Here is a 44730-nt window from a genome sequence, read left to right on the forward strand (position 1 = left end):
TTTTTTTAAACCCCCCCGGCCCGCGGGCCCCTCGGTCCTAAACCCCAATCCCCACCTAAAAAAACCCGCCTCACTCCCACCACCCCACCCGCCCCCCCCCCCCCAAACCACACGCCGCGCCCTCGGCTCGTGAGCCTCGGGTGAGCTACGCTTCGATCGGATCGAACCGCAACCAGGTCATAAGCCGCTGGCGACCTTCCGAGCAAAGCAGCCAGCGCTGCGTGTCGGGCATGCTGTAAACCTCGGAGATCTCCGACAGGTCGCGGGCACCCATCTTGATCTCGGTGATGCGGTGCGTGCTTGCAGCGTCGGCGCGCAGCTTGGCCATTTTGCCTGCGCCGTCCTGGACGAGCCAATCATGGATCTCGATGACGATCATCGCCTTGGAAAAAGCCGCGAAAGTATCGGCGTCGACAAGATCGAATTCCGCGCCCTCGATGTCGATCAAAACCAAAGATTGGTCGCGGACCTCGGCGGGGATGTCATTGTAGAATTCACGGGTTGCTTCGCCACGGATGATCACCTTGTCGGTCACACCGTTCAGCGCAGCGTTGGCAGCGATGACATCGCGGCCACGCTCCGTCATTTCGTAGCAGTAAGACGTGTCGAACTGCTTGCTCACAAGCACACCGACGCCGTAATAGCCATCAGCCGCCCCGAGATCGATGAATGTCCGATACTTAGCGGGAATCTCGGTCAGCAGGTTCAGGATTTCCTGCTCGTAGAGGCCAAGGATCATGGAGCCTTTATCGAGCCCACCGCCCCACTGCAGATCCGTGCTGAGCGACAGCCCCTTGAACGGCCCGCGCGCAACCTTGTTTTTATGAAACTCTCCCACGGAGTTCGACAGCTGGAGCCGCAATCTCTGTACCATAGTCAGCAAGATTTCCGGGTGTTGCTCGACTATGAAATTCGTCATCGCGTGGATGGTCTGTATGCTTTTGTCGGTATTCATCGGCGGCCCTTTGGATCAGGTAGCCAGAATCGGCTAACCTTCGCCGGGAACCTATCGCGCAGGCCTTGCGCCTGGATTGCTAATAACGCGGCTGCTAAAATTACGCGGAACTTACGGATCCGCCGCAGAGGGAGAGCCATGCCTGATTTCGACCCCATCCGATCCTTCCGTAAGCTCGCCTATAACAACGCGCTCGCCAATCACCGCCTGCACATGGCCTGCGCGCTGTTGCAGCCCGGCGAGTTCGAGGCGCCGCGCGTGAGCTTCTTCCCGTCGATCAAGGCGACGCTGAACCATATCCTGACGGTGGACTTGTTCTATGTCGATGCGCTGGAGGGTGGCACGCTCGGGCCGCAGGCCTGGGTGGTCGAGGAGCCCTGCCCCGATATCGCAAGCCTTGCCGCCGAGCAGAAATCCATCGATGCAAGATTGGTGACGCTCGTAGAAGCGCTCTTGCCGCAGAAGCTGGTTTCGACCGTCGAGATCCATCGCGGCGAACGCATTCAGCGGGAACGGATGGAGGATATGCTCAACCATCTCTTCCAGCACCAGACGCATCATCGCGGCCAGGTGCATGCCATGCTGGCGGGCACCAGCGTGAAGCCGCCGCAGCTCGATGAATTCATCGTCGCGGACGATGCAAGGTTCCGGGGCGACGAGATCGCCGCCCTCGGCTGGAGCGAAGCAAGGATTATGGACTAATCCTGCAGCCGCGCCTTCAGCCCGTCGATGATCGTCTTGCTGAGCAGCGCGTAGTTTTCGTCGAAGTGGTGGTCGCCGGCGAGCGCGATGACATCGACGCCGCTGTCCTTCAGATCCGGGCAGGCAACCTCATCGTCGTCTTCCTTACCGTAGACGCATTGCACGATCTTCGGATCGACGGCCTTCAGATCGGCTACCGGATCGCCACCGGCGCCTTCGGTCTTGGCGCCGAGCCAGCCCATGACGGAGATCTGGTAATCCACCTCGTGCGACAGCGACAACAGCGAGATCTGCGCGACGGCACTCTTGGCCGCCGGCTTCAGCCGCGAGAAGGCGGCCGGCACGACGTCGGCGCCGAAGGAATAGCCGACCAAGAGAACATGCTTGACCTTCCACTGCTTGCGGTAGAGCTCGATGATCTTGCCGAGATCGTCGGCGGTTTCCTGCGGCTTACGCTCCGACCAGAAGTAATGCAGCGAATCCACGCCGACCACGGGAATACCCTGCTTCTGCAGCGCCGCACCCACTTCCTTGTCGATATCGCGCCAGCCGCCATCGCCGGAGTAGATGATCGCCATCGTGTCGAAGGCAGGCTTGGCGTCGAGGATCGTCAGCGGCAGCCCGAGCGGATTGTCGGCATTGCCGGATGCGGCGATCAGATCGTCGAGCGTGCTGCTCAGCGTCGTCTGCGCATCATCCTGGACTTCGCGAATGTCGATGTCGGAGTGCGCCTTCTTCAGCTCGTCCGCATGCGCGCGGCCGTCCTTGTCGGCATTGGGCGTGAAGGCAGCGATGATGGGGTCGGGCAGCGCGATGTCGCTGAGGCCATAGATCATCCGGTCTCCGACCGTCTTCTTCTTGGCCGGCGTGCAGAGCTGCTGCGTCAGCGGGATGCCGGCCAGCGGATCGATCGCCAGCGTCTGGCCGATGGTCGCATCCGGCGTCTGCGCGGCGATTGCCAGCGCCAGCGCCCCGCCCTCGCCGATACCGGCAACGATCGGCAGGTGATACGGGCTGTTACCGGCGGCGCGCTGCACCTGCTGGCTGAGCGACTCGATATCGGAAACCAGATAGATGCAGCCGTCATTGTCGCTGACGTCGTATTTACGCAGAGCATCGATATAGGACGGGAAATCGACGCCGATGACAACGGCGCCCTCGCCCACCAGCCGATCGGCTTCCGTCTTCTCCTTGTCGCCCCAGCCGCTAGCGTCCGAGATCAGCATCACGGCGCCCTTGACGTCTCCGTCAGGCAGGAAGATGTGCGGCGACGGGATGAGCCCGGTCTCGAACTCCTGCGTCGTCTCGTCGGCCGCATGTGCGGCGGGAATGGAGAGCGCCAGCGCACAGGCGGCGGCCAGAATGTGTCTTTTCATCATTTCCTCACGACCCCTTTCAATCCGCCGCCGATCAGGAGCGTCGCGTCCATCAAAGCGATCATCGGATTGCCTCCTCCGGACACCGCAAGATAGCGCGGATGCCATTGAGGGTGAAACTTGGATTTGAAGGCCCTCAGGCCCTTGAAATTATAGAAGCGCTCGCCGTGCTCGAACACGGTGCTGCCGATGCGATCCCAAACCGGCGCCGTCTCGCGCTTCGACATGCCCGAAAGCGGGGCCATGCCGAGGTTGAAGTGCGAGAAGCCCTCGGCGCGCAGATATTCCATGATCTGCACGAACAGGAAGTCCATGGAGCCCTTGGGCGCATCCGGCGAGAAGCGCATCAGGTCGATCGTCCCCTCATCCTTGGCGCCGGTGATCAGGATGTTTGCGAAGGCGACGATCTTGCCCTCGAGCTTCAGGATGCCGACCGGCTGGGCAAGGATGTAGTCCGGCGTGAACGCACCGAGCGAAAAGCCCTTCTCCTTGGCGTTGTGATCGGCGAGCCAGGCATCGGAAACCGCCGCCAGCTCGTCCATCACACCAGGCACGTCTTCCGCCGCGATCACCTCGAAGCTCAACCCGTCGCGCTGGGCGCGGCTTGCGGTCTGGCGCAGGTTCGCCCATTTGCCGCCCTTCATCTCGAAGGTCGAAAGGTCGGAGACGGCGAGCTCGCCGAGCTTGAAGGCGCGCAGGCCCGCATCGGCGCAATGCGAAAGCAGCGCCGGCGAGATCTGGTAGAACACCGCACGGCAACCGGCGGCGCGCGCCGTCTCGACGAAGCGCCACACGAGCTCCGGCATGGCGCTGCGGTCGCCGATGGGATCAAACAGCGCGATCCACGAGCGCCCCTGGCGGCCATACATGATGAAAGCGTCGCCCTTGTCGGAGAACATCACGCTCTTGTCGCCCATGCGCACCAGATTGGCGTCGGCGTAGCGCTGCTTCTCGACGATATCGACGGCGCGCTCCAGCGCCTCGTCCGTTGCCGGCTCGAGCCGGGTCGTCGCCGGCCGCAGCAGGCTGAAGACAGCGATGGCGGTCGAGATGATGGTGATCCCAAGCACGGCGCGCAGACCGCGCGGCGCCTCGTCGGCGAATTCGAACTGCCACCACAGCTCGTTGCTGTAATCGACGTCGCGATAGACGAAGAGCAGAATCACGACTGCGCCGACACAGACCACCGCGATCGCCGTCAGCCAGGATGCCGTCAGCGTCTGGTTGAGCAGCGAAGCGCGGCGACGGAACAGGCGGCGGCTGACGAACAGACCGAAAATCAGGAAGGCGAGGAACGAGGCCTCGACCAGCGCCACGGCCTTCAGCAGCGACAGCATAAGTGCCGCGGCGGCCGAGAAGATGGTGATCCACCATGCGCCGTCGAGCTTCTGACCAAGACCACGCGCGGCGACCACGAGCGCCAGCCCGGCAAGGCTCGCCAGGAAGTGCGCGCCTTCCACGATCGGCAGCGGCAGATAGTTGGAGAGGAATTCCAGGTTGGAATCCGGCGTCGGCGTGACGCTCGAAAAGATCAGCATGACGCCAAGCAGCAGCGACAGCGCCGAAAGGAGCTGCGGCATCAGCCGGATGCCGATCCGGCGGAAACCGGAGGCGACGGGATGGTCGGCGAAGCGGCGAAGCTCGGTCGCGGAGACCGCCAGAACCGCAAGCAGCAGCGGCACGACGTGATAGATCAGGCGGTAGAGCACCAGCGAGCCGAGCACGGCATCGATATTCACAGCACTGCCGAGTGCTGCGATGATGACGGTTTCGAACACGCCGAGACCGGCCGGCACATGGCTGAGCACGCCGAGACCAACGGCAATCGCGTAGACGGCGAGAAACACCGGCCAGCTGATCGCCGTCTGCGGCAGGAGAACATAGAGAACGGTGGCGGACGCCGCAATATCGAAGGCGGCAACCAGAAACTGACGCGACCATGTGGCGGAATCAGGCAGCCGCAGCGAGAAGCGCCCGATGCTGACCGCGCGGCCGCCACGGCCAAGCACGACACCCGCCGCCAGCACCAGCACGATCGACCCGCCGAGGAGACGCAAAACCCAGCTGCTGACATCGATGAGCGGCGCAATCTCGTCCGCGATGGCGAGAAGCGCGATTGAGCCGACGCCGGCCAGGCCGAGGCCGAAGGCGATGGTGACGAAGGCGATGACGCGGCCGATATCCTCCGGCGTCAGTCCAAGCCTCGAATAGGCGCGGTAGCGGATGGCGCCACCGCTCAGCGCGCCGAAGCCCGCCGTGTTGCCGACGGCATAGGCGGCAAACGCGGTCAGCGCGACCTGCGGAAACGGCAGCTTCTTGCCGACGTAATCGATGGCGTTGACGTCGTAGAACACCAGCGCGAGGAAGCTCAGCGCCGTGAAGAACAGCGCCAGCACGATCGAGCTGATCTTGGTGTCGGCCAGCGCCTGCACCACGTCGTCATAGCGCACCTCGGTCGTCAGCTGCTCGATCGCGAAACCGACCATGCAGAACACGGCCAGCGTGGCGAGCGCCGTCAGATGCGTCCGGTACCGGCTGAAAAACCGCGAGATGCCCGATTCTTCTATGACTTCAATCTCTTCCAAATTGGCGTGCTTCGACATTACGAACCGTCGTAAACCTACATATTAGCGGGAATCATGTCTTGGACATCTAACATAACCTGCATGTAAGTTCTTGGACGCAAGCCCGCGAATACATGCCAACACTATCCCAATGCCGCTTAACGACGCCTGCTTCATCCTCAATTGGGGCATTTTTGGCGCGGGGACAGGGGTTTGATTATTGTATTTTCGTAAGGTTAAAGCCCTCGCTGGCTGATACCGGCATCCGGGGATGCCGGCACTCAGGCTAGGCGGCCGGCTCGGCGCCCTGACCGCTCTTCTGCGCGGCATAGCGCGCAGCCGCCGCATTGGCGTCCGCATCATGCGTTTCGCTCGATACCTGCAACGTCGGCACGGCGAATTCGATGCCGTTTTCCTTGAAGGCCGTGCGGATCATCGCCAGCGCGTTGCGGCGGATAACGAACTGCTCGCCGGGCTTCGTCATCATCGCCAGGCGGATGACGATCGCGAACTCGCCGAACTGCTCGACGCCCTTCATCTTCAGCGTCTCGATGATGTGAGGCGCGTAATCGGGATTGTCGAGCAGCTTCTGGCCGATCTGCTTGATGACCTTCTTCGCCAGCACGAGATCGGTGTCGTAAGTGACGTTGAGGGTGATCTTGTCGATGGTCCAGTCGCGATTGAGGTTCCGGACGGCACCGAGCTCGCCGAACGGCACGGTCGTCAACGGTCCGCGATGGTGGCGCAACCGGACGGAGCGCAGGCTGAAGGCCTCGACCACGCCCTTGTGGCTGCCGCTCTCGATATATTCGCCGACACGGAAGGCATCGTCCCAGAGATAGAACATGCCGCTGATCACATCCTTGACGATCGTCTGCGCCCCGAAGCCGACCGCGACGCCAACAACACCGGCGCCGGCAATCAGCGGCCCGATCTCGACGCCCAGCCCCGAGAGCACCATCAGCACCGCGATGACGGCGATGACGACGGCGAGGACATTGCGGAAGATCGGCAGCAGCGTCTGAAGCCGCGCCCGCCTTGCCTTCTCGTCATCGTTGATCGAGCCCTCCAGAGGCGAGTCCTCCAGCCTGCCATTGATATAGGCGCGCGCCAGATGCCAGAGCAGATCGGCGGCAAGCAGGATGACGATGCCGCCGACCGAGCCGCGCACGATCCGGTCGATCATCGTCTCACCAGCCGCCATCCGATCGGCCGCGAAGCCGAGAATGCGGCCGAGCCAGAGGGCCGCGATGGTGATGATGACGGCGCGCACGCCGCGATCGAGCAGCACCGCCGCGATCCGCTTCTTGGCAAGGAACCCGGCCTCGGCCTTGTGCAGCGCCCGCACGGCAAGCGTCGAGACACGCAGAACGCGCGGCAACGCCACAAGATAGATGCCGATCCACAGGATGAGATTGAAGCCCGCCACCCACAGCAGCCAGAGTGCTGCGAAATAGATGGTCAGCATCCAGGAGGCCGTCGTGCTCTTCTGGCCGTCCTCTACAGGACGCGACCAGACCGCTTCGGTCGCGATGGCAAGTAGCCCGAGCCCGAGCGCGTAGGCCACGAGATAGCGCGAGCCGGGAGAGAAGCCCAGCGGCGCCATCAGCTGGATCAGCACCCAGCCGAACACGAAATAGATGATGAAGGTGCAGCTGCGCTTGAACCAGAACATCGCGGTTGCGCGCGAGACGTCCCGTTCGCCACCGACATGCGGCAGCGTCACCAGCGCCACGATGAGACGGCCGACCGAGATGGTGACGCGCGAGACGATCAGCGCGATGGCGACCGCGATCGCCAGCGATTGCGTGATCGGCGGCCAGTTGAAGAGCACGAGCGGAACGAGCGTCGCGACACAGAACACCAGCGCCGGCACGATGCGGTAGCTCAGATTGTTTGCCGCATGGTGCGCGACCGTGACGACCGCGCCGTCTTCGAGTTTGACACGCGGGCGCGGCACGATCATCCGGAACAGGAGTTCCGCCACCACCCCGGCCAGGAACAGCGCCAGCAGCTCGATGGTCACGAATGCCCAACCACTCGGCTGCACCTCGCGCTCGACGATCTCCGATGCGTTCTCGACTTCATCGGGCAGCGTCATCGCAGCGCCGGAGACGAGATCGAAGTGACGGCGGGCGTGGCCGAGAAAATCGGAAAGCACCGACATCTGCTCGCCGGACATCTCGCCACCGGGTGCTGGCGGTTGCGCCGGGATGCTCGCCGGCTGCGCTGCCGCCGGGGCCTGTCCTGCCGGTGTCTGGGCCGTCGGGCTTTGCGTCTGCGCCTGCGTCGCCATCCATTGCTTGACGGCGGGCGTCTCCATGAGCTGCAGCATCTGCCGCACTTCGGCGGGCAGCGGTGCTGCCGGTGTCGGGCTGGGTGTTGCCGCGGGCGTTTGCGCCGCGGCACTCGAAACGATCATGCCAAATGCGAGGAGCGGCAGAAGCCGCCTCATGATGCGCGCACCAAACCCCAGACCCATACCAGCCCCTCCAATATATATAGCGTAGCTTATATTGAAGCGCGGGAAAGAAAAGCCCGCGCAGCTTGTGGCTGCGCGGGCTTGGATAACCATTATTGCTGAATGGTTTACGCCTTCGGCTTTTCGACGTGGCCGCCGAAGCCGGCGCGCATCGCCGAGAGCACCTTGTTGGCGAACTCGTCATTGTCGCGCGAGGAGAAGCGGCTGTAGAGCGCGGCACTCAGAACCGGCGTCGGAACGCTTTCGTCGATCGCGGCCATGATCGTCCAGCGGCCTTCGCCCGAATCCGAAACGCGGCCGGCATAGGCGCCGAGCGCGGGATCGGCATGCAGCGCATCCGAGGTCAGGTCGAGCAGCCAGGAGGTGATGACGCTGCCGCGACGCCACACTTCGGCGACGTCCTGCAGGTTGAAGTCGTACTGATAGTGCTCAGGATGCGCGATCGGCGCCGTCTCGGCATCGACTTCATGATTATCGGCGCCGATATTGGCGCGCTTCAGGATGTTGAAGCCTTCGGCATAAGCCGCCATCAGGCCGTATTCGATGCCGTTGTGCACCATCTTGACGAAGTGGCCGGCGCCATGCGGGCCGCAATGCAGATAGCCCTGCTCGGCCGTGCTGCCGGGCTGATCGGGGCGGTGCGCCGAGGGAACGACATTGCCGACGCCAGGCGCCAGCGACTTGAAGATCGGCGAGAGCGATTCAACCACGGCCTTTTCGCCGCCGATCATCAGGCAATAGCCGCGCTCGAGACCGAAGACGCCACCGCTGGTGCCGACGTCGACATAGTGCAGGCCCTTGGTGATCAACTCGCCACCGCGGCGAATGTCGTCGTGATAATAGGAGTTGCCGCCATCGATGATGATATCGTCGCTGTCGAGCAGCGGCGTGATCTGCGCGATCACCTTGTCGGTGATGGCCGCCGGCAGCATCAGCCACACGGCGCGCGGACGCGAGAGCTTCGAGACGAACTCTTCCAGCGAGGCGCTGCCGATGGCGCCCTTGCCGACCAGATCGTTCACGCTGTCCGTCTTCGCATCATAGACCACGCATTCATGGCCATCACGCATCAAGCGCTGGACCATGAAGCTGCCCATACGGCCCAAGCCAACCATGCCAAGCTGCATCTCATAATCTCCTGAGAATTGAGAATCTAATCGATATTATGCGCGAATACCTATCACTCGCACTGCAGCACGCAAGCGAAGTCTCCGTCACAATAGCGGGAACGCCGACGCTTCGCGCGCCGATAAACGCGAGAACCGCGAGCCCGCAAGGCCTTCCGCCGAATCTGGAAACTAAAAAAATATTTCGAATGTCAACCGCAAACCGCCAATAAGGCTGCGGCTCATTGCTGCACCGCAAGAATTACGCGCCCGCTGGTGGCATCGCTGAGCATCCGCGCGGTCTCGGAGAACACCGCTTCCGGCACGGAAAGCGTCAGCATCGCACCCGCATCCACGAACACCTCGGCCACAACGCGCACGCCGGCGGAGCCCGCAAGCCGCGCCTTCACCAAAGCCAGATCGGAAAAATTCACCGCGATCTCCGCCTCGGTGGTCGCCACCAGTTCGACCGTCGCCGCGGCCCTCAGACACGCGGCGGCCGTGCCGCCATAGGCGCGGATAAGACCGCCGGTTCCAAGCAGCACGCCGCCGAACCAGCGAGTAACGACGACAGCCACTCGGTCGAACGATTGCCCGTCGATCGCCTGCAGGATCGGCTTGCCCGCGGTGCCGCTCGGCTCGCCATCATCGTTGAAGCGATAATTCTGGCCGATCCGCCACGCCCAACAATTATGGTTGGCGGCGGGATCGCCGTGCGCGGCCAGAAACGCCCGGGCATCCTCCTCGGAGCCGATCGGCGCCGCGACAGCCAGAAACCGGCTCTTCTTGACGATCTGCTCCAGGGTCTCGGTGCGGGTGAGTGAAAACATGGCCATTGCCATATCGCCAGCACCGCGCGCTTCGCAAGCAAAACCGGCTTGAAGCCCCAGCCCCGCTCGCAAATCCCAGCCCCACTCGCAAATCAAAGGCCACAAAAGCAAAACGCCCGCAGCTGGAAGCAACGGGCGTTTGAAATCTATCTGCTCATAAAGAGCAGCGATCGCTTGTTAGCGAGTGGCGTCGCGAGCAACGCGCTGGATCTCGGAGCGGTCGATGCCGAGGTCGTTCAGCGCACGGTTGGACATGCGGCCGAGTTCGCTAACGGTCTGACGATACTTGCGCCAGTTATTGAAGGAGCGTGCTACGTTCATGATGATCCCCTTTCCTAGGGCTTTCAGCGCTTGGCAGCGTGTTTGCTGCCCGTGTCTCTCTGTTGATGCGAATATATGCATGACGGCCGCCAACGAACAGCGCTAAAGCATCAGAACACCCATGCGTATGATGCATGGCTAAAACGGTGCTGCTTATTATTTTTGCCCTCAGAAAAACCGTAAACGTTTTAGGGCAATGCCCTTTTGCGGCTATTTCGCTCGAATTTGCGGAATGGCATTCAGCTCGACCACAATCGTTAAAGTGTTTTAACCGTTTTAATCGGTGGATATTGGCTCTACGCTTCGAAAAATGAGCAATTCCTGCGTGAGAAAAACCCGAAACGCATCCCGTGCACTGAGCGCATGCTTTATTGGCAAGCCTGCGACGCTGCGCCAGATAGCCTGTGAACACTCACGGCACACCCGTTTTTCGCCGCAAGCAGCCGCCACCCCATTGCCAGCAAACCCGGCATACGGCAGTAGAAGCGCGCCGGCGTGATCGAATGCGCGACATCAGGCGGCCGTGCCAGCACCCGCGCAACAAGGACGTCACATGAAGCATATCCTCGCCGCGGCCACGCTCGTAACCACCACCCTGCTCTCGGTCGCCGCCACCCGCGCCGCCGATTTCGGCGTTACCCCGATGACGGACGGCGACACGTTCATCGGTTGCCTTGCCCAGAACAATCACACCGGCATCGGCTACCTCGCCGTCGGCGACAAGCTGGCGCTGTTTGCCAATGCCGATGCCTTCGCGATCACCAAGGGTGAGCGCGTCAACGGGACATGGTCGGTGGACGGCGCCGCCGCCGCGGAATTCTCCTCGACTGCCGACAGCGACAAGACCGTGACGATCGACGTTCCAAACGATGCCGCGGCTGTCACCGCCTTGACCTCGGGCAAGGAACTGACCGTCACCGCCAACGGTATCGACGTCATCCTGCCGCTGACGGGCACGGAGCAGGCATTTGCCGCGCTGACGACCTGCATGAAGGAAAACGGCGCTGAATAGCGCCTGATACCAGGGCGTTCGAAGCGCGATACGATCGCTGGCGATGAGAAGGTAGAGTGCGATCCGCGGCAACCGATGGAGGTTTACGATCCTGGGTGCCTACAAACGTAGGTGGGCGCCATATGTCCAAGCCCACGGGCCTGGCCAGGGACAGCTCCCTTTGGATCGAGTATGGCCCCAGGGATTGTGGTTCCTGTCGAGAGGCGCAGATCGCAACTGCTATATAAGACCGATCCATGACGTGCGCCAGATGCTGACGCGGGCGTCCCGGATTTAATTCGAGCGCTTCAGTTGAGCCCGCTTCAGTTCAGAGCCGCCGGCGCCCGGCCGTTCAGCTTGTCGGTGATCCCGCGCAGCTGACTGCTGACCTCGACGATGGCGGCCGCGATGCTCTCTTCGGTGCGGCTGGTTGCCGCCAATACCGTGTCGCGGTTGCTGCGCAGGCTGTTGAGTTCATCTTCCAGGCTGGCGACGCGCCGCGTCAGCTCCGAGATCTCGTCCATGATCATGATGCCGGCCATGACGGTGATGCGGAGATCGCCGATTTCGCCAAACTGATCCTTGAGATGGCCGACATAGCGGTCGAAACGGGTGGCGAGATCGGTCAGGTGGTCTTCCTGCCCCTCTTCGCAGGCCATGCGATAAGCCTTGCCGTCGATCGTTACCGTTACCTGCGCCATGTCGTCAGTCCTTTATTAGCGGTCGAGAACCGCGCGGATCGTCTCCATCGCCGTCACCAGACGACGCGACACCTCGCGATTGACCTCTTCCAGCCGGTTCGCGCGGAATTCCGCCTGATCCAGCTCCTGCGCCAGCTTGGAGCGATCGGCATGCACGCGGCGTACCTCACCCTCGATCTCGCCGGTCTCGCGCTGCCGCTCGATGCGGGCGTCGACGGCGCTGTCAAGCGCCGAAATCGCCTGCCGGAGCTCCAGGAGCGCTGCATCGATGCTGTTGCCTGTGGATGTCATGTCTTTCCGGTTCCCCGCGCAAGACCCGCGAATCGGTATTGAGGCCCGACGCGATGTTTTCAAAAGGATATGCAGCTCGCCAACTGCCCGTCAATAAAGGCTGGAAGGCGGCAGGCGAGCTAGTTGTGGATGACTGAAATCGGCAACTCTGTCGACAGCCTCCTCGGCGCCTCTGTCACACGCCTGTCAACTTTTGTTAAAATCGTTGGTCAAATGTCAAAAATCGTCATTCCGAGCTCTCTAATAGGGCTTCGATTTATTGACTTGCCTGCTCCAACTGCTATTTGTGCACCCGCTCTCATTGATGGTCTCCGCAGGCTTGAGGCCATCCCCCGACACCCCGGAACAAGCGGAATAGCGATGATTTCTCCTGAACAACACGACCGGATGGCAAACGCGATCCGTTTCCTCTCAATGGATGCAGTCGAGAAGGCGAATTCCGGCCATCCGGGCATGCCGATGGGTATGGCCGATGTCGCCACCGTCCTGTTCTCGAAGTATCTGAAGTTCGACCCGTTGAAGCCGCATTGGCCAGACCGCGACCGCTTCGTGCTGTCGGCCGGCCACGGCTCGATGCTGCTCTACTCGCTGCTCTATCTAACCGGCTACCCTGACATGTCGGTCGATGATCTCCAGCAGTTCCGCCAGCTCGGCTCCAAGACCGCCGGTCACCCGGAATATGGCCATGCCACCGGCATCGAAACCACCACCGGCCCGCTCGGCCAGGGCATTGCCAATGCCGTCGGCATGGCGATCGCCGAACGCAAGCTGCGCGAGGAATTCGGCGCCGACCTGCAGGATCACTACACCTACGTGATCAACGGCGACGGCTGCCTGATGGAAGGCATCAGCCATGAAGCCATCGCGCTCGCCGGCCACCTGAAGCTCAACAAGCTCATCCTCTTCTGGGACAACAACTCGATCACCATCGACGGCGCTGTGTCGCTCTCGGATTCGACCGACCAGATCATGCGCTTCAAGGCTGTTCACTGGCACACGATCGAAGTCGACGGCCACGACCAGGCTGCGATTGCCGCTGCCATCGAAGAAGCCCACAAGTCCGACAAGCCGACCTTCATCGCTTGCAAGACGGTGATCGGCTTCGGCGCCCCGAACAAGCAGGGCAGCCACAAGGTTCACGGTTCGCCGCTCGGCGCCGAGGAAATCGCAGCGACCCGCAAGGCGCTGAACTGGGAATACGCACCCTTCGTCATCCCGAACGACGTTCTCTCCGATTGGCGCGCCGCCGGCACGCGTTCGGCTGAAGCCGTCAAGGCATGGGAAGGCCGCCTCGAGAAGGCAGCGACCAAGGCCGAATTCACCCGCCGCTTCGCGGGCGACCTGCCTGAGGGTTTCGACGCCGCCATCAGCGACTACAAGAAGAAGCTCGCCGAGACCAAGCCGACCGTTGCGACCCGCAAGGCTTCCGAAGACGCGCTTGAAGTCATCAACGGCTTCCTGCCGGAGACGATCGGCGGCTCCGCCGACCTGACGCCGTCGAACAACACCAAGACCAGCCAGATGCATTCGATCACGCCGACGGACTTCGCCGGTCGTTACATGCACTGGGGCATCCGCGAGCACGGCATGGCGTCTGCCATGAACGGTATCGCGCTGCACGGCGGTCTCATCCCCTACGGCGGCGGCTTCATGATCTTCTCGGATTATTGCCGTCCTCCGATCCGCCTCGCTTCGCTGATGGGCATCCGCGTCGTCCACGTTCTGACGCACGACTCGATCGGCGTTGGCGAAGACGGCCCGACCCACCAGCCGGTCGAGCAGATGGCCTCGCTGCGCGCCATCCCGAACCTGATGATGTTCCGCCCGGCCGACGCTGTCGAAACCGCCGAGTGCTGGCAGATCGCGCTGAACACCAAGGACCGCCCGTCGGGCCTGGCGCTCACCCGCCAGAACCTCACCACGGTTCGTACCGAGTACAGCGAGAAGAACCTTTGCGAACTCGGCGCCTACACGTTGGCCGGCAATGCCGACGCCAAGGTGACGATCTTCGCTTCGGGCTCCGAAGTCGAGCTGGCCGTTGCCGCCCGCAAGACGCTTGAAGAAAAGGGCGTTACCGTCCGCGTCGTCTCGGTCCCCTCGACCGAACTGTTCTTCGAGCAGCCGGATGCCTACCGCGCCGAAATCCTCGGCAAGTCGCCGATCAAGATCGCCGTCGAAGCCGCCGTTCGCGAAGGCTGGGATGCGTTCATCGGACCGGAAGGCACCTTCATCGGCATGAAGGGCTTCGGTGCTTCGGGTCCTGCCAAGGATGTCTTCAAGAAGTTCGGCATCACGGCGGAAGCCGTCGTCGCCGCAGTTGAAGCCAAGCTTTGATCTGATACAAGGAGCGCCTCAGGGCGCTCCTCTTTGCTTATAAACCAAGCCCTACTCTCGGGAGAGACACACATGACTGTAAAGGTTGCCATCAACGGCTTCGGTCGTATCGGCCGCAATGTTCTCCGCGCCATCGTTGAATCCGGCCGCACGGACATCGAAGTCGTTGCCATCAACGACCTCGGCCCGGTCGAGACCAACGCGCACCTGCTGCGTTACGATTCGATCCACGGCAAGTTCCCTGCCGAAGTGAAGGTCGAAGGTGACACGATCACCGTCGGCGGCGGCAAGCCGATCAAGGTCACCGCTGTTCGCGACCCGGCACAGCTGCCGCACGCCGAACTCGGCATCGACATCGCCATGGAATGCACCGGCATCTTCACCTCGCGCGACAAGGCTGCCGCCCACCTGACGGCTGGCGCCAAGCGCGTCATCGTTTCGGCTCCTGCCGACGGTGCCGACCTGACCGTCGTCTTCGGCGTCAACCACGATCAGCTGACCAAGGACCACCTGGTCATCTCCAACGCTTCCTGCACGACGAACTGCCTCGTGCCGGTGGTCAAGGTTCTCGACGATCTCGTCGGCATCGATCATGGCTTCATGACCACGATCCACTCCTACACGGGTGACCAGCCGACGCTCGACACCATGCACAAGGACCTGTACCGCGCCCGCGCCGCAGCTCTGTCCATGATCCCGACCTCGACGGGTGCAGCAAAGGCCGTTGGCCTCGTCATGCCGCACCTCAAGGGCAAGCTCGACGGCACCTCGATCCGCGTTCCGACCCCGAACGTTTCGGTCGTGGACTTCAAGTTCGTTGCCAAGAAGGCCACCTCGGTTGCCGAAATCAACGAAGCCATCAAGGCTGCTTCGAACGGCAAGCTGAAGGGCATCCTCGGCTACACCGACGAGCCGCTGGTTTCGCGCGACTTCAACCACGACAGCCACTCCTCGATCTTCGCCTCCGACCAGACCAAGGTCATGGAAGGTAACTTCGTGCGCGTTCTGTCCTGGTACGACAACGAGTGGGGCTTCTCCAGCCGCATGTCGGACACGGCCGTCGCCTTCGCCAAGACCATCTAAGGTTAGCGATATCGATTTCGGAAAGCGGCTCGGGAAACCGGGCCGCTTTTCGTTTGCCAAGACACGCCAAGGCAGCCAAACGTGCTTGCCGTCATCCGGCCGGATGGGGTAAATTCGATCGAAGCTGTAACGCGGTCGCGCAACGAGACGCCGAACCGACAACGAGCGAACCACCCATGAAAATCCTGATGTTGGCAATCTTACTTGTCATGATCGCCGGTGTGCTCAGCCTGACCGTCGTCGGCGGCGGCTCCAAGCAGCTCGCCAAGGGCCAGCCGCTTCTCGCCTCCTCCTCGCGACTGATGGGACCGCGATAATTGCACGCACGACGGCTGCGGGGCTGGCGTGGCGCGAATGAACACCATAATGTTAGACATCAGCGAAACGAAAGAGAATTCAATGGATTATTTCACCATCGAGATATCGGGCAAAGCCATAGCGAGTTTCCGCTCGGAAAACGCCGAAGACGCCAAGCACTTCATCGAGGCCGAGGATTTCCGCGAGGATCTGACGGTGCTCGAGACCGAAGGCAAGCCGGTATGGGATGGCAAGGCGCCGCTCACCCTGCGCAAGGCGACGCCTGATGAGGCGAGCGAAGTCGAGCATGCCTACGAGTTCGACGACGATCCCTCGCGCACCATCGACGACGAATTCGTCGTCTTCCTCATCCCGATTTCGGACGCGGATGAAGACGACAGCGACGAAGAAGCGTAAGGCCAAAGAGAAATACGCGACGATTGTCCAAGAAAAGGACAGGGCAGCGATTTCTGCCCTGCTCTCGCCTGATTTGATCCTACACTTTACTCAGGATCACTCTCCAACCGTTCATTTGATTTGCCGTTAGGCGGATCGCTCAGCAGCATGATGCAGCAAAGCGCAAGGATAGCCCTTTAGGTCTACCCTTCGTTCGGATTTTGCCGTTTACTGGCAGGCATCGGACCGGAACTGGAGACGCGATACCATAGTTTTAGACAGCCGCATTCGACGGGGGGCGACACTGCGGCGATTGATATTTGCATAAAGGGGTTCGGGCATGGAAGCATTCTACATCGTCGTACTGGTATCGACGGCGCTCGTGCTTCTTGCGGCCTTCTCCAGCCTGCTCGCCTTCCGCTTCGGCGCGCCCCTTCTGCTCCTGTTTCTCGGCATCGGCCTGCTTGCCGGCAGCGACGGCCTCGGCATCGAATTCACCAACAATTACCTCGCCTACATCCTCGGCTCGATCGCGCTTGCCATCATCCTGTTCGATTCCGGTTTCGGCACACCGGTGCAGGCCTTCAAGCTCGCCGCCGTCCCCTCGATAACGCTGGCATCGGTCGGCGTGCTGATGACGGCGTCCTTGTTTGCCGTCGCGGCCATGTGGCTTTTGAACTTCACCTGGCTCGAGGGCATGCTGCTCGGCTCCATCGTCGCCTCCACCGATGCCGCCGCCGTCTTCTTCCTGCTGCGCATCGGCGGCATCAACATCCGCGACAAGGTGCGGTCGACGCTCGAGGTCGAATCCGGCACCAACGACCCGATGGCGATCTTTCTCACCATCGCACTGGTTGAGGTCCTGGCATCGGGCGAGCGCTATCACGGCATCAACATCGGCATGCTCGCCATGTTCGTGCAGCAGATGGGCCTCGGCGTCATCCTCGGCCTGCTCGGCGGCATGATGATCGTGCTGATCGTCGGTAGGCTGGAGACCGATCGCGGCTTGACGCCGATCTTCGTTCTGGCGCTGGCGCTTCTGGTCTTCTCGTTCACCGGCGCCGTCGGCGGCAGCGGCTTCCTCGCGGTCTACGTCGCCGGCATCTATGCCGGGAACCGCAAGCTGCCCGGCTATGCCTCGATCAAGCGCTTCCAGGACGGCATGACCTGGCTGGCGCAGATCATCATGTTCCTGGTGCTCGGCCTGCTCGCGACGCCGTCGCAATTCGGCGCGATCGCCATCCCCGCCGTGCTGCTTGCCCTCTTCCTGATCTTCATCGCCCGCCCGCTGGCGATCTGGCTGTCGCTGCTGCCCTTCGACTATACGCAGCAGGAAATCGGCTTCGTCGCCTGGGTCGGCCTGCGCGGCGCCGTCTCCATCCTGCTTGCCATCATGCCAATCCTCGGCGGGCTGGAAAACGGTCAGGTCTACTTCAACACTGCCTTCATCATCGTGCTCGTCTCGCTGCTGGTGCAGGGCTGGACCATCAAGCCGGTCGCCAAGAAACTCGGCCTGATCATTCCGCCGCGCATCGGCGCCGTCGACAAGGTGGAGGTCGACCTGCCGGGCGCGGCCAACCACGAGCTCCTCTCCTATCGCGTCGTCAAGGACAGCCCGGTGCTGCGCGGCGAGCGCATTCCGCGCTGGGCCACGCCCTCGCTCGTCATCCGCGACGGCAAGTCGATGCGCTATCAATATGCCGGCCGCCTGCGCGAGAACGATCTCGTCTACCTCTTCATCGTCCCCTCCTACTCGCGCCTGCTCGACAAGCTTTTCGCGAGCCGCGTGCCGGTGGAGGAAGACGACACTGATTTCTTCGGCGCCTTCGCACTCTCCCCAAGCCGCCCGGCGACCGATCTCGACGCCGCCTATGGCCCCGGCCTTTTGAACGAAAACGAGAAGGGCTTGACCATCGCCGAGCTGATGAAGCAGCGTCTCGGCGGCAAGGCGGAATATGCCGACCGCGTGCGCCTGGGCTCCATCATCCTCATCGTCCGCGACCTCGACGACCACGATCATATCAGCGCGATCGGCATGTCTCTGGAGGCCGTCGAGCCGGCCGTAACGCTGCCGATCTTCATCAATCTGCGTGATATCATCGACCGCGTGCATGACCGCTTCAAGAGCCGCAAGAACAAGGAGGCGGCAGCCGCCGCGGCGGGTGGAAAAGCCGACGAAAACCCGCGCTGAACGCCTTGCGTCCGCGATGATCCTTGCTATGGTCCCCGCATCTTTTCAGGCAATAAACGAACGGATTTCCCCATGCCTTCCTTCAAGACACTCGACGATCTTAACGACATTGCCGGAAAGCGCGTTCTCGTCCGCGTCGACCTCAACGTCCCGGTAAAGGACGGCAAGGTGACGGACGTGACCCGCATCGAGCGCGTCGCCCCGACCATCAAGGAACTGTCCGAGAAGGGCGCCAAGGTTATTCTTCTCGCGCACTTCGGCCGCCCCAAGGATGGCCCCTCGCCTGACCTGTCGCTCACCCTGATCGCCCCCTCGGTTGAAGCCGTGCTCGATCATCCCGTGCAGACGGCAACCGACGTCATCGGCGAAGTCGCCGCCGGCGCCGTGGCCGCCATGAAGGATGGCGACATCCTGCTTCTTGAAAACACCCGCTTCCACAAGGGCGAGGAAAAGAACGACCCCGATTTCGTCAAGGCGCTGGTCGCCAATGGCGACATCTACGTCAACGACGCCTTCTCGGCCGCGCACCGCGCCCACGCCTCGACCGAAGGCCTTGCCCGTCATCTCCCCGCTTACGCCGGCCGCACCATGCAGGCTGAACTGGAAGCGCTGGAAAAGGGCCTCGGCCAGCCGGTTCGTCCCGTCGTTGCTATCGTCGGTGGCGCCAAGGTCTCGACCAAGATCGATCTCCTCATGAACCTCGTGAAGAAGGTCGACGCGCTCGTCATCGGCGGCGGCATGGCCAACACCTTCATCGCCGCGCGCGGCACCAGCGTCGGCAAGTCGCTGTGCGAACATGACCTCGCCGACACCGCCCGCCAGATCATGATCGAAGCCGCAACGGCCGGCTGCGCGATCGTTCTGCCCGAGGACGGCGTCGTCGCCCGCGAGTTCAAGGCAGGTGCCGCCAATGAGATCGTTGCCATCGATGCCATCCCCGATGACGCCATGATGCTCGACGTTGGCCCGAAGTCGGTCGAAGCCGTCAAGGCCTGGATCGAGCGCGCCAACACGCTGGTCTGGAACGGCCCGCTCGGCGCCTTCGAGATCGAACCCTTCGACAAGGCAACCGTCGCCGCCGCGCAGTATGCGGCAGAGCGCACCAAGGCCGGCAAGCTCACCTCGGTCGCCGGTGGCGGCGATACCGTCTCGGCGCTGAACCACGCCGGCGTTGCCGATGACTTCACCTACGTCTCGACCGCGGGCGGTGCGTTCCTGGAATGGATGGAAGGCAAGGTCCTGCCCGGCGTCGAGGTCCTGACCAAGGCCAAGTAAGTCAAACCGGGTTTTCGGCCTGTTTCGGCCATCTAATCCAAGACCGCGGGAGCCAGCGCTTTCGCGGTCTTTTCGTTGGCACTAAAATAACACTTAACTTTCAAACGTTTGAAATGATTTCAATCGTTTCAATAGCTTACACCAGGATTTTCCTTTTAAAATTCTTCTGATATCGCAGATTCGAGTGCCTATCGGCTTTGACATAGAGCAAAATCCGGACGCGATGCGCCGGTTTTACGGAAGGAGTGAAGTATGGTGGACGCGAAGATGTTGGACAAGATCAGCTCGGCGCCGGGATTCATTGCAGCGCTGGACCAGAGCGGTGGTTCGACACCCGCAGCGTTGCGCCTCTACGGCATTGCCGACAACGATTACCAGGGCGATGAGGAAATGTTCCGCCTGATGCACGCCATGCGCGTCCGCATCATGAGCGCGCCCGCCTTCACCGGCGAAAAGATCATTGCCGCGATCCTCTTCGAGCGGACCATGGACGGCGACGTCGATGGCCAGCCGGTTCCCTCCTATCTCTGGGAAAAGCGCGGCGTCGTTCCGCTTCTCAAGATCGACAAGGGCCTGGCCGCCGAGGAAAACGGCGTCCAGATCATGAAGCCGATGCCTGAGCTGGAGACGCTCCTCGCGCGCGGCCGCGACAAGGGAATTTTCGGCACCAAGATGCGCTCGGTGATCGCAAGCGCCGACCGGTCAGGCATCGCGGCCGTCGTCAAGCAGCAGTTCGAAGTGGCCCGCCAGATCATCGGCAGCGGCCTCGTTCCGATCGTCGAGCCTGAAGTTTCCATCAAGAGCCCGACGAAGCAGGAGGCCGAGGCCATCCTTCGCGACGAGATTGCAAAGCAGCTCGACCTGCTGCCTGCGAGCGAAAAGGTGGTGCTGAAGCTGACGATCCCGACGGTCGCCGATTTCTACGCACCTCTGGTCGCCCACAAGCAGGTCGTGCGCGTCGTCGCCCTTTCCGGCGGCTACAGCCGCACCGACGCCTGCGAAAAGCTCAGCCACAACCACGGCATGATCGCCAGCTTCTCGCGCGCGCTGACGGAAAACCTGCGCGTTTCGATGAGCGACGCGGAGTTCGATGCGAGCCTTGCTGAAACGATCAACGAGATCTACGCGGCCAGCGTCAACAAGGCCTGATCAGCAAGCTGACCTTCACAAACCGGCTGCCTCTGGCGGCCGGTTTTTTGTTGCCGGCTGATTGTCATCGGTCGATTGTCACGGCGACAAGAATTCCCCTTCTGCCAGCCGGCGGCGATGGCTACTGATTGCGCTCCTGAACCATCGGAGCACGCAATGACCGCCGTTTCCTTCACCACCGTCGATGTCTTCACCTCCACCCGCTTCGAAGGCAACCCGCTGGCTGTGATGACGGATGCGCGCGGCCTCTCCGATGATCAGATGCAGAAGATCGCCGCCGAGTTCGGCTATTCGGAAGTGACCTTCGTTCTGCCGCCCGAAAACCCCGAGAATACCGCCCGCGTGCGCATCTTCACACCGACCACCGAAGTGCCCTTCGCCGGCCATCCCAATGTCGGCACCGCCTATGTCCTCGGCAATCTCGACAACATCTTCGGAAAGCCTGTTGGCGACGTCATGCGCTTCGAGGAAAAGGCCGGCGTGGTCACTGTCGACGTGCGCCGCGAACAGGGCCGCGTGACCTCGACCGCGATCCGCGCGCCGAAGCCGCTATCGACTGGCAACACCGTCGCTGCAGACACCATCGCCTGCTGCATCGCCATCGACAGCGCGAAAGTCAGCACCCGCATCCACCAGCCGCTGACGACATCCGTCGGCCTGAGCTTCGTCGTCGCCGAACTCGCCGACCTCGACACGCTCGCCCGCGCCCGCCCCAATCTCGCATACTTCCAGGATGCCGCCGGCCCGACGCTTGAGGGCAACCACGACTTCTCGCTCTTTGTGTACGTTCGATCGGCCGACAAACCCTGGCACATCCGCGCCCGCATGTTCGCCCCGCTCGACAACGTCCCGGAAGACCCCGCGACCGGCAGCGCCTCGGCCGCACTCGGCGCCTACCTCGTCTCGCTGGAGCCGGAACCCGACATGACGGTATCGCTGACCATCGAGCAGGGCGTCGAAATGGGCCGCCGCAGCCTCATCGGCATCGAGGTGACGAAGACCGGCGGCGTGGTCACCGACGTTGCGATCTCGGGCGCCTGCGTCGAGGTCATGCGCGGCGTGATCGACTGCTGATCATGTCGCTTGAACAGGACGGATCCGCGCCCCGGCGCGCTTGACAGCAATACGGCCCCGGCGATATCAAACTGGCTATCGGCAATGGATTCTGCCGAGGCCAGAAAAGGCTGAACCGCTTCCCCGATGAAGCCGATGACTCCTACTTCATTTGCCATCGCGCGAAAGGGTAGAGTCATGTTCGAAGTCCTGTTTTCATCACACATCGCCGGCGATACCGCCCGTCATCAGGGGGCAGCACTATGATCGCCTTCTCCGATATTTTCGGCATCCGCCTGCGCCAGCTTCGCGATATCGGCAAGTGGATCGCCGTCATCGTTCCGATGGCAATCGTCGTCGGCTCGCTCTGCGCATTCTTCCTCTGGGCGCTCGATCTTGCGACCAGGAGCCGCTTCGACCATCCCTGGCTGCTCTACGGCCTGCCCGCTGCCGGCTTCCTCATGGTGCTGATCTACCAGACATTCGGAAAGTCCGCCGAGGGCGGCAACAACCTCATCGTCGACCAGATCCACGAACCCGGCGCCGGCGTACCCCTGCGCATGGCCCCACTCATCCTCATCTCCACCATCGCCACGCATCTCTTCGGCGGCTCGGCCGGCCGCGAGGGCACGGCGGTGCAGCTCGGCGGCAGCATCGCCAGCGCCGTGGCGAAACTCTTCCGCCTGTCGCCCGCCGACGTGAAAATCCTCCTCATGGGCGGCATCGCGGCCGGTTTCGGCGCGGTCTTCGGCACACCGATCGCCGGCGCCATCTTCGCGCTCGAAGTGCTGACCATCGGCCGCATACAGTATGAAGCGCTGATCCCCTGCCTGATGGCCGCAGTGACCGGTGACTGGGCCTGCCATGCCTGGGGCATCGAGCATACGCATTACCACATCGCCTATCTCGCCGACGCGCCTGCCAATGTCTTCCATCTCGATGCGATCCTGCTGTCGAAAGTCGCCATCGCCGGCGTCATCTTCGGGCTCGCGGCGAAATCCTTCGCCGAACTCTCCCACGCGGCTTCAGCCCTGTTCAAGAAGCTCCTGCCCTACGCCCCGCTGCGCCCGGTTCTGGCCGGACTGATCCTGATCGGCCTCGTCCATCTGCTCGGCACCCGCGCCTATCTCGGCCTCGGCGTCTGGTCGCCCGACGCCGCCGACCCCACCATCGTGGGCTTCTTTGCGCCCGGCGCCGTCGATTACTGGAGCTGGCTGTGGAAGGCACTCTTCACCATCGTCACGCTCAGCGCCGGCTTCAAGGGCGGCGAGGTGACGCCGCTCTTCTTCATCGGCGCCGCGCTCGGCAATGCGCTGGCAGCCCTCTTCGGCGCGCCGTCCGATCTCTTCGCCGGGCTCGGCTTCGTGGCGATCTTCGCCGGCGCCACCAACACGCCGCTCGCCTGCATGATCATGGGCATCGAGCTCTTCGGCGCCACCCACGCCGTCTACCTCGCCGTCGCCTGCTTCCTCGCCTATCTCTGCAGCGGCCATTCGAGCATCTATCTCGCCCAACGCCTCGGCGTCCCGAAACGCCGCGCCATCGGCACGATCCCCTCAGACGTCTCGCTCCGCCATATCAGGGAGCGGAAGGTGCCGGCGGCCGAGGGTGTCGAGAAATGACAAAATGAAACCGCCCGCCACGAGATACGCGGCGGGCGACTTGTTCGGCATCGGCCTACGCAGCGCTTGAAAACAGATAAGGCCGGCGCTCGGTCTCACTCGTCTTGAAGGAGTGCCGCAGATGCAGCAGATCCTTGCGCGCGATCAGCCCGACCAGCCGCTTCGTTTGCGGATCGATGACGGGGATGCGCCCTTCTCCCGAGTTCAGCATGATATCCGTGACATGCCCGACCGTATCATCCGCAAGTGCATAGGCGATCTCGGCGTTCGATGTCGCGTCGACAATACTGACATTGGGTGCCACGCCCTCCTGATGCCACCGCAGCACATCGGCGCGGGAGACAAGGCCGAGCAACACACGCTGCTCGTCGACCACAGGATAGACGCGATGCGTCTTCTCGGCCGTCTCGAAGAAGGTCTTCACCTCCCCCACCGTCTCGCGCGATGAAAGCACGTCGACATCCACGATCATGATGTCGCGAGCACGCGTCAGCTCAAACGGATCGATGCCGTATTCCCGCGTGATGTGCTGGCCGCGCCGGGCGATCTTTTCCGTCAGGATCGAGCGCCGGAGCACAAGCACCGTCACCGCATAGGCCGACACCGTGGCGGCGAGCAGCGGCAGGAGCGCCGACAGGTCTCCCGTCAGTTCCACCGCGAAAAACGTCCCGGTCAGTGGCGCGCGCATCGTGCCGCCCATCATCGCGGCCATACCAATCAGCGCCCAGAAGCCCTGGTCGCCTGGCAGAAACAGCCCGGCCAGCCAGCCGATCGCCCCACCGAAGATGAGCAGCGGCGCCAGCACGCCACCCGATGTGCCGGAGGAGAGCGCGATCAGCCAGATCGCCACCTTCACCGCTAGAATGGTGAGGACGGCGGCCGGAAGCACGTTGCTATGCAGCAGATCCTCGATGATATCGTAGCCGACGCCGAGCGCGCGCGGCTCGATCAGCCCGCCGATCCCGATGAACAGGCCACCGATCGCCGGGCACCACATCCAGTGAACAGGCAGGGCCTCGAACAGGTCCTCGACCTTGTAGAGGAGCACGGTCAGAAGACCGGAAGCGAAGCCGGTGAGAATGCCGAGCCCGGCGCAGAGCGCGATCCCCCACCAAGGGAGGCTCATATCGAAATGCGCGGGAAACAGCGGACCGGCGCCGAACAGAAACGGCCTCCAGCACGCCGACACGCAGGCAGCCACGGCAACCGGAATAAAGCTTCTCGGCTTCCATTCGAACAGCAGCAGCTCGACCGCCAAGAGAAGTGCCGCAATCGGCGTGCCGAAGATCGCGGTCATCCCGGCGGCAGCCCCCGCCACCAGTAGCGACTTTCGCTCCGCCGAGCTCATCTCGAAGCATTGCGCGAACAGCGAGCCGATCGCGCCACCGGTCATGATGATTGGTCCTTCGGCGCCGAACGGGCCACCGGTGCCGATCGAGATCGCAGACGACAGGGGCTTGAGCACCGCCACCTTCGGCGACATCCGGCTTCCGCCGATCAGGATCGCCTCGATGGCTTCGGGAATGCCGTGTCCCCTGATCTTCTCCGAGCCGAAGCGCGCCATCAACCCGATGATCAGTCCGCCGATGACAGGCACGACAAGCATCCATAGCGACGGACGCGCATGCGCCAGGCTCTCGGCAACGAGGCTGACCTTTCCGAACCAGACGACATTCGAGACGAGCGAGATCAAGCTGACTAGCACCCACGCCGCAAACGCGCCGCCGGTGCCGACGACGACGGCCATCGCGATCAGCGCCAGAACGCGCCTGTCAGTGGTGAAATCGCCCGCCGCGCGGCGCGGCAGCAGGGAAGCGGTGTTGGGGGACGTATCGGGGGGAAGAGATTTTGGGGGCATGGTCGATCCTGTCTGGTGTTTATCTGCGCGCTCAAATATATCGTATTACGATATAAATCAAGAGACCCACCTCTCACGCCGCGGGCTTTGCGGATGGCGTCGATAACGGCTAGAGATCGCCCAGGCTTTCATGGGCGTTAACGGAAGGATGTGGCGATGCGGGACGATCTGTCGGAGGAGGATTACGAAGCGCTCGCGAACCTTCGCCACACACTGCGCCGTTTCATGGATTTCAGCGCCTCAGCCGCGCTTGAAGCCGGCCTGCCCGCGCAGCAGCATCAGGCGCTGCTCGCCATCAAGGGGCACCGCGCCCCCGATCCGATGACCGTCGGCCTGCTCGCCGAGCGGTTGATCATCGCGCCGCATACCGCGACCGAACTGGTGGGCCGTCTCGAATCTGCCGGCTACGTCAGCCGCCGCCCCGACCCCAACGACCGCCGCCGCCAGACGCTCCTCCTGACCGACCAGGCCGAAGCCGTCCTCAAACAGCTGACGACCATCCACCTCAAGGAAATCCGCGAAATGGCACCGCGCCTGATCGGCATCCTCCAAAGCATCCAGGAGGAAACCCCGCTGCCTGATGATCCGTGGTCGACGTGAGGCCGCGGACAGCCCTTCAAGGCGCTCCATTGATCTCGACAATATTGCGATCAGGGTCACGAAGATAAAGCTGCGGGAACCCGGCAAGGCCCGTGCGGAAAACCAGCATGTGCTTGGGATCGCCTTCGGGCAAATCCCCGCTGAAGCCGAGCGAGGCGAGGCGTTCGAGAACGCCCTCGAAGTCATCGGTCCGAAACGCGAAGTGCCAGTCGTTGCGATCGATGGTCGGCCGTTGCCGGAACGTGCCCTCGGGATGCACGACGAGATGGACCTGCAGACTGCCGCAGGCGAGCCACGCCCCGCCCACTGGAAAGTCCGGCCGAGGGATTTCGGAAAGGCCAAAGACATCGCGGTAAAACGGAAGAGATTTATCCAGGTCATCAGTGATGATCGACACGTGATGCAGGGCAAGCATGTCCTCTCCCCCCAAGAAGCGTCCAAGCAGCCGTAAAGTACCCGAAACGGCGGCCGGACGCCATCGGGGGCGAGCCTCTTCCCGCGACCGGCGTCTCTACAACCAATTGCGCTTAAACAAACAGATCCCGCCCAAGCAGCGCAACCGCCCAGATCGCGAAGGCAAACAGCGCGATCTTCCAGAAATCCGCGCGCTTTCTGAGGCCCGGAAGACCCAGCGGCTTGATCAGGTGCACCACCATCGCAAGCATCAGGAGAAGCGCGATCAGCTTCGTCATGTCTTTATTTTTCCATATGTTCTTGATGTCACAGGACGGACATTATTTCGCGCGACGACTGCCTCTAAACATGCCGTAAAGGCATTCGGGGAGACAATCAACATTTCAAAGACTGGGCAGCATCGTGTGCTGCCATATGTCTTTGTGCATGTAAGCTGAGTTGCATGGGGGGCCAATGAAACGAAATCTTCTATCCGTCGCCGCACTTCTGTTCGGCACGCTCTTTCTGTTCATGGGCAATGGCCTGCAGGGCATCCTCCTCCCCGTCCGCGGCAATCTCGAAGGTTATGCGACCACCACGCTCGGCCTGCTCGGCACATCCTGGGCAGCAGGCTTCGTCATCGGTTGCCTGGTTGCGCCGAAGATGGTCAGCCGCGTCGGACATGTGCGCGCCTTCTCCGGCTTCATCTCGATCATCGCCATCATCGCGCTGGTCAGCGGCATCGCCGTTCATCCGGTCTGGTGGGTGCTCTTGCGCGCCGTCACCGGCTTTGCCACGGCCGGCACCTCGATGATCATCGAGAGCTGGTTGAACGAGCGCGCGACAAACGAGAGCCGCGGCGCGATCTTCTCGCTCTATATCGCCATCACCCTGATCGGCGTCGTCGCCGGCCAGATGATGATCCCGCTCGAGGATGTGCGCACGCCCATTCTCTTCATGATCTGCGGCATCTTCTATTGCATCGCCATGCTGCCGACGCTGCTGTCGACCGCCGCCTCGCCGCAGCCGCTGAAGGCCGTGAAGCTTGATCTCAAGGCGCTCTATCGCAATTCGCCGGTCTCCTGCCTAGGCATTCTCCTGGTCGGCATCGCCAATGGCGCCTACGGCACGCTGGGCGCCGTCTTCGGCGCCGGCGCCGGTCTCTCGGATACCTCGATCGCCATCATGATGAGCTCTACCATCTTTGCCGGCGCCGTCATGCAGCTCCCGGCCGGCCGACTGTCCGACCGCATCGACCGCCGCTACGTGCTGGCCGCCATGTCGGCGATCGCGGCCCTTGCCGGCCTGATGCTTGTCGTCCTCCACCCCTCCTCGCCCGCCTTCATCATCACGCTGGTGGTGCTCTATGGCGCGGTTGCCAACACGCTCTATCCGATCGCCGTCGCCCACGCCAACGACTATGCCTCCTCGGAGGACTTCGTGAAGGTCTCCGGCGGCCTGCTGCTGCTTTACGGTATCGGCACCATCATCGGCCCGACGATCGGCGGCCCGGTCATGTCGATGGCAAGCCCGCACGCGCTGTTCCTGGTGACCGCGCTCGCCCATGTGCTGATCACGGCTTACGCGATCATCCGCAGCCGCGCGCGCGCCGCCATCCCGGCAAGCGACCGCGACGCCTTCACCACCATCCCGACGGCCACGTCGCAGACGATGACCCCGGAGGGCATGTCGCTGGCCGATCGCGGGCAGAACAAGACGCCCGAGCCGCCGCTGGAGCCGGCAACCCGATAGACTTGGAATGCGGAGACGGCCGGGCGCTTGCCCGCCGACACGAGGACGGAGGACTGAACATGAGCATCATGGATGACGACCGGCCGCAGAAGAAGCCGAATCACGAGATCGGCATGGACCTCTCGATGATGTCGGTGGACGAGCTGAACGCGCGTATCGACATGCTCAAGGCCGAGATTTCGCGCATCGAGCAGGAAGCCGCTCGCAAGGCATCGGGAAGATTGGCCGCAGAAAACCTCTTCAAATCGTGACCCGGCAAAAGGCCGGATTTGATTTATAGCCGCCGCGCAAGTGTTAATTCGGCACACACTTAATGAGGCGTTAAGCTTTCTAATGTATTGATGTGCTCATCCGGACTTGCTCTGGATCTCAGACAGTTTCCCATGCGGTGAATTGGTCTGATTTTTCTCCCTGTTTTACCTTGAGAGCCGCTTTTGCGGCTCTCCTTTTTCGCATTGGCTGGGGACGAAAACCACGAAACTGTGGAAGTTAACCCTTTATTAAGAAACGCCTTGCGCTATTAGGCTAAAACTACCATCTTTAAAGTCATTAAGGCCGACCGGTGAAACCTTTTGGGACCGGCCTGCGTTACCTGATCAATAAGTAGATGCGTGCAACAGGGACCCTTTAAATGTCAGAGCTTGGATTGAACACGATCAGTTTTGCAGGACGCGCTGCCGCATCGTCGCAGTTTAAGACATTGTACTCCGAGGGCATGTCGCTGGTCGAAGAGACCGCCGCCTATCTGGATGGCAATGGCCGCACCGCATCCAAGGTTCTGCCGCGCATGGCATCGGTTCTCTACGCAGCGGAATCGATGCGCCTCACCACCCGCCTGATGCAGATGGCCTCCTGGCTCCTCCTGCAGCGCGCCGTCAACAATGGCGAAATGTCGCGCGATCAGGTTCTGGCCGAAAAGAACAAGGTTCGTCTCGACGGCTTCAACGTCGACCGCAACGCTCCGGGCTGGGGCGACCTGCCGGAAGCCTTCCGCGATCTGATCGAACGCTCGCTGCGCCTGCAGAACCGCGTCGCCCTGCTCGACCGCGAAATCTATCGCCCGAACGAGGCAGCGATCGTTCCCGACAACCAGAACAGCGTCCAGGCTCAGCTCAGCCTGCTGCAGACGGCATTCGGCAACAACTGATCCATTCAAAGTAGACTGCATAAACCGGCTGCGTTCCCTGCGCGGCCGGTTTTTTGTTGTCTGGGCCTGACGGCCAACAATAGTATCGGAAGCAACTTCACAACATAGGCGGACTGCAATGACGCCAGAGTATGTTCTTGCTCTCTACGAGCAGAAGATCAACAGCCACCGATTTGAGGAACTCGCCCCTCTCTTCTCAGACAACGCTGTGATCTGGTTCTCCGATGGCAGCCATCGCGGACTGGAGGCAATCCGCATCGCTTTTGAAGAGACCTGGGCCAAAATAGCAGACGAGACGTATTGGCTCGAAGATCTGCAATGGCTGGGAACAGGCGACGGGACCGCCGCATGCATTTACACATTTCACTGGACGGGCCTATGGGACAGCAGACCAGCAAGAGGAAAGGGGCGCGGCACCACGGTTCTCTGCAAGGAGGCCGGCACATGGAAAATCACCCATGAACATCTCAGCCGCTTTCCAGATAGTCGGTAGCCAAACGCAAAAAAGCCCCGCTTTCGCAGGGCTCCTTCGAAATCAGTGCAACAGCTGCGATTAGAGGCCGAGGCCGCCGAAACGCTTGTTGAACTTGGAAACGCGGCCACCGCGGTCCATGAGCTGCTGGTTGCCGCCCGTCCAGGCCGGGTGCGACTTGGAATCGATTTCGAGGTTCATTACAGCGCCTTCCGAACCCCAGGTCGAGCGGGTTTCGTATTCGGTGCCGTCGGTCATGACTACCTTGATGGTGTGGTAGTCGGGATGGATTTCAGCCTTCATAACAATCTTCCTGCGATGTCACGTCCATTTGACGCACCACGTTGCGACAAGAGGACCGATTGAATAAATGAAGCCGCAGTCGCTACTGGCTACGGCTTCCCATTAGGATGCGGTGCCTATACATGAAGGCCATTAGGATAACAAGAGCCATCGACCGTGTTGCACGGTGTTGAAGGCTGCTGGAGATTGAATTGACAGACGCAATGCAGACCGAGAAGAAAAAGTCCCGCTCGCTGAAACCTCTCGGCAGACTGACGCCTTATGTCATGCGTTATCGCGGCCTCGTCACCGGCGCCCTCTTCTCGCTGGCGCTCGCCGCCGTCACCTCGCTGGCGCTTCCGCTTGCCGTGCGCCGCATGATCGACCACGGCTTCAGCCACTCCGACGGCCGCTTCATCAACAGCTACTTCATCATGCTCATGGTCATGGCGGTCGTTCTCGCCATATCCAGCGCGCTGCGCTACTTCTTCGTCATCACGCTCGGCGAGCGCATCGTCTCCGACCTCCGCCGCGACGTCTTCGCGCATGTGACGCGGCTGTCCGCCTCCTTCTTCGACGTCAACCAGTCCGGCGAGATCGTCTCGCGGCTGACGGCCGATACCACGCAGATCAAGTCCGCCGTTGGCGCCACCGCCTCGGTCGCGCTCCGCAACATGATCCTGTGTCTCGGCGCCATCGTCATGATGGTCGTCACCTCGCCGAAGCTCGCAAGCCTCGTGCTGTTGGCCATACCCCTCATCGTCTTCCCGCTGGTCGCCTTCGGCCGCTCGGTGCGCAAGCGTTCGCGCGCGGCACAGGACACGCTGGCCGAAGCCTCCGCCTTCGCCAACGAAACCATCGCCGCCACCCGCACCGTCCAGGCCTTCGGTGGCGAGACCGCCGCGGCAAACCGCTATGGCGCAGCCGTCGAAGCCGCCTTCGCCGCCGCCCGCGCCGCCATCCGCTCGCGCTCGCTGCTGACGGGCATCGCCATCACGCTGATCTTCGGCAGCGTCGTCGCCGTCCTTTGGGTCGGCGCGCACAATGTGCTTGAGGGAACGCTGTCTGCCGGCACGCTCGGCCAGTTCCTGCTCTATTCCGTCATCGCCGCCGGCTCGCTCGGGGCGCTGTCGGAAGTCTGGGGCGAACTCTCGCAGGCAGCCGGCGCCGCCGATCGCCTGACCGAACTGCTCGACGAAGTCTCTCCGATCGTAACGCCGGCCTCCCCCATCGCCCTGCCCGATCCGAGCCTCGGCCGCGTCGAGTTCACAGACGTCCACTTCGCCTACCCCTCGCGCCCCGACACATCCGCGCTGCATGGCCTGAGCTTCGCGGTCAAGCCGGGCGAGACCGTCGCCATCGTCGGCCCCTCAGGCGCCGGCAAGACCACCATCTTCTCGCTGCTGCTGCGCTTCTACGATCCGCAGCAGGGCGCCGTCATGATCGATGGCGTCGATGCCCGCCAGACCGATACCGATGGCCTCCGCAAGCGCATCGCTATCGTCCCCCAGGACGTGACGATCTTCGCCGCCTCCATCCATGACAACATCGCCTTCGGCCGCCCGAGCGCCACGCGCGAGGAAGTCCGCGCCGCCGCCATCGCCGCCCAGGCCGACGAGTTCATCGCAAGATTGGAGCAGGGCTACGACACCACGGTCGGCGAACGCGGCATCATGCTGTCGGGCGGCCAGCGCCAGCGCATCGCCATCGCCCGCGCCATCCTCAAGAACGCGCCGATCCTGCTCCTCGATGAAGCCACCTCGGCGCTCGATGCCGAAAGCGAAACGCTGGTGCAGCGGGCATTGGACGGCCTGATGGAAGGTCGCACGACGCTCATCATCGCCCACCGCCTCGCAACCGTGCTGAAGGCTGACCGCATCCTGGTCCTCGACCAGGGCCGCGTCGTCGAGGAAGGCACCCACCAGAGCCTGGTGCGCCACGGCGGCATCTACGCCAAGCTGGCCCGGCTGCAGTTCGATGCGGGCGCCGAGGAGCTGCTTGCGGCGGTGAAGTGACGGCGGAGTGATGTTTCCACTGAGGATTGCAATCGCAAAGGTGCTGCAATAGCGTTGAACCGTATCCAGGGCGCGGGCGATGCGGTTCAACGGTTTCGATTGGGATGATGGCAACTGGCCGAAATGCGGCAGGCATGGTCTGTCCATTCGGACGATCGAATCCGTGTTCGAGCGCCCGGTGAGCATCTTCGACGATCCCTTCGACCCGGGATTGGAGACGAGGATGCGCGCGATCGGCAAGGATGAGCAAGACCGTTACGTCTTCATCGTCTTTTGCCTGCGCGTCAAAAACGGTGTAACTTTGCTGCGTCCCATCAGCGCGCGCTACATGCACGCAAAGGAAGTGAGGCACTATGAACAGCAAAAGTCTTAAGCCGCTTCCGCGCTTCTCCTCCGACCAGCAGGCCGAGGATTTCGTCGCCGATACCGACCTGAGCGAATTCGATCTCTCCAGCGGTCGTGACATGTTGTTTGAGAAGATCTCGCCAGAACACGTGGCGGCGGGCGATTACGTCTTCGTAGTCACGAAGGACGCACAAAGCCGCTTTCATTTTGACGTTAAGCAATCGAGCGGCGAAATCTTGTTCTCGTCCGCGCCCCTGAACTCGAGAGACGCGGCGCTAAAGGCAATCGATGCGTTCAAGGCCGGCATATCCGCAGCTGCGACCAAAGACGCCTCGGACGCCGCCGCCTGAGCGCACCCACCCAAACGTCCCGATGGAATAATTGGATTTTTTGTTTTAGGCTGCGCTTGCAGATTTAAACAACATCCTGATTCCGGGAGACAATCGATGTATAAGTTCGAAGTTTATAAGGACAAGGCAGGCGAATTCCGTTTCCGTTTCAAGGCATCGAACGGCGAAGCGATGTTCGGCTCCGAGGGCTACAAGGCCAAGGCGTCGGCGCTGAGCGCGATCGAATCCATCAAGAAAAACGCTCCCGGAGCCGTCGTCGACGACACCACCAAGGCGGCTGACGCTTGATACATCAAAGGCGGCACCTCAGGGCGCCGCCTTTTTCTTTTGCAATGCTGGCCATGGATAGTGCGGTATGCTGCGCCGTTACTTGCGCAAGCACGCTACCCCGTCACTTCTCCGTCAGCTTCAGCTCGATCCGTCGGTTGGTCGCCCGCGCCTCGGGCGTATCGCCAGGCGCGATCGGCTGATACTCGCCGAAGCCGGCCGCAACCAGCCTGTCCGCCGGCACGCCCTGCGCGATCAGGAACTTGACCACCGAGATCGCGCGCGCCGAAGACAGCTGCCAGTTGTCGGTGAAGCGGCCGGTGCCGGCGAGCGGGACGTTGTCGGTATGGCCGTCGACGCGCAGCACCCAGTTGATTTCCGGCGGAATTTCCTTGGCGACGTCGAGCAGTGCTGCTGCGAGCTTCGCCATCTCCGTCTGCCCGTCGGGATTGAGATCGGCGCCGCCGGAGGGGAAGAGCACTTCCGACTGGAACACGAAGCGGTCACCGACGATGCGGATATTCTCACGATCCGAGAGGATTTCACGCAGGCGCCCGAAGAAGTCCGAGCGATAGCGGTTGAGCTCCTGCACGCGCGCGGCAAGCGCCACGTTGAGGCGGCGGCCGAGATCGGCGATCTTCGTCTGCGACTGCTGGTCCTTCTGCTCGGAGGCCTGCAGCGCCACCTCGACGGCGGCGATCTGGTTGCGCAGCGCAGCGATCTGCTGGTTGAGCAACTCCACCTGGCTCATCGCCCGGTCGCTCATCTGTTTCTGCTCGTCGAGTTCCTTGGTGAGCGAACCGATCCGCTGCTGCGCCGCGTCCTGGCCGCCAGAGCCGGCCGAGAGCAGCGACTGCAGCCGCGAGCGCTCGCCCTCGGCGGTCGCAAGCGAGGCCTGCAGATTGGCGACGCTGTCCTCGAGATCCTGCTTGCTGCCCTTTTCGAGCGCGAGCAGCTGGGTCAGCTCGTTGATCTGGCTGTTCAGCCGGTTCATCACCTCGTCGCGGCCGGAAATCTCGCGGCTGAGAATGAACTGCCCGACGACGAACACCGTGAGCAGGAACATCACCGCGATCAGAAGCGTCGACAGCGCATCGACGAAGCCGGGCCAGTAGTCGACCGTGCGTTCGCGGCGACGGTTGCGGGCAAGAGCCATGGCTTACTTGCCCTCGCTCTTTTCGGTCTGCGGCATCCGCTGCGGCCGATCGCTCGCCGCATGCTTTTCCTGTGCGCCGATCCGTTCGGCCAGCCGGTCGAGCGTGCGGCGCATGGCCTTCGCCTCGTCCTGCTGCGCCTCGATCCAGTCGCGCAACATCTGCTGCTCGTTGCGCATGTTCTTGACCAGCCCCTGGATCCCCTCGGCGAGATTGGCCATGGCCGCGACCGAGCGCTGGCTGCCGCCGCCCTCTTCCGAGACCTTCTGCATGTATTCCGACAGCGCGCGGATCTCTTCCGGCGAAACGCCGCCCTTGGTGTCGATCACGGGAGCGGCAAGGTCGGAGCCGACATCGGTCACCGACGACAGCCAGTTTTCAAGCTCCGTATAGAAACGGTTCTGCGCACGGCCGGCCTGCAGGTCGAGGAAGCCGAGGATCAGCGAGCCGGAAAGACCGAGCAGCGACGACGAGAAAGCCTGTCCCATGCCCGAAAGCGGCTGCGACAGCCCCTCTTTCAGCGCCGAAAGCACATCCGAGGAGCCATTGGTTCCGGCGTCGAGCGACTGGATGACGTTGCTGATCGAGCCGATCGTGCCGATAAGCCCCCAGAAGGTGCCGAGCAAGCCGAGAAAGACGAGGAGGCCGATCAGATAGCGCGAGACGTCGCGGGATTCATCCAGGCGGTTGGCGATCGAATCGAGAATGGAGCGGAAGGCCGTGGTCGAGATGCCGGCAGCCGAGGAGGTGCGGCTGCCGATCAGCGTGCGCATCGGTGCGAGCAGCTTCGGGTTGCGGTTCACCTTGTCGGCGCTGCCGGCGGCGCGGAACGAATTGAACCAGCGCACCTCTGGCCGAAGCGACAGCACATGGCTGAAGACAAGGATGATGCCGATGCCGAGAACGCCGAGAATGAGGCCGTTCAGCCCGGGATTGTGCATGAAGGCCGTCTGCGCCTGGCGGAACAGGATGGATGCTATGAACCCGACGATGACGAGGAACAGCACCATCGTCCACAGAAAGGGCATCGGGCTGGATAGCTTATAGCTGTAATTTCCCGTGGTTTTTTCGGTCGAGCCGAACTCCGCCACATTCACATTTTCCATAGATTCCGCAGCCTCCGGCCTCATCACAACCGGAGACTAGATCATCATTGTGCCGAATTGAAGTATGCGGAACGAAAAAGCCTGTCTTTATAACAAAGACTTACCGGCTGGGCACCGGGCGCTTGGCAACTTCCATCAGCGCCTTCTGGATGTATTCGTTGCCGGCCACGACGCTGCCGGTCTCGAGAATCGAGTTGCCGCCATCCCAATCGCTGACATAGCCGCCGGCTTCGCGGATGAGCAGGATACCGGCCGCGATATCCCAGGCCGAAAGGCCGGTTTCCCAGAAGCCGTCAAAACGGCCGGCCGCGACGTAAGCAAGATCGAGCGAGGCCGAACCCATGCGACGCACACCGGCGACTTCGCCCATGACGTGTCGGAGTTCGACGAGGAATTTGCCGTGATTGCCACGGCCAAGATGCGGAACGCCGCAGGCGACGACCGAATCCGACAGCACGCGGCGCGCGCCGACGCGCAGGCGACGATCGTTGAGGAATGCGCCGCCACCACGCTCGGTGGTGTAGAGCTCGTCGGTCGCCGGGTTGAAGATGACGCCGGCGACGATCTCATTGTTGCGCTCAAGCGCGATCGACACCGCGAACATCGGAATGCCGTGCAGAAAGTTGGTGGTGCCGTCGAGCGGATCGACGATCCAACGATGCGCGCCGTCGGTGCCCTTGATCTCTTCGCCCTCTTCGCCGAGGAAGCCATAGGTCGGACGCGCCTTCAGAAGCTCTTCGCGCACGATCTTCTCGGCCTTGCGGTCGGCGGACGAGACGAAATCGCCCGGTCCCTTGACCGAGACCTGCAGGTTCTGCACTTCGCCGAAATCACGCCCCAGCGATTTTCCTGCCTTGAGGGCAGCCTGAACCATGACATTGAGAAGAGCTGAACGGGCCATGTGGGCGGTTTTCCTTGGGCTAAATAGGTGCGCGTTGTCAGGGCGGGGATGGTCCCTGATCGCCGGTAGAGGCTGCGCTTTATAAGATTGGCGGCTTCAAGACCACAAAATCGGGGAAATTTCAAGAGCGGCGCCGCATGCCTGCATTGAATCGCAGAAAGCTCGCAAATTAATTCTGGACAGATCAGTCTGTAATTCTTATATCTCCCCCATGGCAAGACACAAGGAATTCGATCGCGACCTGGCGCTTGGCGCCGCCATCAACGTGTTCTCAGAGCACGGCTATGAGGGCACGTCGACGGATCAGTTGCTGACGGCAATGAAGATCAGCCGCCAGAGCATGTACGATACCTTCGGCGACAAGCGCGGCCTCTACCTCGAGGCACTGCAGCGCTACAACGCCGACAGTACCGCGAGATTGATCGACGACCTGAAGCGCCAGGCATCGCCGGTCGAAGCGCTCGAAGGCGCGCTCGTCGCCTTTGCCTCGCGGCCGTCGTCGGAAGCCAGCCGCGGCTGCCTCGGCGTCAGCGCCGTCTGCGAATTCGGCCGCACCGACCTTGAGATCGCCACGCTGACCGATACCGCGTCGCGCACCCTGTCCACGGCGCTGAAGACGATCGTCGAAGACGGCCGCAAGAGTGGCGGCATCGCATCCGACATCGACCCCGACGAGGCCGTCCACTTCCTCGGCGCAACCCTGTCAGGCATGAAAGTCAGCGCCCGCAACGGCGCCTCCCCCGAAACCCTTCGCGGTATCGCCCACATCGCCATCCGCAGCCTCCGCTAAGCGCACCGCAAGGCCACACCGCCTTTTCGCGCCCAATTCTAGACTGAACGATCCAGAAATCAGAAAGGAAACCTGAAATGTCTCACTCTCTCACCAGCAAGGTCGCCCTCATCACCGGCGGCTCGCGCGGCATCGGCGCGGCGATCGTCCGCAGGCTGGCGCAAGACGGCGCCGCCGTGGCCTTCACCTATGCCAGCAGCGATGACCGGGCGAAGGCGCTCACCGCCGAGATTGAAGCCAAGGACGGCAAGGCGCTGGCGATCAAGGCCGACAGTGCCGATCCAGAAGCCGTGCGCAATGCCGTCGCCACGACGATCAGCCACTTCGGCGCGCTCGACATTCTCGTCAACAATGCCGGCATCCTGATGCTCGCCCCACTCGACGAATTCGCGCTGGAAGATTTCGACCGCATGTTCGCCGTCAACGTCCGCGCCGTCTTCGTCGGCACCCAGGCGGCGGCAAGGCACATGCAGGCAGGCGGTCGCATCATCAATATCGGCAGCGTCGTTGCCGACCGCAGCGGTTTTCCAACATCCTCGGTCTACAGCATGACCAAGGGCGCCATCGCCTCCATGACCCGCGGCCTAGCGCGCGATCTCGGCCCACGAGGGATTACCGTCAACACCATCCAGCCGGGCCCGACGGCAACCGACATGAACGGCGCGCCGGGCACGGAGGAGCACCTGTCGCCGCTGATGGCACTGGGCCGCATGGGCGAGGACAGCGAAATCGCCAGCCTTGCGGCCTATCTCGCCAGCCCCGAAGCATCCTTCGTCACCGGCTCCGCGCTCACCATCGACGGCGGCTACCTCGCCTAAGCGCAAAAAGCCGGCGGTGCTCGCACGCCGCCGGCTCTCATCTGTTTATTGCAGCGCCTTAGAATTTCTGCTGCGTGATCAAAACCTCGCGGGCGATCTGCTCCAGCGGCAAGATGCGGTCCACCCCGCCCTTGGCGATCGCCTCCTTCGGCATGCCAAAGACAACGGAGGTCGCCTCGTCCTGCGCCACGGTATAGGCGCCGGCCTGATGCATCTCGAGCATCCCCTTGGCGCCGTCGTCGCCCATCCCGGTCATGATGATGCCCATGGCGTTGGAGCCTGCCGAACGCGCCGCCGAGCGGAACAACACGTCGACCGACGGCCGGTGGCGCGAGACCAGCGGGCCGCTCTTGACCGCAACGTGATAGCGCGCGCCGCGCCGCTCGAGCAGCATATGACTATCGCCGGGCGCAATCAGCACATGGCCGCGCAACACGGGATCACCATCGACAGCTTCCTTGACCTCGACCTCGCACAGGCTGTTCAGCCGCTTGGCGAAGGCCGCGGTGAATTTCTCCGGCATGTGCTGGACGATGACGATGCCGGGCGCATTGGCCGGCAGCGCCTCCAGAAACTCGCGCAGCGCCTCGGTGCCGCCAGTCGACGCGCCGACGCAGACCACCATCTCGGTCGTCTTCGCCATGGCTTTCCCTGATGGCGGCGGCAGCATCGCATCCGCTGTCAGCTTCTGCGCCGGCATCGGCGCGCCCGGCCGCAGGCTGTTGACGTTACGCCTGACATTGCCGAGGCGCGCATGCGAGGCGCTTTTCACCGCCTCGCGGATGCGGACGGCATCGTCGGCCAGACTGTCGGCAGCGCCGATCTTCGACTTCAGGATCACATCGACGGCGCCGGCCTCCAGCGCCTGCATCAGCGTTTCCGACCCCGCCTCCGTCAGCGACGAGCACATGACGACGGGGATCGGTCGCTGCGACATCAGCTTGCGCAGGAAGGTGATGCCATCCATGCGCGGCATCTCGACATCGAGCGTGATGACATCGGGAATCTCTTCCTGGATCTTCTTTGCCGCCATGAAGGGATCGGTCGCGACCCCCATGATCTCGATATCGGGATCTTCCTGCAGCACGCGAACGAGCGTCTGGCGAACGCTTGCGGAATCGTCGATGACGAGAACGCGGATCTTCTTGCCCATATGCTCTTTGACCTAGATGCGCTGGAACACGGTGTTGGAAACCTGCTTCAGGGGCAGGTCGATACCGGTGATGGATTCGGAGTGGCCGATGAACATGTAGCCACCCGGCAGGAGCCGCGCGCACAAGCGCTTCAGAACACCCGATTGCGTCGGCTTGTCGAAGTAGATCAGCACGTTGCGGCAGAAGATCATGTGCATCCCCTCGCCGACGGGATAGTTCTCGTCCATCAGGTTCATGCGGGCGAAGCCGACGCGGCTGCGCAGATCAGCCGAGATCCGGACCTCACGGCGATCCTTCTGCTTGGCCACCATCACATATTTCCGCTGCAGCTCGCGCGGCACCGGATGCACCAGATCCTCGGAATAGATGCCGCGCCGCGCCGTCGCCAGCACGTCGGTGCTGAGATCGGTCGCGAGGATGCTGTAGTTGAGGTCGCGCCGGTCGGCGACGAACTCTTCCAGCACCATGGCCATCGTATAGGGCTCGGCCCCCGTCGAGCAGGCCGAGCTCCAGGTGCGGATGGTGCGAACGCCGCTCGAGACGAGTGCGGGAAGCGCCACCTGCTGCATATATTCGAAGTGGCGCGCCTCGCGGAAGAAGTCGGTCTTGTTGGTCGTCACCGCGTCGATCAGATAGACCGTCTCCTGCTCCAGCCCGTCATCGTGAAACAGGAAGTCGCAATAATCGTCGAAGGTCGCGTGCTGCGTTGCCCGCAGCCGGCGGCGAAGCCGGCCCTCAAGCATCGTCAGCTTCGTCGGCGGCATCTTGATGCCGCTATAGTCATAGATGAACTGTGCAAGCTTCTCGAAATTCCGCTTGCTGATCCTGTCGCCCACCATCTGGGCCTCAACGGCAGCCATGCTCATAAGTCAAAATACTCCAGCGTGTCCGCTCAGGCGGCCGATTGCAGGGCGGAGGCATCCTCGCGCGACAGAAGCCGCGCGAGATCGACGATGACGACGAAGCCGGTTTCCCGGCGCACGACGCCGGAAATGTAATCCGAGCGCCAGCGCACGCCGATGTCAGGCGCCGCCTCGATCTGGTCGCGCCGAAACGGCGTGACCTCGAAAACCCGGTCGGCGACGAGGCCGAGCGTGAGGAGCCGGCTCTCCATCGGGATATCGAGGACGAGCACCCGCGTATGCGACGTGGGCACCGTCTTCGACATGCCGAGCTTCAGGCGAAGATCGATGGTCGGGACGCCCTGGCCGCGCACGTCGCGCAGGCCAAGGAGATAGTCGGGACCATTCGGGATCTTGAAGGCCTCGGCATAGTCGAGGATCTCACGAACCACCTCCACAGGCACGGCGAAGATTTCCTCGCCGAGGCTGAAGGTGACGAACTGCGCTTCCTGGGAGGTGGTTGCCATATTATGCGCTTTCCTTGAAATCGGCGTCGCCGTCATCGGGTCCGCCCATGGCCATGTCGAGTGCGAAGCCCTTTGCGCGGGCCTGCTGCGCCGAGACCGAGTTGGCCGCGGGCTTGGATGCAGGCTTGCGGGCGGCAGCGGGCGCGGGGCTGCGCACGGTGATGCGGGCTGCAGGCTTGCGGCTGTCGCGGCTGCCGGCCATGTCGACCTTGAAGAAGGCGATCGAGGTCTGCAGTTCTTCTGCCTGGCTCGCAAGTTCTTCCGAGGTTGCCGACATCTCTTCCGACGCGCCGGCATTCTGCTGCGTCACCTTGTCGAGCTGCTGGATCGCTTCGTTGATCTGCGAGGCACCGATGTCCTGCTCGCGGCAGGCGGCGCTGATCTCGGAGACCAGTTCCGCGGTCTTGCGGATGTCGGGAACCAGGCGGCCAAGCATGTCGCCGGCTTCGCTGGCGGCCTTCACGGTATCGCCCGACATGGCGCTGATTTCGGCTGCTGCCGACTGGCTGCGTTCCGCAAGTTTGCGCACTTCCGAAGCCACGACCGCAAAGCCCTTGCCATGCTCGCCGGCACGCGCTGCCTCGACGGCCGCGTTCAGCGCAAGCAGGTCGGTCTGGCGAGCGATTTCCTGGACGATACCGATCTTCTCGGCGATCGTGCGCATGGCCTCGACGGCGCGGGTAACCGCATCGCCGCTGGCTTCGGCGTCCTTGGCGGACTGGCGAGCGATCTTCTCGGTCTGGGCGGCGTTATCGGCGTTCTGCTTGATGTTGGCGGCCATCTCTTCCATCGAAGCAGAGGCTTCTTCGGCGGACGCTGCCTGTTCGGTGGCGCCCTGCGACACCTGCTCCGAGCTTGCCGACAATTCCTGGCTGCCAGCCGAGACGTTTTCAGCGGCCGCGATCGCATCCGCGACGACGCCGCGCAGGCGCTCGACCATCTGCTCCAGCGCGAGACCAAGCGTATCCTTTTCCGACAGCGGCTTCGGCGCGACGGTCAGGTCGCCGTTCGAAATCTGCGTGGCGATGTTGGCGGTGTTGCGCAGGTTTGCGGTCATGATGTTCAGCGTGTCGACCAGATCCTTGATCTCGTCGTTTGTCTTGACGAGAACGTCCTGATCGAGATCGCCGATGGCAACAGCACTGACGGCGGCCTTCGCCTTGTTGAGACCGGCGCTGATGCCGAGCGCGATCCAGAGAGCGGCGGCGATGGCCATGAGCAGCGCAACGGCCGCAACGGCAAAGATGAAATTGCGCGTGGTAGCATACTGTGCGCTGGTATCTTCATCGGCCTGCTGCATGGCGGCGCGGTTTACATCGATACGGGCTTGAATCAATTCTTCGATACCATCGACAATCGCCCGGCCCTCGCCCGTCGCCAGACGAACGGCCTCAGCGCCGTTGCCATCCTGGGCAAGCTGATGAATGCGATCATCAAGCGTGTAGAGCTTGCTTTCCTGGTCTGCGACATCCTGCCAGCCTTTTTTGCCCGCTTCGGTCGTGCTGTTGTCGTACAGCCACTGGCGCGTCTCGGAAAACTGCTTGCGGTTGCTGTTGCTGGCGTCGATGTACTTGGCGACGTCCTCAGGCTTCGTGGCGGTGGCCATGTTCATCTGCGCGCGAACGATGCGCAGCTGGAAGTTTCCGAGGTTCTGTGCCTGCTCGAGACGCTTGGCAGGTCCGGCGATCACATCGCTGATCGCGGTATTGAGGTTGGAGAGGCTGTAGATGCCGTAGCCGGCAGTCGCCAACAGCAGGACGATCATCAGGCCAAAGGCAATGGCCAGTTTCAATTTTATGGTGAACCGCATTTCTTCATGTCCTTGAAATCGCAGTATTAAAGACGCCGCCATTGGGGAAATGGTGGTATGACAGGCGCAGGAAGACTGTACATCCACCCTTCTGCGATCTCCGGGATCCGGATATTTCAACCGACGTATTCACACTTCGGGTATCGCACCGCGCCAAAGGCCCGGTGCGACGAAACTTAGATCAAGCGCTTTCGAGAAAATCGTCGTCGCCGGCGTCAGGGCCACCCATCGACATGTCGAGAGCAAACCCCTTGGCGCGTGCCTGCTGGGCCGAAACCGAGCGGGCACTGAAATTCTTGTTGCCGGCCGCCGTCGGGCGGGTGGCGCCTGCCTGAGCGGGCCGTGTCGCGGCGGGCTTGGCCGCAACGGTCCGGACACCTGCCCGCATGCCCGACATGTCAACCTTGAAGAAGGCGATCGAGGCCTGCAGCTCCTCGGCCTGCGCCGCAAGCTCTTCGGAGGTCGCCGACATCTGCTCGGACGCACCGGCGTTCTGCTGGGTCACCTTGTCGAGCTGCTGGATCGCCTCATTGATCTGCGAGGCGCCGATATCCTGTTCGCGGCAGGCAGCGCTGATCTCGGAAACAAGCTCGGCCGTCTTGCGGATATCGGGCACCAGGCGACCAAGCATGTCACCCGCTTCGCTGGCAACCTTCACCGTATCGCCCGACATGGCGCTGATCTCGGCTGCGGCGGACTGGCTGCGCTCCGCAAGCTTGCGCACTTCGGATGCGACGACCGCGAAACCCTTGCCATGCTCGCCGGCACGCGCGGCCTCGACGGCGGCGTTGAGCGCCAGGAGGTCGGTCTGTCGGGCGATTTCCTGCACGATAACGATCTTGTCGGCGATCGTGCGCATGGCGATCACGGCGCGGGTAACCGCCGCACCACTCTCCTCGGCATCCTTGGCCGACTGGCGGGCGATCTTCTCGGTCTGCGCGGCGTTGTCGGCGTTCTGCTTGATGTTGGCCGCCATCTCTTCCATCGAAGCCGACGCTTCCTCGGCCGATGCTGCCTGTTCGCTGGCGCCCTGCGACACCTGCTCGGAGCTGGCGGAGAGCTCCTGGCTGCCGGCAGAGACGTTCTCGGAAGCCGAAAGCGCATCGGCGACGACGCCGCGCAGGCGCTCGACCATCTGCTCCAGCGCGATGCCGAGCGTGTCCTTGTCCGACAGCGGCTTCGGCGAAACGGTCAGGTCGCCATTGGCGATGCGGTCGGCGATAACAGACGTGGCGCGCAGGTTGGCGACCATGTCCTTCATGGCGATGCCGAGAACATCCTTGTCGGACAGCGGACGCGGATCGATGGAGAGATCGCCTTGCGCCACCTTATCGGCAATCCCAGCCGTCTGGCGCAGATTGGCGGTCATGACATTGATCGTGTCGACGAGATCCTTGATTTCGTCATTGCTCTTGATCTCAATGTTCTGGTCGAGATCGCCGATCGCCACCGCGTCGGCCACCGTCTTCACCTTGCGCAGGCCGGTGCTGATCGTCGTTGCGATCCAGATCGTCGCGCCGATCGCGATGACGAGCGCGGCGCCCGCGACAATCAAGAGCATCATGAAGGTCGTGTCGTAAGTCTTGTCGCCCACCGCATCGGCGTCAGCAACAGCTTGCTTGGTCAGCGCCGTCAGCGCGGCGGTCATGCCATCGAGCTTCTGGCGCGCGGCGACACCGTCGGTCTCGTTCAACTGCAGGCCCATCTCTTTCTGGCCGGAGGTGATGAGGCCGCGAATGCGGTCGTTCAGAGCAACATAGCCGGTCCAGAATTCGCGAATTTGGTTCCATTCATCCTTGAATTCCGGCGGCGCGTCATGCTCGCCCTCGTCGAGCGTCTTTTCGAAAGCCTTGCGTTCGGCATCGATCGCGGCGTTTGCCCTGGATACGAATTCGGGCTTGTCAGCGACAAGCAGGTCACCCACCGCAAGGCCGAGACCATCGAACGCAGATGTCAGGCCGCTGGCATAGTGATCCTGCTCTACCGGACCTTCCAGGAGCTCATTGCGCAGCGTGTTCATCGTTTGCAGGCCATGGATACCCAGTCCAACGGCGCCGATGATCAGCAAGATCAAGAGTGAAAAAGCAAATGACAGTTTGAGCTTGAGCGTAATGCGCATGTGAAAACTCCGGCCTTAAAAAATCGCTGGGTGAGACCGCGATGGCGATCCTGGGTGTCCGATCATCCAGGCGATTTCGGACCACGCGATTTCGGAAATGAGATGGGAGCGTTCATTCGCTCATGGCCGGCGGCTGTCGCGCGCCCTGCCTCCAACGATCCATTCGTTGGCAGTCTTGATGTCGTTGGGGGGGTTTAGGGCCCCCCCAGGTTTTGGGTGGACCGCGGTGGGGGGGAAAGTGGGGGCGGGGGGGGGGGCCCCCCCAAGGCCAGTGGGGGGCAAAAACCGGGGGGCCCCCCGGGGGGGGGG

At 62.4% G+C, this 44730-nt stretch carries 42 protein-coding genes, 1 other RNA gene, 2 pseudogenes and 1 riboswitch; of the genes and pseudogenes, 22 read left to right on the forward strand and 23 right to left on the reverse strand.

Features of this window, described 5'->3' with window-relative positions; genetic code table 11:
• Positions 1-145: 145 nt before the first annotated feature.
• Positions 146-874, reverse strand: a complete 729-nt coding sequence (locus ACCD05_RS27580) for a hypothetical protein (RefSeq protein WP_413396752.1) — start codon at positions 872-874, stop codon at positions 146-148.
• A 219-nt stretch (positions 875-1093) separates the two neighbouring features.
• Between ACCD05_RS27580 and ACCD05_RS27585 the strand changes: the two genes are divergently transcribed.
• A complete protein-coding gene (locus ACCD05_RS27585; RefSeq protein ID WP_413396754.1) occupies positions 1094-1657 on the forward strand; it encodes a DinB family protein in 564 nt (187 codons plus the stop codon).
• Here ACCD05_RS27585 and ACCD05_RS27590 read toward each other — a convergent pair.
• The 6 genes from ACCD05_RS27590 to ACCD05_RS27615 all read right to left on the reverse strand — a co-directional run bounded on the left by ACCD05_RS27590 (position 1654) and on the right by ACCD05_RS27615 (position 10336).
• Complete coding sequence (locus ACCD05_RS27590) at positions 1654-3036, reverse strand: virulence factor family protein (RefSeq protein WP_413396756.1); 1383 nt, start codon at positions 3034-3036, stop codon at positions 1654-1656. The genes ACCD05_RS27585 and ACCD05_RS27590 overlap by 4 nt on opposite strands.
• Positions 3033-5636, reverse strand: a complete 2604-nt coding sequence (gene mprF / locus ACCD05_RS27595; protein WP_413396758.1) for a bifunctional lysylphosphatidylglycerol flippase/synthetase MprF — start codon at positions 5634-5636, stop codon at positions 3033-3035. Before mprF ends, ACCD05_RS27590 begins: the two co-directional genes overlap by 4 nt.
• A 247-nt stretch (positions 5637-5883) precedes the next feature.
• Complete coding sequence (locus ACCD05_RS27600) at positions 5884-8052, reverse strand: mechanosensitive ion channel family protein (RefSeq protein ID WP_413396800.1); 2169 nt, start codon at positions 8050-8052, stop codon at positions 5884-5886.
• Between the two features lie 134 nt (positions 8053-8186).
• The gene (gnd, locus tag ACCD05_RS27605; protein ID WP_413396760.1) at positions 8187-9206 is read right to left on the reverse strand and encodes a phosphogluconate dehydrogenase (NAD(+)-dependent, decarboxylating); all 1020 of its coding nucleotides are present in this window, start codon (positions 9204-9206) and stop codon (positions 8187-8189) included.
• Between the two features lie 221 nt (positions 9207-9427).
• Positions 9428-10015: an IMPACT family protein gene (locus ACCD05_RS27610; protein ID WP_413396802.1), complete on the reverse strand. Its 588-nt coding sequence runs from the start codon at positions 10013-10015 to the stop codon at positions 9428-9430.
• A 177-nt stretch (positions 10016-10192) separates the two neighbouring features.
• A complete protein-coding gene (locus ACCD05_RS27615) occupies positions 10193-10336 on the reverse strand; it encodes a DUF1127 domain-containing protein (RefSeq protein WP_018899661.1) in 144 nt (47 codons plus the stop codon).
• A gap of 553 nt (positions 10337-10889) precedes the next feature.
• Here ACCD05_RS27615 and ACCD05_RS27620 point away from each other — a divergent pair.
• Positions 10890-11348: a hypothetical protein gene (locus ACCD05_RS27620; protein ID WP_413396762.1), complete on the forward strand. Its 459-nt coding sequence runs from the start codon at positions 10890-10892 to the stop codon at positions 11346-11348.
• 56 nt (positions 11349-11404) lie between these two features.
• On the opposite strand, the gene ssrS is transcribed toward ACCD05_RS27620, so the two are convergent.
• The 3 genes from ssrS to ACCD05_RS27635 all read right to left on the reverse strand — a co-directional run bounded on the left by ssrS (position 11405) and on the right by ACCD05_RS27635 (position 12319).
• Positions 11405-11563: non-coding RNA, 6S RNA (gene ssrS, locus ACCD05_RS27625), on the reverse strand.
• An 87-nt stretch (positions 11564-11650) separates the two neighbouring features.
• Positions 11651-12028: a cell division protein ZapA gene (locus ACCD05_RS27630; RefSeq protein WP_018899663.1), complete on the reverse strand. Its 378-nt coding sequence runs from the start codon at positions 12026-12028 to the stop codon at positions 11651-11653.
• Positions 12029-12043: 15 nt separating this feature from the next.
• Positions 12044-12319: a DUF4164 domain-containing protein gene (locus ACCD05_RS27635; protein WP_018899664.1), complete on the reverse strand. Its 276-nt coding sequence runs from the start codon at positions 12317-12319 to the stop codon at positions 12044-12046.
• Positions 12320-12679: 360 nt separating this feature from the next.
• Between ACCD05_RS27635 and tkt the strand changes: the two genes are divergently transcribed.
• The 9 genes from tkt to ACCD05_RS27680 all read left to right on the forward strand — a co-directional run bounded on the left by tkt (position 12680) and on the right by ACCD05_RS27680 (position 23719).
• Positions 12680-14653, forward strand: coding sequence for a transketolase (tkt, locus tag ACCD05_RS27640; RefSeq protein ID WP_413396764.1), 1974 nt, complete (start codon positions 12680-12682; stop codon positions 14651-14653).
• A gap of 72 nt (positions 14654-14725) precedes the next feature.
• Positions 14726-15736, forward strand: coding sequence for a type I glyceraldehyde-3-phosphate dehydrogenase (gene gap, locus ACCD05_RS27645; protein ID WP_112980050.1), 1011 nt, complete (start codon positions 14726-14728; stop codon positions 15734-15736).
• A 188-nt stretch (positions 15737-15924) separates the two neighbouring features.
• Positions 15925-16053, forward strand: coding sequence for a hypothetical protein (locus tag ACCD05_RS27650; protein ID WP_280637050.1), 129 nt, complete (start codon positions 15925-15927; stop codon positions 16051-16053).
• A gap of 82 nt (positions 16054-16135) precedes the next feature.
• Positions 16136-16450 carry a hypothetical protein gene (locus tag ACCD05_RS27655; RefSeq protein ID WP_047509389.1) on the forward strand — a complete coding sequence of 105 codons (315 nt, stop codon included), beginning with the start codon at positions 16136-16138 and terminating at the stop codon, positions 16448-16450.
• Between the two features lie 319 nt (positions 16451-16769).
• Entirely contained in the window at positions 16770-18620 is a 1851-nt protein-coding gene (locus ACCD05_RS27660; RefSeq protein WP_111563325.1) for a potassium/proton antiporter, read from the forward strand.
• Positions 18621-18692: 72 nt separating this feature from the next.
• Positions 18693-19895: a phosphoglycerate kinase gene (locus tag ACCD05_RS27665; RefSeq protein ID WP_413396768.1), complete on the forward strand. Its 1203-nt coding sequence runs from the start codon at positions 18693-18695 to the stop codon at positions 19893-19895.
• A 252-nt stretch (positions 19896-20147) separates the two neighbouring features.
• A complete protein-coding gene (locus tag ACCD05_RS27670; protein ID WP_413396770.1) occupies positions 20148-21044 on the forward strand; it encodes a fructose bisphosphate aldolase in 897 nt (298 codons plus the stop codon).
• A 156-nt stretch (positions 21045-21200) separates the two neighbouring features.
• Positions 21201-22118, forward strand: coding sequence for a PhzF family phenazine biosynthesis protein (locus ACCD05_RS27675; RefSeq protein ID WP_413396772.1), 918 nt, complete (start codon positions 21201-21203; stop codon positions 22116-22118).
• Positions 22119-22189: 71 nt separating this feature from the next.
• A riboswitch (Fluoride riboswitch) is annotated at positions 22190-22270 on the forward strand.
• A 90-nt stretch (positions 22271-22360) separates the two neighbouring features.
• Entirely contained in the window at positions 22361-23719 is a 1359-nt protein-coding gene (locus ACCD05_RS27680) for a voltage-gated chloride channel family protein (protein WP_413396774.1), read from the forward strand.
• A 55-nt stretch (positions 23720-23774) separates the two neighbouring features.
• Here ACCD05_RS27680 and ACCD05_RS27685 read toward each other — a convergent pair whose 3' ends face one another.
• Positions 23775-25577 carry a chloride channel protein gene (locus ACCD05_RS27685; protein ID WP_413396776.1) on the reverse strand — a complete coding sequence of 601 codons (1803 nt, stop codon included), beginning with the start codon at positions 25575-25577 and terminating at the stop codon, positions 23775-23777.
• A gap of 156 nt (positions 25578-25733) precedes the next feature.
• Between ACCD05_RS27685 and ACCD05_RS27690 the strand changes: the two genes are divergently transcribed.
• Entirely contained in the window at positions 25734-26177 is a 444-nt protein-coding gene (locus ACCD05_RS27690; RefSeq protein ID WP_413396778.1) for a MarR family winged helix-turn-helix transcriptional regulator, read from the forward strand.
• 16 nt (positions 26178-26193) lie between these two features.
• On the opposite strand, the gene ACCD05_RS27695 is transcribed toward ACCD05_RS27690, so the two are convergent.
• A complete protein-coding gene (locus ACCD05_RS27695; RefSeq protein ID WP_413396780.1) occupies positions 26194-26592 on the reverse strand; it encodes a VOC family protein in 399 nt (132 codons plus the stop codon).
• A 112-nt stretch (positions 26593-26704) separates the two neighbouring features.
• On the reverse strand, positions 26705-26869 hold the full coding sequence (locus ACCD05_RS27700; RefSeq protein WP_018899677.1) for a hypothetical protein: 165 nt from the start codon (positions 26867-26869) through the stop codon (positions 26705-26707).
• 175 nt (positions 26870-27044) lie between these two features.
• Here ACCD05_RS27700 and ACCD05_RS27705 point away from each other — a divergent pair, with 175 nt between their 5' ends.
• From ACCD05_RS27705 to ACCD05_RS27720, 4 genes are all read left to right on the forward strand, one after another.
• Positions 27045-28322 (forward strand): MFS transporter, encoded by a 1278-nt coding sequence (locus ACCD05_RS27705; RefSeq protein ID WP_413396783.1) that lies wholly within the window; start codon positions 27045-27047, stop codon positions 28320-28322.
• A 59-nt stretch (positions 28323-28381) separates the two neighbouring features.
• The gene (locus ACCD05_RS27710; RefSeq protein ID WP_209235498.1) at positions 28382-28573 is read left to right on the forward strand and encodes a DUF1192 domain-containing protein; all 192 of its coding nucleotides are present in this window, start codon (positions 28382-28384) and stop codon (positions 28571-28573) included.
• A 380-nt stretch (positions 28574-28953) separates the two neighbouring features.
• Positions 28954-29469 carry a DUF1465 family protein gene (locus ACCD05_RS27715; RefSeq protein WP_026283232.1) on the forward strand — a complete coding sequence of 172 codons (516 nt, stop codon included), beginning with the start codon at positions 28954-28956 and terminating at the stop codon, positions 29467-29469.
• 118 nt (positions 29470-29587) lie between these two features.
• On the forward strand, positions 29588-29962 hold the full coding sequence (locus tag ACCD05_RS27720; RefSeq protein WP_413396785.1) for a YybH family protein: 375 nt from the start codon (positions 29588-29590) through the stop codon (positions 29960-29962).
• A gap of 60 nt (positions 29963-30022) precedes the next feature.
• On the opposite strand, the gene rpmE is transcribed toward ACCD05_RS27720, so the two are convergent.
• Positions 30023-30244 carry a 50S ribosomal protein L31 gene (gene rpmE / locus ACCD05_RS27725; protein ID WP_037182697.1) on the reverse strand — a complete coding sequence of 74 codons (222 nt, stop codon included), beginning with the start codon at positions 30242-30244 and terminating at the stop codon, positions 30023-30025.
• Between the two features lie 203 nt (positions 30245-30447).
• Between rpmE and ACCD05_RS27730 the strand changes: the two genes are divergently transcribed.
• The 4 genes from ACCD05_RS27730 to ACCD05_RS27745 all read left to right on the forward strand — a co-directional run bounded on the left by ACCD05_RS27730 (position 30448) and on the right by ACCD05_RS27745 (position 33221).
• Entirely contained in the window at positions 30448-32238 is a 1791-nt protein-coding gene (locus ACCD05_RS27730; protein WP_413396804.1) for an ABC transporter transmembrane domain-containing protein, read from the forward strand.
• A gap of 79 nt (positions 32239-32317) precedes the next feature.
• The gene (locus tag ACCD05_RS27735) at positions 32318-32611 is read left to right on the forward strand and encodes a BrnT family toxin (RefSeq protein WP_111563336.1); all 294 of its coding nucleotides are present in this window, start codon (positions 32318-32320) and stop codon (positions 32609-32611) included.
• Positions 32592-32933 carry a CopG family antitoxin gene (locus ACCD05_RS27740; RefSeq protein ID WP_413396788.1) on the forward strand — a complete coding sequence of 114 codons (342 nt, stop codon included), beginning with the start codon at positions 32592-32594 and terminating at the stop codon, positions 32931-32933. The genes ACCD05_RS27735 and ACCD05_RS27740 overlap by 20 nt, the downstream gene beginning before the upstream one ends.
• 96 nt (positions 32934-33029) lie before the next feature.
• Positions 33030-33221, forward strand: coding sequence for a YegP family protein (locus ACCD05_RS27745; RefSeq protein ID WP_047509410.1), 192 nt, complete (start codon positions 33030-33032; stop codon positions 33219-33221).
• Between the two features lie 103 nt (positions 33222-33324).
• Here ACCD05_RS27745 and ACCD05_RS27750 read toward each other — a convergent pair whose 3' ends face one another.
• The 3 genes from ACCD05_RS27750 to ACCD05_RS27760 all read right to left on the reverse strand — a co-directional run bounded on the left by ACCD05_RS27750 (position 33325) and on the right by ACCD05_RS27760 (position 36361).
• The gene (locus ACCD05_RS27750) at positions 33325-34356 is read right to left on the reverse strand and encodes a peptidoglycan -binding protein (protein ID WP_112980065.1); all 1032 of its coding nucleotides are present in this window, start codon (positions 34354-34356) and stop codon (positions 33325-33327) included.
• 3 nt (positions 34357-34359) lie between these two features.
• Positions 34360-35460 carry a flagellar motor protein MotA gene (locus ACCD05_RS27755; protein ID WP_413396790.1) on the reverse strand — a complete coding sequence of 367 codons (1101 nt, stop codon included), beginning with the start codon at positions 35458-35460 and terminating at the stop codon, positions 34360-34362.
• 100 nt (positions 35461-35560) lie between these two features.
• Positions 35561-36361, reverse strand: coding sequence for an inositol monophosphatase family protein (locus tag ACCD05_RS27760; protein ID WP_113235219.1), 801 nt, complete (start codon positions 36359-36361; stop codon positions 35561-35563).
• Between the two features lie 211 nt (positions 36362-36572).
• Here ACCD05_RS27760 and ACCD05_RS27765 point away from each other — a divergent pair, with 211 nt between their 5' ends.
• Together ACCD05_RS27765 and ACCD05_RS27770 are read left to right on the forward strand one after the other, a co-directional pair.
• A complete protein-coding gene (locus ACCD05_RS27765) occupies positions 36573-37151 on the forward strand; it encodes a TetR/AcrR family transcriptional regulator (RefSeq protein ID WP_413396792.1) in 579 nt (192 codons plus the stop codon).
• A gap of 77 nt (positions 37152-37228) precedes the next feature.
• Positions 37229-37969, forward strand: coding sequence for a 3-oxoacyl-ACP reductase family protein (locus ACCD05_RS27770; RefSeq protein WP_413396794.1), 741 nt, complete (start codon positions 37229-37231; stop codon positions 37967-37969).
• A 58-nt stretch (positions 37970-38027) separates the two neighbouring features.
• Here the strand turns inward: ACCD05_RS27770 and ACCD05_RS27775 are convergent, their stop codons facing one another.
• The 6 genes and pseudogenes from ACCD05_RS27775 to ACCD05_RS27800 all read right to left on the reverse strand — a co-directional run.
• Positions 38028-39122 carry a protein-glutamate methylesterase/protein-glutamine glutaminase gene (locus ACCD05_RS27775; protein ID WP_018899691.1) on the reverse strand — a complete coding sequence of 365 codons (1095 nt, stop codon included), beginning with the start codon at positions 39120-39122 and terminating at the stop codon, positions 38028-38030.
• Positions 39123-39134: 12 nt separating this feature from the next.
• Positions 39135-39989: a CheR family methyltransferase gene (locus ACCD05_RS27780; RefSeq protein ID WP_413396796.1), complete on the reverse strand. Its 855-nt coding sequence runs from the start codon at positions 39987-39989 to the stop codon at positions 39135-39137.
• Positions 39990-40015: 26 nt separating this feature from the next.
• A complete protein-coding gene (locus tag ACCD05_RS27785) occupies positions 40016-40492 on the reverse strand; it encodes a chemotaxis protein CheW (RefSeq protein WP_111563342.1) in 477 nt (158 codons plus the stop codon).
• Between the two features lies 1 nt (position 40493).
• A complete protein-coding gene (locus ACCD05_RS27790; RefSeq protein WP_413396798.1) occupies positions 40494-42302 on the reverse strand; it encodes a methyl-accepting chemotaxis protein in 1809 nt (602 codons plus the stop codon).
• A gap of 181 nt (positions 42303-42483) precedes the next feature.
• Positions 42484-43830 (reverse strand): annotated as a pseudogene (locus ACCD05_RS27795) (methyl-accepting chemotaxis protein); the annotation flags it as partial.
• A 117-nt stretch (positions 43831-43947) separates the two neighbouring features.
• Positions 43948-44421: pseudogene (locus ACCD05_RS27800) on the reverse strand (MCP four helix bundle domain-containing protein); the annotation flags it as partial.
• Positions 44422-44730: the final 309 nt, after the last annotated feature.

Source organism: Rhizobium sp. Rhizsp42, from assembly GCF_047304155.1.
In the GTDB taxonomy this organism is placed as follows: domain Bacteria; phylum Pseudomonadota; class Alphaproteobacteria; order Rhizobiales; family Rhizobiaceae; genus Rhizobium.

Bases quoted from the DNA above. Each gene is read 5' to 3' on its own strand.
- ACCD05_RS27745 (WP_047509410.1), top strand. From the start codon at position 33,030: ATGTATAAGTTCGAAGTTTATAAGGACAAGGCAGGCGAATTCCGTTTC.
- ACCD05_RS27650 (WP_280637050.1), top strand. From the start codon at position 15,925: ATGTTGGCAATCTTACTTGTCATGATCGCCGGTGTGCTCAGCCTGACC.
- ACCD05_RS27680 (WP_413396774.1), top strand. From the start codon at position 22,361: ATGATCGCCTTCTCCGATATTTTCGGCATCCGCCTGCGCCAGCTTCGC.
- tkt (WP_413396764.1), top strand. From the start codon at position 12,680: ATGATTTCTCCTGAACAACACGACCGGATGGCAAACGCGATCCGTTTC.
- gap (WP_112980050.1), top strand. From the start codon at position 14,726: ATGACTGTAAAGGTTGCCATCAACGGCTTCGGTCGTATCGGCCGCAAT.
- ACCD05_RS27755 (WP_413396790.1), bottom strand. From the start codon at position 35,460: ATGGAAAATGTGAATGTGGCGGAGTTCGGCTCGACCGAAAAAACCACG.
- ACCD05_RS27655 (WP_047509389.1), top strand. From the start codon at position 16,136: ATGGATTATTTCACCATCGAGATATCGGGCAAAGCCATAGCGAGTTTC.
- mprF (WP_413396758.1), bottom strand. From the start codon at position 5,636: ATGTCGAAGCACGCCAATTTGGAAGAGATTGAAGTCATAGAAGAATCG.
- ACCD05_RS27685 (WP_413396776.1), bottom strand. From the start codon at position 25,577: ATGCCCCCAAAATCTCTTCCCCCCGATACGTCCCCCAACACCGCTTCC.
- ACCD05_RS27700 (WP_018899677.1), bottom strand. From the start codon at position 26,869: ATGACGAAGCTGATCGCGCTTCTCCTGATGCTTGCGATGGTGGTGCAC.
- ACCD05_RS27785 (WP_111563342.1), bottom strand. From the start codon at position 40,492: ATGGCAACCACCTCCCAGGAAGCGCAGTTCGTCACCTTCAGCCTCGGC.
- ACCD05_RS27635 (WP_018899664.1), bottom strand. From the start codon at position 12,319: ATGACATCCACAGGCAACAGCATCGATGCAGCGCTCCTGGAGCTCCGG.
- ACCD05_RS27590 (WP_413396756.1), bottom strand. From the start codon at position 3,036: ATGATGAAAAGACACATTCTGGCCGCCGCCTGTGCGCTGGCGCTCTCC.
- ACCD05_RS27710 (WP_209235498.1), top strand. From the start codon at position 28,382: ATGAGCATCATGGATGACGACCGGCCGCAGAAGAAGCCGAATCACGAG.
- gnd (WP_413396760.1), bottom strand. From the start codon at position 9,206: ATGCAGCTTGGCATGGTTGGCTTGGGCCGTATGGGCAGCTTCATGGTC.
- ACCD05_RS27765 (WP_413396792.1), top strand. From the start codon at position 36,573: ATGGCAAGACACAAGGAATTCGATCGCGACCTGGCGCTTGGCGCCGCC.
- ACCD05_RS27600 (WP_413396800.1), bottom strand. From the start codon at position 8,052: ATGAGGCGGCTTCTGCCGCTCCTCGCATTTGGCATGATCGTTTCGAGT.
- ACCD05_RS27665 (WP_413396768.1), top strand. From the start codon at position 18,693: ATGCCTTCCTTCAAGACACTCGACGATCTTAACGACATTGCCGGAAAG.
- ACCD05_RS27695 (WP_413396780.1), bottom strand. From the start codon at position 26,592: ATGCTTGCCCTGCATCACGTGTCGATCATCACTGATGACCTGGATAAA.
- ACCD05_RS27690 (WP_413396778.1), top strand. From the start codon at position 25,734: ATGCGGGACGATCTGTCGGAGGAGGATTACGAAGCGCTCGCGAACCTT.
- ACCD05_RS27730 (WP_413396804.1), top strand. From the start codon at position 30,448: ATGCAGACCGAGAAGAAAAAGTCCCGCTCGCTGAAACCTCTCGGCAGA.
- ACCD05_RS27780 (WP_413396796.1), bottom strand. From the start codon at position 39,989: ATGAGCATGGCTGCCGTTGAGGCCCAGATGGTGGGCGACAGGATCAGC.
- ACCD05_RS27580 (WP_413396752.1), bottom strand. From the start codon at position 874: ATGGTACAGAGATTGCGGCTCCAGCTGTCGAACTCCGTGGGAGAGTTT.
- ACCD05_RS27620 (WP_413396762.1), top strand. From the start codon at position 10,890: ATGAAGCATATCCTCGCCGCGGCCACGCTCGTAACCACCACCCTGCTC.
- ACCD05_RS27660 (WP_111563325.1), top strand. From the start codon at position 16,770: ATGGAAGCATTCTACATCGTCGTACTGGTATCGACGGCGCTCGTGCTT.
- ACCD05_RS27720 (WP_413396785.1), top strand. From the start codon at position 29,588: ATGACGCCAGAGTATGTTCTTGCTCTCTACGAGCAGAAGATCAACAGC.
- ACCD05_RS27715 (WP_026283232.1), top strand. From the start codon at position 28,954: ATGTCAGAGCTTGGATTGAACACGATCAGTTTTGCAGGACGCGCTGCC.
- ACCD05_RS27790 (WP_413396798.1), bottom strand. From the start codon at position 42,302: ATGCGGTTCACCATAAAATTGAAACTGGCCATTGCCTTTGGCCTGATG.
- ACCD05_RS27675 (WP_413396772.1), top strand. From the start codon at position 21,201: ATGACCGCCGTTTCCTTCACCACCGTCGATGTCTTCACCTCCACCCGC.
- ACCD05_RS27585 (WP_413396754.1), top strand. From the start codon at position 1,094: ATGCCTGATTTCGACCCCATCCGATCCTTCCGTAAGCTCGCCTATAAC.
- ACCD05_RS27670 (WP_413396770.1), top strand. From the start codon at position 20,148: ATGGTGGACGCGAAGATGTTGGACAAGATCAGCTCGGCGCCGGGATTC.
- ACCD05_RS27705 (WP_413396783.1), top strand. From the start codon at position 27,045: ATGAAACGAAATCTTCTATCCGTCGCCGCACTTCTGTTCGGCACGCTC.
- ACCD05_RS27760 (WP_113235219.1), bottom strand. From the start codon at position 36,361: ATGGCCCGTTCAGCTCTTCTCAATGTCATGGTTCAGGCTGCCCTCAAG.
- ACCD05_RS27610 (WP_413396802.1), bottom strand. From the start codon at position 10,015: ATGTTTTCACTCACCCGCACCGAGACCCTGGAGCAGATCGTCAAGAAG.
- ACCD05_RS27735 (WP_111563336.1), top strand. From the start codon at position 32,318: ATGCGGTTCAACGGTTTCGATTGGGATGATGGCAACTGGCCGAAATGC.
- ACCD05_RS27770 (WP_413396794.1), top strand. From the start codon at position 37,229: ATGTCTCACTCTCTCACCAGCAAGGTCGCCCTCATCACCGGCGGCTCG.
- rpmE (WP_037182697.1), bottom strand. From the start codon at position 30,244: ATGAAGGCTGAAATCCATCCCGACTACCACACCATCAAGGTAGTCATG.
- ACCD05_RS27630 (WP_018899663.1), bottom strand. From the start codon at position 12,028: ATGGCGCAGGTAACGGTAACGATCGACGGCAAGGCTTATCGCATGGCC.
- ACCD05_RS27615 (WP_018899661.1), bottom strand. From the start codon at position 10,336: ATGAACGTAGCACGCTCCTTCAATAACTGGCGCAAGTATCGTCAGACC.
- ACCD05_RS27740 (WP_413396788.1), top strand. From the start codon at position 32,592: ATGAACAGCAAAAGTCTTAAGCCGCTTCCGCGCTTCTCCTCCGACCAG.
- ACCD05_RS27775 (WP_018899691.1), bottom strand. From the start codon at position 39,122: ATGGGCAAGAAGATCCGCGTTCTCGTCATCGACGATTCCGCAAGCGTT.
- ACCD05_RS27750 (WP_112980065.1), bottom strand. From the start codon at position 34,356: ATGGCTCTTGCCCGCAACCGTCGCCGCGAACGCACGGTCGACTACTGG.